The sequence below is a fragment of the [Zimmermannella] faecalis ATCC 13722 genome, assembly GCF_000381765.1.
In the GTDB taxonomy this organism is placed as follows: domain Bacteria; phylum Actinomycetota; class Actinomycetes; order Actinomycetales; family Microbacteriaceae; genus Gulosibacter; species Gulosibacter faecalis.
This window is the reverse complement of sequence record NZ_KB907087.1, coordinates 1-47,644: the sequence shown is the minus strand read 5'-3', so window position 1 is coordinate 47,644 and position 47,644 is coordinate 1. Positions and strand designations below refer to the sequence as shown.

Here is a 47,644-nt window from a genome sequence, read left to right as displayed (position 1 = left end):
CGGCGACGTCGCCGGCTGCGTGGTCCACAGCGACAGAGGATCTCAGTTTCGAAGCCGGAAATTCCTACGTGCGCTGACCCGCCACCGCATGGTCGGAAGCATGGGAAGAGTGGGCTCGAGCGGAGACAACGCGGCCATGGAATCGTTCTTTGCGCTGCTTCAGAAGAACGTCCTCGACCGCCGCTCCTGGACCACACGCGAGCAGCTGCGGATCGCGATCGTCACCTGGATCGAACGGACCTACCACCGCCGACGATGCCAACGCCGACTTGGACGTTTGACCCCCATCGAGTTCGAGACCATCATGAACACGACCGTCGCACTGGCGGCGTGACTACAACCTGTCACCTATCCGTGCAGCAGTCCCCTAAGCGCCCCGGTGACACTCGAAGCATTGAGTGCCAGGTCGACCTGTCGCATACGGTGTTTTTGTCATCCAGAGTTACGTTTAGTTCCCCGAGCAGCTCGGAGCACGTCGACAAATCGTCCACCAACCGCCTCCCATGTGTGATTCGTGCCCACCCATTCACGCGAAGTCGCACCCAGCGTTGCCCGAAGATCCGGGTTTTCAATCAGACTGCGAATAGCATCTGCGAGCGCATGGGCGTCTCCATTCGGCACGACTATACCTCGCTCATTCTCGCCGACAATCTCAACCAGTGCGGCGACATCCGATACAATCACTGCTTTACCTGAAGCAAGTGCTTCAAAAGGTTTTAGCGGTGACACTGCCTCAGTTGCAGGAGTGCTGAGTCGCGGGAACGCGCAGATATCAAAGATGGAGTAGTACCGTTCCACCTCGGCATGTGGAATGCGTCCGGTGACCAGCACGTTGGTGCCCAATTCATGCTCATCGATCCGAGATTGAACCTGGTTCATCACCGTGCCGTCACCGATCAGAACAAACCGGAACTCGACTCCGCTGTCACGAAGTTCAGCAAGCGCGTCCACCAGCACCTCGAGACCTTCATAGTCAACAACGCTACCGGCATAGCCGATTACTGGGGTTTCTTCCGACCAACCAAGCTCGGTAAGCAGCGCAGCGTCCTTCGGCATCGGACGGAACCGGTCGATGTCGACCGCGTTCGGCAGCACCTCGACGGGGTTTCGCGTCGTGACGCGCTCATTAATGATGTCGGCCATTGCTCGCGTCAGAGTCACGACCCGGTCAGCGTTGCGGAGCACCGCATTCTCAAGCCGGACAGTACGCGCACGCATGCTCTCACGGCGCGCGTCACCATATGTCGCGTAGACAAGTTCCCACATACCCGAAACCTCATACACGGTCGGGATACCGGCTTCCCGAGCTGCAATGATGCCCGGCAGCGCCGACACATAAGTCGAGCGCAGGTGGACCACATCCGGCCGGTTCTCTCGGAGTACCTGTCTATACGTTTCCAAGCACTCCACCATGTATTGATACTCGCCTCGGTTGCGTGACAGGTCACCCCCGAGCCGAAAATAGTCAACGCCCTCGAAACTATTGGCGACTACCGCTCCCGAGCTAAGCGACTCATCCGGGAAGCCCGGTCGCGTATATGCGCGGAGGCGTATGCCTGCCGTTTGCACCGCACCCAACAGTTGGTGTGCCCGGTTCGCATAGCCGCCCGATTGGTGCGGTGCGCTCGCGTGCAAGATTGATGTGACTGCAAACGAGTCTCCACTCGATGTAGGGGCGGACACCTGCCTGACATCGCTTGCTTCTGCCGCCGCAAGCGCAGTCAATAGATGAACCGCCGCACGGGCCTCATCGATGAGTGCTTGGTCTTGCTTACGAACCGGATACTTACCTTCGTGCTCCCTAACCTCTTCGAACTTAGCGAGCCCGAAGCGAGCACGATTGATACGTCCTTGAAAATATGAGCTCTGTTGGGCCTCACCAACCAGGTTGAGCAGTACCTCAGCGACCCCGAAGTCTCCCCTATCTAGAAACACGGTCGCGAGTCGTTCTAGCGCAATACCGCGCGATTCAAGCTCCGGGACAAATGCGAGGACTTGTTCAAGAATTGAAACATCCGTCCGTGGAAGCTGTGCAATCGAAATACTTTCAACCAGTGATTTAAGCTCAAATAGCCGCGGCACATCAAACACCTTTGCAGTCGCAGCTTCAAGCAGCCAGTCGAATTCGAGCCATCGTCGCACTTCGAGAGCCGCGAATGTGCGGTCGATGTGGGCTGGCCGCTGCAACGTTCGGCCGTAGAGCTGCGCGAGCCTAAACCCGTCTCCATGAGGCACGAACACAGCGAGTTCAGCACTGCGATGCCCTACCCACTCTCGCACCTTTGGTTCAAGTTCACTTGTTCCTTCTGAATGCTCGATGACCGCAATGCGTAGGTTGCCGAGATACCCAACCAACGCAAGGTCACGGTAGAGCGCGCTGCTGTCTGCATCAAATACTTCGACCCGAACGGTGGTTGGGCTTAGCAATGGTGACGACGCGCGAGCTACCGCGAGCAGAGCATCTTGCCATGATGCCTCAGCCGGCAAGTCGTCGCTGTCTTCGAGCAAACGAACCGTTCCGCCACGTACCTCAAGGTGGATCGCGCTCCCTTCGTGTGCTGCAGCTTCTTGCGTCTCCACGTAATGCTCACGTGCCTCGATCAAGCGTCGACGCTGCCAGGCTTTCGCGGAATCCTCGTTGCTGAAGTCGGTGAGTCGTGCCGCCAGGCTGCCGGCGCCATTGGCTTCCAGCAGCAACGCAACGAACCGGGATTCGGCGGGGTACTGTTCTCCCAACGCGAGGCGCGTGAGCATACGCAGTGACAACGGGTCGCCCGCGTTGTCCTTTCCGAGACGTGAGGCACTTCGCCAAAACTCCGCGGGATCGCCGCCAGGGCCACAAAGGCTTGCCCATGCCGCGGCGAACTCATCGGTTATGGCAGTTTCGAGTTGCCAGCTGGATGCGTTCTGACTAGTCACGCGGCACCCTCCGATCCAAGTGCTGCGTTGACAGCTCGATGCGTCGTCGGCTGGCTGAAAAACCGGTTGCCGATAAAGGCAGAGCTGTCGACCAGCACCTCGACGCGTACGTCTGGGTTCGACTCGCTCACTTGCCCAGCGGTGCGTAGGAGCAAGGGCACCTGCCGCCGCAGCACACGCGCGATTGCGGGATTAACGCTGCAGTGCACTGCTGGCAGGTAACCGACATTCTTTATCGATTTCGGCACTGAAATTCTTTCCGCAAATCGCGCTTTCACCGTAGCGAGGTCCAGACCCGGGTAGGACCGATGAATCATCGTTGTGATGGCAAGGTTTCGTGTGAGGCTCAAGTCCAGCACGGGGTTGGCGATCACCGCATGAGTTGCACGTACAAGCGCCCCGAGCTGGAGGCTTACGAACGCCCCGCTACCGGTACCACAAGCAACCACTCGGCGGACGAACCCGAATTTTGTGCGCACCGACTCGACGAAGTGATGCAATGTTGGCAGCAAATACTGGTGAAATTCGCCTTGTGCCCACCCAGGTTGGCGCACGTCGTGTTCGTCTAGCCAATCATCCGATATGCACAACACTGAGGCGTCGACTTGACCGAAGAGTCCCTCACCGTCAAATCCATCAGGTTCACCACCAGCGGTGAGGCTGATCGCATCGTCAACAATCACAATCAGATCGTTTCGATTTGACGGATGTTGCCACAGCTTTGCCCGGAACTTCACTGATCCTAGATGAAGCACGGCCTCATCGATGACGTCGTTGCCAAATTCTTCAGCGTTCGCAAAAGTGAGAGACTTCGTCACGATTTCACGACCTCTTCAGATCGCTCTGCACCAACTTCTTCTCTAACAGCTGCAAACCATGCACGCAGGTCCTCATCTTTCCATTCGTGTGGTCCGTAGTATGCGGCAAGTTGATGAATAAGTTCACGACATCTCGGCTGGTGTTCGGGCGCAACTCGTTCAAGCTTCTTGATGAACCAGCCCTTCACGAATGGTTCAAGGCGAGTCTCATTGTACGAGCCGAGCAGGCCGACACGACGCAGCCAAGATGACCGATCTTTCTCGAGCGGAATGTATTTCTCGTAGAACTTTGGGCCAAGTGTGTTAACCGTTGAATTCGCAACTTCTGCATAGTAGGAGTGGATCGGCAGCCCGATGCGGAGCACGCGACGTGCGTAATAAAGCATCTGTTGAAAGAAGTAGCTATCTTGACCCACTGCACCAACAGGTTGTTGGATTCCGATACTCTTGAGCCAAGCGGTATTAGCAACCAGGGCTTGGATACTCATGGGTTGGAACTTGATGCTTGAGAGGGCTCCTTCTGGAACCTCCCAGTTGAAGTCTTCCTTGAGCACAGGCGAAAGAACACCGTTGTTACCGACGACGCTGCGCGTCCCCTTAAACTTCACCATGTTCCCGATGCCGAAGTCGACGCCCATATTACGCACCTTGTCAAGCAAGACAGCGTAGCCATCGTTCACTGCTTCATTGTCGGGGTCTAGGTAGGTCACATACTCCGTGTCGGCGAGTTCAAGCCCTTTATTGCGGGGCCGTGATGCGCTGCCAGAGCCACCGTCGGCGAATGAGAACGAGTGCACGTTGGCAAATGTCGACTCAAGGTCACGCACAGTTTCGAGCGTTTCCGCGTCGGTGGAACCGTCATCAACTAGCAGAACCTTCATTTTAGAAAAGATCGAAGAGCGTCGAAGCGATGCCATGCATTTGTAACGCAGGTGCCGACCGTTGTTGTACACAGGCACGATCACAGTGAGCTCCGGTTCCGCCGTGGCGATCGTCTCTCGAGTCTCGCCCATCGTAGCCGCAAGGCCGACCGTGACTGCGGTAGTGGCCGAAGCGATTGCCTCCCCGACGTCGCTTCCTTCACAAACCCAGGTTGCACGGTCTACTCCCGTAGATCGCGCTTCGACGAACTCAAACGTAGCAACGTCGTTGCTCGCCACAGCCTCAACCGCGTCGGCGTCCGTGAACTTGAACCCGTTGGCAAGATCCTGAAGGTAGGTGCGCGGGTAGTCGGTTTTGCGGAGCGTGACGACGATATCGCCGTCAGGACCACCGCGTTCGTCTCCCACTTGGGAGGGAGTGATGAACGCAGTCCTGCCATCGTAAGTCTGTCCCGCGATGAACTGTTCATAGCATTCCCGGTCATCCGCAACAACGATCATGCGATGATCAGGAACGATCTCTTCGGCAGCATCTTCCAGACCCGCGGCCTCGAGAATTGTCACCATTCGTTCGAAAGCGGTGTTCCCAGTGAAAGCGGATCGCACACCATCAAGTTGGGCTCGAGACACATCGTTATCAGTGAGACTAGCCGCCCAGTCACGTGCGTCTACTTCGCTGTCAGGCATCAGGATGTGCGGGAACTGCGAATTCAAACCAGCATTGTAATTCGACATGATGAGCGTCCCCATGGCTTGCAGCTCAAGCGCACGGTTCGCGAACATCGTCTGACTGTTCTGTACTGAGTTGAGGTTAATTGCCACTGGCAGCAGCCGTTGCATCTGAAGCAGGTCGCCATGATCAACTGCGTGGTACATGTTAGGCAGTAAGGCTTCCGGGAACTGGTATTTCTCGAGCGCGAGTTCTGAGTTCCGATCGAAAATATAGAGCTGTTCACCGGCACCTACGAGGCCGTTAAATATGTTCATCGCTGCCGTGCGACGCTGTGCGTATTTTTCGCGATGCCATGATCCCGCAAAGGTCCAGATGCGGTCATTGACCCGACGACTGCCGAGCGGATTGTGGTGGAGGTAGCTCACTCCAAATGGAAGCGCAGAAAAGTGCCGCGCTCCTGGCGCATCGCGTTGATACTTCGGCAGCATTTCCTCGGCGGAGGTAAGGATGACATCGCAGTGACGCGCGATGCCGATGAATTTGCTGTAATTCGGCGGGTCTTCCTTGGAATAGAAAACCACAGGCACGTTACGCTGCTTGGCTGCGGGAATGATTTCTTGAATTATTAGATCGCGCGCTGGCGACATGATGCTTACGCCGTGCCACTCACCGTTGAGACCGCGCCAGGCGCTGGTCACGAGTAGCACGTCGATCCGCTCGACCTGTTCGTGCCAGGTGTCGGGGTGCAGGTACTCGAACGCCGCAGTGCCTTCGAGACTCTTTGCAAGGAAGGTATCGGCAATGATGCCGATGCGCGCTGTACTTGGCCGGTACCAGCGTTGGCCAGTAGTCGTCGGTAGCGACTGTGCCTGTTGAAGCAACGCGCTGACAGTTGGCTGGTTCCTCCGGATCATCTCGCTTTCGCGCGCGCGATACTCCTCGACGGAATCGCTCGGTAGTACGTACGGCAACTCGCCACGGAGGCCAGCGCTAACTGAACGCGGCATGTCGCGAGCTTCTGCGAACCATCGCGCCAGGCGTGAAGCTTCGCCGCTCAACCGTTCAAGTTCCTTGAGGCGCGCAGCTATCTCAGCCTTCTTCATTTGGAGTTGTCCTTCTTCCCTCCACGGAGGCGTTTCCGCAGTCGCCAATAGCCGCGCTGGAGCTTGGCCAGTGGCGCGCCGCTGAGATTCTCGTAACTCTGGCCGAGCTGGGCAACTTGGCTTTCAAGCCCTGCGCACCGAGCCCGAAGCTTCACCAACTCAGCATCGCGCTTCCTAATACCGCCGAGCAGCTTGCGCTCCCGCTCGTACGCCGCGACGAGGTCTCGCGACACCATCGCACCTCGCTGAGACAGCTCACCGATCGCCTCCTGCGCCCGCTGAACAGTCTCGATGTCAGACTCGCCGACATCCGTCGGCTCCGTGGTGGCCATACACACCCTTCCTGCGGCGGACGATACCCCGTCATTTTAGGGCACCCGTTCCGCAAATGCCGAGCCATGGGCTATCCATCGCAGTCACCACAACAACACATCCACTAGCCTGTGTGTTGACACGCGCCCCCAGTGCCCTGGCGTGGGTCCGGAACGCTCACATTCTGGCGATTGGAATTGGTATGGGACTTGCCTTGGACGCCTTGCTAGAGCCACCGTTGGCCGAGGAACGGGTTACGAGCATCGATGTCGACGTCAACGGTGTCGCTATACCAGTCGCCCTTGCCCCACGCGAGGGCGCGACGAAGATCGCCGTCTTCTACAACGGCGCGATTGCCCGCAAGCTCGCACCTACCGGCCGAGTTTTTCAACGTTCAACTTGGGCTGAGGATGTCAACGCACACTGCCTCTATATTTGTGACCCCGCACTCTACAACTCCGCGGGCGGCTCTATTGCCTGGGGCCAAGTCGACGAAACCAACTGGGCCGGTAATCTTTACGTGCAGGTTGTAGAGGCAGCAGGAGAATTACTGGGAGTCCCCGCTTCAAATCGCCTGCATTATGGGTCATCCGCTGGTGGATTCCAAGCGATGGTAACAGCAGCAGCCGACAAGGGCAGTATTGCACTCGTCAACAACCCTCAAACTGATTGGACAAAATACAATATTGGGCACGCGGTAAGGCGGACTCTTGATCATTCATTCTCTTCACGGAGCACAGAAGAAGTCGTAGAATCGTTCGATTTTAGAGCAAGAGTATGGGCGTGGTTCGAGAAGCTCAGGCACGTGCCGAGATTTACCTACCTTCTCAACGCAGCATCGGCGAACGATCTCAATATCATGCATCGCGAGCTGAACGACAATCTGGTCAAGATGCAACATGAATTTACATCAGCCCAGTGGACTACTCACATCTACTATAACGAGGCACAGGGCCATAATCCGGCTCCTCGACCTACGACGCTGCAGTGGATCAACGCTCAACTCGCCACCCTTAACTAACGCATTCATTCTTCCGCAATTTTGCCGCGCAGCGTCGGCCGCACGAACACTTCATAGAGGTCATCTGCAGAGTTAATCCCAAAGAACAGCAGCGATGGATGGTTTCGGTGCGTCAACGTGTATTGCGCGTACGCCTGCTTCCGCTCAAATTCAGGAAAGGCGAGATAGCAATCCAGGATACGCCTAACGTTAATAGGCGACACGGTATCGAACACGGTGTCGGTCTCATTCAACACCTCCGAGTACCAGCGGCCATGCCGATGCTCCCAATACCAAATATCACCGATGTCATAGTTATCGGTCACTTCTGGGTAGCGGTGCTTCTCATACCCGGCTGATGTGTAGTCAACCAACCGCGCAAGGTCATCCTTGGCAAGATTTGTGCCATATGTAATAAGTTGAACAAAGCGCTTTTCCGGAGATGCTGCAGAACGACCCATATGCAGCCGTCCAATTTCTTGAAGATTACCCCTGAGGTGTATCGTCCGCGGGTCGCTGAACAATTCAAGATAGCCCGGAAGAATCCAGCGCCCATGCGTTCGAGTTTGATTTCGATCGAGGATGCCCGAGTTGGCCGCAACCCATGTGGCATGCTTCTGCGCACGAGCGATGTACGAATGACCCAGCGGCAGAAACTCTTCCATTTTTCTAACTGTTGAATAGTCAAGGGCCATCGCACGGCCCCAATTGGTATCCGCCTCCTTTCCATCAACAGCACCCTGCGTTGTATACGTAAACGATGTGAATAGATCCTTGTATTCCCTCGCCATCGCCAACGACGTGCGCGAGTCGAATCCTCCGGTCATTGAAAACGCAATGGGCAAGTCTCCACTGACCTCTACAAGCTTCTGGAGTTGCTCTTTCCACAACCGCTCAATTAGCGCAAATCTGCCCTCCTCCGACAATGATCTCGCCATGTTTGGATCAGTTCCAAAGAAACGCGTTTGTGTTCCTTCGATGAGATCAAGACGGAAGTTGGGGATCAATGAACGAACATTTTCATTTGCCGTCTTGTCCCACAGTTTCTCGAGCTTTAGAGGCACACCGTACGGTTCACCCGAAGAGGTCTCAGGTGTTAGCCTGTCAAGTATGTCAAAGTGCGACGCCACCTCGCGTCGGAGCGAATTGTAATAGACCGACCTTGTGCCACACGCATCGTTGTAGACACGCAGTACATCATGCTCCCTCTTGAGCATGATCATGTAGCGACCAGCGACGTCATATAGCGCCTCTTCCACCGCTTGATCCCAACCTTGAACGTGGAGATCCAGCAATTGTCGCGCGACTGACGTGGAGTCAGGACTGATCTTGCCGGAACTTAGCGGCCACGCCTTTCCAACGACGAGACACCAGTCGGGCCCAGAAACGGCAACATCAATCTCTAAGATTTCATCAAAATAGAGATGATACTGGCCGCCCACGACAATGTGGTCAAAGTAGGAAATATCGTCAAACAAGTGCGTAATCTCTGGAGACAGCAAATAACCCCGTGCGTAGAGCCTCGCCTTCGCTAAGTCACCCATGATTCTCCCCTTCTGATATTTCGATTCCGAAGTTCGATAATTATTGGAATACTGCCTTGCGGATCTCGTCGTCCGGCACGGACATATAAGCGCGACGACGAAGGAAGTAGAACCCAACGCCCGCGATCAGCCAGACAATAAGTGCGGTCAAAGACTCTGGCCCGAGGGCACCTGGCGAGCCGGGCACTAGCAGGAGCGAGAGAAACCCAACCGCCAGTACACATCCTGCGAGACCAATGACTGCCTGACCCTTGCTCGGAGCCTGCCTATCAGCCATGCCTGTGACGTATCCCCTACGCCCAATTACGAAAGAGCAGTAGCAGGTATAGAAGTAGGCAACGGTGATGCCAACGCTCGTCATGTCGACGACCCAACCGAGTGCTGCACGCCCAAACCACGGCGTAGCAAGGCAGATGAGCAAGGTGAACACGATCCCGACTGTCGGACTACCTTGGGTGGAGCTCACGGAAGCAAACTGGCGAGGCAACATCTTCGCTCGCCCCATGGTGAGGAGCACTCGGCTTGTCGAGACGTAGAAGCCGTTGAGACCGGTGAGTACGCCCATGGACACAGCGATCACCATGAGAATGAGCCCTATTGGCCCAATCATGTCGGTAATCGCTAGCGTTGTTGGCCAAGCTGATGACTCGTAGGCAACATGCCGGTCGCCGACCGCGAGTGATGTTGCCACCATCATGGCCATGTAGATAAACGTCGCGGCGGCCACACCCCACATGAGTAGTTGCAATGCCTTCTTCGGAGTGAAGTCAAACTCTCCAGCCAACTGCGGCACGTTATCGAAGCCAACATATGCCCAGGGCACGAACGCAACGATCGTCGCGATCGCAACCCATGGAGACACCCCCTCAGGGATCGCAGGCGCAAGGGTTGGCTGATCCACCACGAACTTGATGACGGTCGCAGCAAGGATAAACGCGACCGCAACGAGCATGAGCACCACTGCGATGAACTGGAACCGTCCCGAAAGCTCGATTCCTCGCGCATTAATCCACGCAAAAATCAGCAGAATCGCCGTTGAGATGAGCACCTCAGGTAGATATACGTCCCAGCCGGCGATTGTGTAGAGCTTCACATGCATGACAAGGTCAGGCACTGTGACACGGAACACAAGAGCTGTTGCAGACGCATTCAGCGCAACGATTCCTGCATAGCCGAGAGTGAGACACCAGCCCGCGACAAATGCGTGGGTTCTTCCGAGTGCAGCAAGTGCGAATGCTACGCCTCCTCCAGTCACAGGCAGAGCGCGCACCACCGCTCCATAGCTCAATGCGATCACGGTGATCATGAGGCCGCCGATAGCGAAGCCCGCGAGCGTACCGCCGAGGCCTCCCGACACCATCCAATCGAACGGCAGGATGAAGGCGCCCCAGCCCACTGCTGAGCCGAGCGCAATCGCAAATACCCAGTGAGGTTTTAACGTACGCTTGAGCGCCGCAGGCTGTTGAGTATTCAAGCGGAGTGACTCCTTCGTCTCGGAGCCTCGCAGCCGGTTGGAAGCGAGAGGCGATTCTGCGTTCCCCAGGCTACCCTGAATCAAATCCGTCGGGCCGACCTGGACTACCAACGTCGCAAGGCTCTGCACGCAATCACTGCATTCCGACCCATCGCAATCACGCCACTCGTAAGGACCCCACGTGTCGCTCGATCTGACGCTCCTACTGGACCAACCCCACGCGGACGAACGACTGGCAAACTTGGACGTTTCGGTCGACGAGGTGAAGGTTCCGGTAGGACTCATACCTCGAGAAGGCGCCGACTCGATGGTGGTCTTCTACAACGGTGCAGTAGACCGGTCCCTTGCCCCTGATGCTCGTGTCTTCCAGCGATCAACTTGGGCTGGCGACATCAACGCACACTGTCTGTATGTCTGCGACCCGTCGCTCTATCGAGATCCTGATGGTGGGCCAATCGGCTGGGGACAAGTCGATGAAAGCCGCTGGGCTGGCAACCTCTACACTCCGATCATTCAGGCAGCGGGCGAGCTTCTCGGGATCCCACCAGAGCGTCGGGTTCACTACGGTTCATCCGCCGGTGGTTACCAAGCGCTGGTTACCGCGACGGTCGATAAGGGGAGTAGAGCACTAGTCAATAACCCGCAGACCGACTGGCTTCAATACAGCATGAAGTCAGCGGTTTCGACCACGCTCAATCGAATCGCGCCAGGCGTAACGCCAGAGGTGGCTGCGAAAACTCTGTCGACGCGAACAAGGATCTGGTCGTGGTTTCGCGAGAACGACTACGTCCCAAGATTCACGTACCTCGTGAATACAGCATCACCGAGTGACCTGAAGGTGATGATGCCGCCGCTGCGCGCGAACTTGGTGCAGCTTCAACGCCGGCTTAAGACAGCCACCTGGGACGTCCATTACTACACGAACAGCAAACAGAAGCACAATCCGTTGAGCCGTGAAGTTACGGTGGCATGGCTTAATAAAATGCTTCGTGACTTGAACTACTCGGACTTCGCCTAAGCTGCTGAAGTCAATGTGGGCCGCACGAAGCGTTCGTAAAGGTTCTCAGTCGCATTGAATGGGAAGAACTCAAGCACCGGCCAATTGCGGTGTATGAGCTCATGCTGAGCATATGACCGGTTCCGCTGTGCCACAGGGAACGCGAGCAGAGCATCGATGGAGCGCCGGACGTTGATCGGCGTGATTGTGTCAAACGCGGTGTCGGTCTCGTTTAGCACTTCGCTATACCAGCGGACGTGACGGTTCTCCCAGTAGAAGACATCAGTGATCACGTAGCTTGCGTCGAGGCTGTCGAACCCCATCTGGACCATCTTCTCGAGGAAGAAGTCGGCCATGAGTTCCGCCTCGACGCCGGTCTTCGATGCGTAGTACTTCGCGAGCTCAGCCATGCGGCGTTGCGGGCTGCGTGCCAGCGAACCACGCATGCTCATACGTCCGATCTCGAGCAAATTACCCCGGTAGTGAATCGTTCGAGGGTCGGGGAACTGCTCCATATAGTGCGGCAGCAGCCACGCCCCGTGCCCATTCGCAGTGTTGCGCTGCATCACCTCAGCGTTGCGCTGCTGCCAGTCTTTTGAGTCTTTCTTGACGATGAACCTGTGTTGGTCGGGCAGAAATTCCGCCATGGCACGGACAATTTCGTAGTCGCCCGACATCGTCTTCGCCCAATAGGTTGCACCTGGCTTGCCGGCAACGGCAGCCTCAGAGGTATAAGTGAACGAAGAGAAATACTTACGATAATCTCGGGCAAGAGCCAGGGACGTGCGCGAGTCCTGTCCGCCCGTCATCGAGAAGGCAATCGGGCGACCTTCACTCGCGGCCACCATGCGGTCCAGCTGCTCGTGCCATAGCTGTTCGATAGTCGCCAGGCGCTCTTCCCCGGACACATCGACATAGCGATTCGGCTTCGTGAGATGAAACCTTACCTGCTTGCCTTCCGGAAGCTCGAGTCGATTATTCGGGTATATGATGCTGATGTCAGAGTGCCAGGTGAGATCCCAATAGGCCTCCTGGCGGGTGTTCTTTGCGCCGGGAAGCGGTGGCCGTCTTTCGCCGCCTGTGGCCGCGTTCGCAAGCACACTGAAGTGTGACCCGATAACGCCGTCGCGGGAGTTGAAGTACACCGATCTGGTTCCACCCGCATCGGTGTAGGCAGTAACCCGCTCATCACGGCGGAGTATCACCGCGTAGCGGCCAGCGAAGTCGTAGAGGGCCTCTTCAACACCTGCGTCACCCTGCGCCCCGAGCAACGCAAACAACTCGGCAGCTGGCGATTCGCAATCGGCGGCAACGATGCCAGACGACATCGGCCAGGCTTTGCCGACCACGACGGCCCAGTCGTCGTCACGTACATACACGTCGACCTCAACCAGTTCATCGGCATAAAGGTAAAAGTCGCCCACCCGACGGACGCCGTAATGCTCTATTTGTTCAAGCTCGTCGACCGGCATTGGCGACAGGCAAAATCCGCGGGCGAGTAGTCGTGCGTCGTTCATGTTGTGTCCGATCAATTCGAGCGCGGAAGCGCGCGCCAGGCTACCCACTCACGGTAGCCGACAACCGTAGCGCGGACATCCGCCCAGGCAGTAGTTCGGGGCACGTGCCAGTCACCCGGCACCGTGCCCCGCCCCACTACCTGTGCGATTACCGCCAGATGCCCTTAGTGTCGATGACGACCTTCTGTTCGAGGAGTGCGCGGTCGGCTTCCCTGAACTGGTGGTGGTCAACGAGCAGGAGCACGATGTCTGCGGCCTCGACCGCCTCCTCGAAGTCGGCCTTCGAGAGGTTCGCGTGCTTCGTGAGGCGCTCCGGCAGCTCCTCAACGTTCGGCTCCACGACCTTGATCTCGGCACCCTCGATCTGGCCGGCAAGCTTGTCAACGATGTTCAGCGACGGCGACTCGCGCAGGTCGTCGATGTCGGGCTTGAACGCGATACCCAGCGCCGCAATCACGGGCTGCTTGAAGCGCTCGGCACGCTCGAGCACCTTGTGAATCACGTACTCGGGCTTACCGTCGTTCACGTCGCGCGCCATCTTCACGAGCTTCGACTGCTCGGGCGCGGCCGCAACAATGAACCATGGGTCGACCGCGATGCAGTGGCCGCCCACACCGGGCCCCGGCTGCAGAATGTTCACGCGCGGGTGGTGGTTCGCAAGCTCGATGAGCTCCCACACGTTGATGTCCAACTCGTCGCAGATGAGTGAAAGTTCGTTCGCGAAGGCAATGTTCACGTCGCGGAACGAGTTCTCGGTGAGCTTCGCCATCTCAGCCGTCCGCGCATCCGTCAGCAGCATCTCGCCCTTGCAGAACGTCGAGTACAAGTCACGCGCCATCTCGGTCGCACGCGGTGTCACGCCACCGATCACACGGTCGTTCTCCGCCATCTCAACCATGATGCGGCCTGGTAGCACTCGCTCGGGGCAGTGCGCAAAGTAGACACTGTTCTTGCGGCCGTCTTCGTCCGTGAGGTCAGGACGCGCGTCGAGCACGTACTTGGCCATCTGCTCGGTGGTGCCGGGAGGGGAGGTCGACTCGAGAATGATCAGCTCGCCGCCCTTGAGCTGCGGCGCGATGTTCTCGGCGGCCGCCTTGATGTACTTCGGGTCGACCTCGTGGTTGTCTTTGAACGGCGTCGGCACGCAGACGATGTACGCGTCAGCCTCGGGCGTGGTCGTCTGCGCCGAAAGGCGACCGCGGGAGACGACGCCCGCGAGCAGCGATTCGAAGTCGGGCTCGAAGAACGGGACCTCTCCCGCGTTGATCTGATTGACGAACGACTCATTAATGTCGACGCCAATCACCTTCGTGTCGCTCGCACCGCTCGACGCGATAAACGCCGCGGTGGGCAGCCCGATGTAACCAAGCCCCACGACACAAACCGTGCCGAAGTGCGACTCAACAGCCGGTGCATTCATGTGTGCTGTTCCTTTTCCTCAGTCGACGAGCGCGTGCTGCTCGTTCAATCCGTACGTTTCCACTCGCGAGTTCGCGAGGAACTCTTGGTCTTCCACCTGCCAGGTGTGCGCGGTCGCGCCTCGCACCTGCATGAAATTGAAGCGGTCGGCCGAGTACACCCGGCCACCCGCATCGCCGATGCTGCGCAAGAACGCGGTGTCTTCACCACGGCTGCGCGACTCGAACGGATTCGCCTCGAACGTCACCCGCGGAGCCACAATGGTGGGGCCCGCCACAAACGTCGTCCACCGGTGCTCACGCTCAGGATTGCGAAGCAACACCGCATCGCGCGACCCAAGGTAGAGGTACGAGGCCTGCTTGCCCACCGCATCCGCCCCCGTAAACCAGAGCGCATTCGTCTGATCGAGCAGATAGTCGGGGCCGTACAGGTCGTCGTCGTCCATCTTCGCCGCGAACGAGCCATCGGCCATACGCACCAGCTCGTTCAGGCAATCGCCAAGCTGCCACGCCTCATCGCCGCGGCGCACCACAACGTTTTCGAGCCCGAGCTCACGCGCCTGCGCGCGATAGTCGGCCACATCGATGTCGAAGCCGTGCGTGACCAGCGCGAGCTGCACATCCACCCCGCGCTGCCTCGCCACCTGCTCAAGCGCGTGCCGCACCTGACCCGGACGATTCGTCGACACCATCGCGGTCACACTGCGCCGACCCGTCGCCGGCTCGTGCGCGATACCCGCAGCCTCGAGCACCTGCTCGGCGCGGTGCGTATACGTGTGCTGCCCCCAAATCGTGCGCTGCCCGCGATGCACCATGCGATCGCGCAGCTGCCGCGAATTCACGAGCGCACGCATCGACCAGCGCGCCTGCTCGGGAGTCTCAACGACCGACACCTCGTCTTGGCTGAAGTAGTTCGGAATCGCCTCACTCGGCGCACTCACCACCGGCGTGCCACTCGCCGTGAGCTCAAACACGCGACGCGCGCACATGCTCGGGCTATCGACCACCGAGTTCACGTTGAGGAACACCTTGTGCTCGCGGTAGGCGCTGAGCATCTTGTCGTACGGCAGCGAACCAACCACGCGCTCATCGAACGGCGCCGGGAACTGATAGTTCTCGTCGCCACCCGCAAACCGGCTGTAGATCGTGAGGCCACGCGGCATCTTCGCGCTCACATCATTCGCGGCGCCCAGCAGCAGCTGCATCTGCTCGCGACGCTCGGGATACTTGTGCGCGAAATACATGCCCGCGAACGCGATGTCGCCCTCAGGTTCCCCGCCGTGCTGGCGAATGGGATTGTGAATCGTCGGCTGCGCCGCAAAGTTCAACACGTCGACGCGGTCGTGACCGAGCCGCTCGCGATAGTCGGGAAGCTTATTCGCGTCAGAAGTGAAGACGGCGTCGAACAGCTTCGCGGTGTCGAGGAAGTCGTCGAAGTGCGGCGGGTCCTCTTTGTTCCAGAAGACCGACGGAATGCCCTGCTCGCGGCAGTACGCGACAAGCTCACGCAGCGCCTCGCTCGGCGCCTTCGACCCCGTGAGCTGATACTGCCAGGCACCGCGATTGCCGTTCCACGCCGACTCGACAAACAACAGGTCGACGCTTTGGACCTGCTCACGCCACTCAGACGGCGTCACCACCACCGTGTCGAACTCGGCGCCCCACGCCTGCAGCGAGAAGTCATCCATGATCACCGCAACCCGCAGCTGCCCGAACGCCTTCGGGCGCTCGTTCGGCACGTACGGCTCGACATCGAGCGGATCAAAGCGGCCCGTCGGACGCGGAGCCGGCGTATTCACGCTAAGCCGCTGCCGACGCCGCCACTCACGCAACTGGCTCGGGCCCCCGTTGCGAAGGTGCCACAGTGCCGTGCGCCAGTTACTGGACGTCCGGCTCATGCACTCGACTCTCGTACGGGCCTCAGACGGCCGAGATCGAAAGGCCGACGTAGGCGGGAAACACCACGGCACGGATGCATGCACCCGCATACCGTGACCTTAACAGGTCACCTATTCACCCGGGGAGACGGAAGTCACGAATTGACTGGTTCGCGGGGGTTGTGTTGCGTCGGGCGACTCGCCTGTCGTGGCGCCGATCGCGCGGGGGGTGGTGTTGCGTGAACAGGGGGTTACGCCGAGGGGAACGACTCGATCGCCGCGCGGACCTTCGCGTAGACGCTCGGCTCGTAGTGGAACGGCGCCAGGCCCCAGCGGTGACCCGGGTCGGCAAGCAGGTTGTGCATCCGCAGCACCCGGAAGCCCAACTGCTCGAGCCGGTCGTAGTAGCGCGCGAACAGGCGGTTCGCCTGCGGTGCCGCCTTGCCCATCGACCACGGGGTCGTGTTGCCCTCGATGTCGTGCTCGGCCCAGTCAGTCGCGATCACGAGCGCCTTCTCGCGCAGGCCGAACGCGTCGAGCGCATCGGCGAACATCGCGGCGGCGCCCGACCAGCGGTAGAAGTGCTCGTCTTCACCGAACTCGAGATGGCGCGCGCCCTTCACCGCCTCGGCAATCTCGGGAATGTTGATGACATCGATGCTGCGGGTGATGACCGTGCCGTCGGGGAACTCGTAGACGCCGTGGCGCTCGTCGACGAGATCCCAGAGGAACACCTCGGACTTCGTCTTCGCCTGCAGCTCCTCGAGCAGATTGCCCTTGATGTCGCGCACAACGTTTCGGCGCTGGAATTTACTCGACGTCGTGAAATCTTCGGGAATGTTTGGCGTCGCATCAGTGCCCGCCGACAGCAGCGAGTAGCGCGCGTAGTAGCCGTCGATGGGGTACGCGTCGCGCGGCATCGTCTCAAGCGTGTCACGGCTCACGCAGCTGCCGAGAATCGTGATCCACGTCGCCGAATCGTCAGTCTCGACCTGTTCCTGGCGCCCTGGTTCGGTTCCCATGCGTTGCAGTCTAGGGCGGTGCGCGCTTGGGGGTCGCCGGGCGGTGCGCGGGTCGTTCGGTTTCGGTCGGGTTGGCGGTGTGGGCGGGGTTGCGGGCATGCTGGTCGTCGATTCTGGGTCGGTCTCGGGGGCCGCGTGCTGGATTCCCCAAAATCTCGGGCGGAACTGCTGGGCAGTCGGGGGTGTCGGCTCCCGAAGGGTCTGCATATTGGGGATTGCGTTAAATAGCCCCGGTGAAGGGACGCTTTGGAGTCGTTTGGGGCGCCGATTCGGAGCTGCGACGTTGGTGCTGCCGCTGCGTCGTTGCAGCGCTGGCGTCAGCCCTTGGGTTTTAGCGTGTGGTCGTTGCGGCGGATCACCCGCAGGATCTGCTCGCCCGCCGCGTCGAGACGCTCCACAACGTCGTTGTAGGTGAGCCGAATCACGAGGTACCCGCGCGCGACCGCTTCGCGGTCGCGCGCCCGGTCGCGCTCGAATTGGTCGTCGGTGTCGTGGAACTGCCTGCCATCGACCTCGACGATGAGCCGCTCTCCGATGAGGAAGTCGACCCGGCCGACGCCCTCGATCCAGCGCTGCGTTTGGAACGCGATGCGGTGGCGCCGCAGCCACAGCCGAAAGAGCGACTCGATTCCAGACCCGGCCGATGGGTCGTGCAGCTCGAGCACGGCTTCTCCGCGGGCACCGGCCTTCTGCGCGATTGCCTCGACCTCGGCCGAGGTCAGGAGCTTTCGCTCGACCACCGAATCGGCGAGCACGACCGCGACGTCACGGCCGAGGTCGCGCATCGTCACGAGGAGCGCGGTCGAGACGTCATCGCACGAGTTCGTGCAGCGCTCGACAAGGTCGCCCTCGAGCACGTGCAGGCTGGCGCAGCCCTCCGGCGCCCAGACGCGGTTACCACTCACATGGTCGTTGACTTTGACGCGGCGGTCGACCATGCGCCGTTCAGTCAGGCGCACCGCGATGCCGCAGGCCTTGGGCACCCAGGCACCCCGAAGTTCCAAGGCCGCGGGCCCCGTGAGCACGCCCCGCGCCTTCACCGCGGCCATCACGTTCGCGTTTGCATTTGGCGTCGCCCACCAACCTTGGCGTACCTGGACGAGTTGCCCGGCCCTCGCAAGGCGGCGAGTATCGCCGTTCGAGAGCCCTAAGTCAATGAGCAGCTTCGTGCGCACCACTCCGAAGTGGGCGGCGAAGAGGGGACTGAGATCGAGATCCATTCCGCGACCCAAGCCGAGGCGCCGGGCGAAACGCTCGGGCGTCTGTGCAGCCTGTGGAGGGTCGCGTTTCCACAGGGCGCGCGGGAGGTCGGGCGGCCAGCGCCGTCAAGCATCGTTTGGCGCCTGGGTAACTCGGTCAGGCTTGGGCTGCGGGCGGGGCCGGCTCGGCTGGGGTTGGCGGGTCGGTTTGTTCTAGGAGGTCGTAGAGGACCTTTGCCTTGCGGTCGGCCTCGGGCAGCGACAGCGCCGCGAGCAGCAACCGGCGGGAGTTGAGCACCGGCGCCGGCACCGTCGCGAGGTCGTACTCGAGGTAGCCCTCAGCGCCCCACTTCGACATGCGGTGCTCCCAGTGAAAGAGGTCATAAATACTGAAGCCCGCGAGCCGCGCCTCGGTGAACTCCGTGTACGCGAACCACTGCTCGATGCGCGCCCGCAGCTCGGGGATCTCACCAAACTTCGAGGCCGTGAACTTCCGCGCGAGCGTCTCAGCGCTCAACGTCTGATCCTCGGTGTTGCGGAACATCCCCGTGACGATGCCGCCGCCCACCCCGAACAGCGTCGCCGCCCGCGCCGGCACGCTCACGTAGAGCGCGCCCGCGAGCGCCGCGTACCGCGGGTAGGTCGGGAACGTCGCCCGATACAGCCGATCGAACGGGCGGTCGCGCTTCACCGGACGCACATCAACCACGAGGTGCGGCAGCCCCGCCGCCGCCGAGAGCCGGCCCGCTACGTCGAGGTCGGTCACCGTCGACTTCTGCGGCACGTGGAACGGGTGATACGTGAACGTGAGCGCACCGGCGTCCTGCAAGTCGACGAGGCCCGCCGCAAGAATGCCGCGCGAATCCCTGCCCGCGGTGAGCGGCAGCGACACCTCGCGATGCGTCTGCGCCCAGTTGCGCACCTGCTGACGCAACTCGTCGCGGAACTCCGGGAACACCGCCTCGGCCGACCGCTCCTCGCGACGGAACCCCACCGGCGGGAAGAACCGGCGATGCGCGATCTCGCCGCCCCCGATCGTCAGGCGGCAGTTCGCCGAGACCTGCCGCACGTGGTCGTGCGGCGTGAGCACGCCCGGAATCCACTTGCCGAACTCGTCCTTATAGTCGGGGTGCAGCCGCGCCCAACGCTGCTCATGATGCGTGAGGCCGCCCGCGTACCGCGCGAGCAGCTGCGTGTGCGACGCGACCGCGGGCGGGAGCTCCGCGAGGTGCGGCGGCAGCGCGGGCGTGCCGGGGAGGTCGGCGCCGGGCAGTGGCACGGTGCTGGCGAAGGGGGACGCGTCGGCTGCGGTGGCTGACGCGGAGGGAGCCGCGACCCGCACATCCGTCGCCGCGAGGTAATAGCAGGCGCGCGTCGCCATCGGATCCCCGTACACGTCGAGCTCGCCGCCGCGCCACACGAACACGACGAACCGGCCCGACAACCACGTGAGCACCTCGTCGACCGCGGTGCGCGCCTGGCCCGCCCGCACATCCGCCCGCGCCGCCTCAAGAATTCGCTGCGGCACCGCGTCGCGGCCCGCCGCCCCGGCGTCGTCGAACGCGTGCCCGAGCACGAGCACCGCGACGTCGGCGTCGCCGGCCAGCCGATACTCAAGGTCGGAGTCGAGCGCGAAGTGCCACTCCCCCAGCCGCACCCGCACCCAGCGGTCACGCGGCAGCTCGGGGTCGACGCCGCGCACGCCGATGAAGCCCTTCGCGAAGACGTTCTTGTAGCCCCAGTGCTTATAGGCGGGCTTCAGCTGCGCCTCGTGGCGGTGGAGCTCGCGCACCGCCTCGAGCCGGCGCGCCTCGTTATCGAGCGGCGCGGCCGGCGCCACCCGACGAACCCGCCGCAGCGCCCCCGCCGCGAGCGCCCGCAGGCCGCGCCTAGGCATCCGCCCGCGACTCGTCACGCACCCGCTCGAGGATGTCGAGGTACCTGGTCGCGAGGCTGTCGTATGCGACGTGCTTGCGTGCCCAGATGCGGCCCGAATCACCGACCTCGAGGCGCTCGGGATGCTCGATGAGCTGGGTCCACGCGCCGATCAAATCGTCGACGTTGCCAGGTTTCACGACCGTGCCCGCGCCCGTTTGGAGCAGGATTCCGGCGCTCTCGCCATCGAGAATGCCCGTAATGTGACGGCCGCTCGAGAGCAGCTCGTAGAGCTTTGAGGGGATCGTCCAGAGGAACGGCTCCCAATCGCGCAACGACACAATCGTCGAATCGGCCCACCGATAGTGCGGCAGCACCTCACTCGGCGGCACCCGGTCAAGAATCTCCACCGGCTCACCCAGCTGCTCATTCAACTGCCGCAGCGCCGGCGCCTCGTGCCCCGCACCAACAATGCGCGCCGCGATACGATACCCGCGCTGCCGCAGCACCGCCACCGCACGCACGATCATGTCGAGGCCCTGGCTACGGCCAAGATTGCCCATGTACAGCACGCGCAGCTCGTCGTGATCGGTCTCACGCGGCGGTACCTGCTCGTAGGTCTCGGGCGCGGTTCCGTTGCGGATCACCTCGAGATGCTGCACCCCGCGCTCCTCGAGCACACCCGCAAACGCGCTCGTCGTCGTCACCACCTGCCCGGCCGACAGCTGCGCGCGCGTCACCGACTCGTGTATCCGCCGCTTCACCATCGCCACCGGACCCCGCCCATTCGCGAGCCCCGGCGTGTACGTGACGAGATCGGGCCAGGCGTCGCGCATCTCGCTCACCACCGGGATGCCGAAGCGGCGGCCAAGGTAGTTGCCGGCGTAGAGGGTCTCGATCGCCGGCGCAGTCGCGACAATGACGTCGGGGGCGATGACGCCGCGGCGGATGAGCTTCGCCGCACGCCGTGCCGTCGACGCCGCAGCCGTCGTGTGGTCGAACGTACGCGTCACAATGTCGCCACGATGCGGCAACCAGTTCGAGCGATACACGGCGACCCCGTGCTCGTTCGTCTCGCGCGAGCCCGCCCGATACCTGCGGCGATGCTCGGCAGGAACCCGACCTGACGGGTAATGCGGCGGCGGCGTCACCACCGTCACCTCGTGGCCACGCTCCGTGAACTCCCGCGTCAGCGCGCCCCAACGGCGCTGCGGAGCCCCGTCTTCGGGAGCGAAGTAGTGGGTGAGCAGCAAAATCTGCACGTCTCCCCTTCCGCTCTTCCCATCAGACGTTGTTTCAGAATACGGCCAAGGGGGCGCATCGCGCACGGATCATGGGATACTTCCCGCATGAGCAACGAGGTGGATACATCCCGCGCTGACGACCGCCAACGCAGCCGCGCCAAGCGTCGGCGACGCAACATCTGGATCGCGATCGGGTCGGTATTCCTCGTACTCGTGCTCGCCGCGGGCGCCGCAATCTGGTCTGTGTACGCCCGCTGGGGCAACACCGAGACCATCGAAGAAGCGTTCCCCGACGAGTCGCTGCGCCCCGAAGAGAACACCACCGGGTCGATGAACGTGCTGCTGCTCGGGTCTGACTCACGCGATACCGCCGGCGAGACGAACCTCGACGACATCGGGTCGCGAGCCGACACCATGATCGTCGCGCACATCCCCGCCGACCGCTCCGGCGTGCAGCTCATGTCGATCATGCGCGACACCTACGTCGATATTCCGGGCGTTGGGCGCGACAAGATCAACGCCGCGCTCGCCTACGGCGGCGTCTCGCTCGTCGTGCAAACCGTCGAAGGACTCATCGACCAGCGCATCGACCACGTCATGGTCGTCGACTTCGAAGGGTTCAAAGACATCACCGACGCCATCGGTGGCGTCACCGTGAACAACCCGCAAGAGTTCACCTCGGGATCGCCCACGAACGAGCACTACCCAGCCGGGCAGATCACGCTCTCGGGCGACCGCGCCCTCGCCTTCGTGCGCGAGCGCTACGCCTTCACCGACGGCGACTACCAGCGCGTCGTCAACCAGCAGCTCTTCTTGAAGGCCGTCGCCGACAAGATGCTCAGCCGCGACGTGCTCACCAACCCCGTCACGCTCAACAGCCTGCTCGACTCCGTCGTGCCGTACGTCGCGCGCGACAGCGAACTCACCGTGAACGCCATGGTCAGCCTCGGCACCAGCCTCAGCTCAATCAAGAGCAGCGACATCACCTCGTTCACGATGCCCACGAACGGCACCGGCATGGAAGGCAGCCAGTCGGTCGTCTACCTGAACGAAGACGAGCTGCCGACGCTGCAGGAGCACTTCAAGAACGACACGCTTGGGACGTACGACCCGCCTGCGCGGTAGGTGTTTGAGGGGTGCTGCTGCTGAGCGGCGGTACTCCACGGTGACCGGCGGTACCGCATGCGGTACCGCCGGTTGTCGTTTGATGCAGCCATTCGCTGAGTGGGTGTAGTGAACGGTGATGCGCTGCATGGTGTGCGGTACTGCCGGTCGCCGTACGGTGCAGCCATTCGCGGAGCGGCCGTTCATGTAAGCGATTGCGGAGCGGCAGTTGGCGCAGACGCACGCGGGGCGCTGGTGCACGAGTTGTGCATCCAGCGCCCCGGGTGAGCGGCCGCGCCTACTGCGTCTGCGACGGCGGCTGTTGCTGCGGCTGCTGCTGTTGCTGCTGCGACTGCTGTTGCTGCTCGCGGCGCCAGGCCTCTTCGGCTGCGAGCACTCGCTGCGACTGCGGGTCGAGGGGGCGGCCGGTGCGGCGCGCATCCTCGAGCTGCATGCGCGCGGCCGCAACCGTCGCCCGCGCCTGCGCCTCGTACCAGCGGTGCGAGGTGTCATCCTTCGCGGCGCGAACCGCGAGCTTCGAGAGTTCCTCGTGCAGTCCGTTCACGTACTCGTTCGAGACGGCGGGGAGGCGCGGGGTGATCGGTCCGTTCACGGTGTCGATGCGGATGTGCGCCACGCGCGCCGCCCGCTCGAGCAGCGAATTCTTCGCCGTCACCGACTGGATGCGCTCCCCCGGCACCATCGCGACCGACCGCGTCAGCCAGCCTGTGCGAATGTAGACGAGCCCGCCGTCGATCGCGCCGCCGATGAACCGCCAGCTGAACGGATGCAGCCACCACGACCGACCCGGCGCCGGCGTGAACTCAGGGCGCCGGCCCGACTTGAAGCCCGAGTCGATGAGCTGCGCCGTACGCGCGTTCATGTGCATCGGCAGCACGAGCTGCAGCACCCGCTCAACCTCATCGCGCGTACCGACCGGCAGCACGATGTTTCGCTGCAGCGCCTGCTGCTGCTCCTCCGACGTGGTGCCGTGGCGCACATCCGCCCGGTTCACCCGAATCTGGAACCACTTGAACGGACGCCACAGCAGCGGCTGCCGCACGTCGATCGAGTGGATGCGCCCCGGCGGCAGCGTGTCGTTCGTCTGGCTGAGGATTCCCCGGCCGATGCGAAGGCCGTCGGGCGTGCCCGCGATCGTGTACTGCATGTTGCCGACCGCGGTCGCCGCCGCCCCGAGCAGCGTCGCGAAGATGATGACGCCGATCGTTCCGAGCAACACCACCCACCAGATGATGTCGAACTCCAGCGGCACTCCGCGGCGCAGCGCGGCCGCGAGGATCAGGCGCACGATGACGTACGCGATCGCGCCGATCACGAGCATCACCGCGGCCGAGATTAGGCCGCCGAACGCGGTCGTCGCGGCGACGCGGCCCGGCTTCACGCGCACGATCGACTGCTCGGCGACCTGCTCGGCGCTCAGCTCGGGCGCGGTGAAGTCGTCGACCGCACGATCGACGAACGAGCTCAGCGAGCTGCGGCGCGGGGGCGCGGGCTGGGTCGGTTGGCCGGGCTGCTGCGGCTGGCCCGGTGCGCCTTGCTGCGCGGCGGGCTGTCCGGGGGCGGGAGGCTGGGCCTGCGCGGGCGCGCCGCCGGCTTGCTGCTCGGCGAGAGCGCGGGCCTGCTCCGACTTGCGGCGCTTCGCACCCGACGCTCGGCGCAGAATCTCGGCGCGCAGGGCATTCGCCTGGTCCTTGTCGAGGAACTTCAGCGACAGCCCCGACTTGTCGCCGGCGCCCGACGTCTCGAGCGCGGTGAGGTTGAACATGCGCGCGATCATCGGACGGTTCAGGTTCACCGACTGCAACCGGTCGAACCGCACCTGGCGATTCTGTTTATTCAGCACGCCCTTGCGTAGCTCGAACACCTCGCTCGTGAGGCGGAACGACGTGTTGCGGTAGTCGAGCACGACCCACACGATGACGAGCCCGAGCAGCACGACGACACCGACGAGCACGATGGCGAGCACCCAGCCGGGGAGGTCGCCCTCCATGACTCCGACGAACAGGCTGCTGCCGAGCGCGAAGAGCGCCCAGAAGAAGGCGAAGAGGGTGCCGAGGATCGCGTTCCACATCGACAGCTTGTGCAGCCGGTGCCAGTCGCCGTCGGCGAGGTCGGCGAGCGCCGCGCGCTGCTGCGGCGGGAGCTGCTGCTGGGGGTTTTGCTGCTGGTTCGGGAACTGCTGGCCGGGGTGCTGACCCGGGTACTGCTGGTTCGGCTGCGGGCCGGGGTGGCCCTGGAATTGTTGGCCAGGCTGCTGACCGGGGAACTGCTGGTTTGGCCGCTGGCCCGGGTGCGGCTGCGGCTGCTGGCCGTGCGGTGGCTGCCCTTGAGACTGCGGCTGCGCGAACTGCTGCGGTGGCTGGGGCGGCGACTGCCGACCATGCACCTGCTGGTTTGGCTGTTGGTTTGGCTGTTGGCGCTGCGGCGGCTGCTGCTGGTACTGCGCCTGCCACTGGTTCGGCTGCGGCGGGAACTGCTGCCCGGGCTGACCGTTCGACTGGCCGGGCTGCTGCTGCCATTGGTTCTGCCACTGGCCCTGCGGCTGGCCCGCCTGCTCGTGCGCATTCGGCTGCGGCGGCAACCCCGCGCCGGGCGCGTATCCGCCCGCTGGGGGTGCGCCGTGGCGCGGCCGCTTCGGCGTCGACTCGTCGGCCATTACAGACCAGCCCGTCGGGTCTCGGCGACGCGAATGAGGTGGTCGCGCAGCTGGTCAGCCTCGTCGGGCGTGAGGCCGGGGATGCTCACGTTCGTCGACGCGGCGGCCGTGACGGTCGTGAGCGACGCGATGCCGAGCATCCGGTCGAGCAGCCCGCGGCTCACGTCGATCACCTGCAGGCGGCCGTACGGCACGGCGACGAGGCGCCGCGCGATGACGCCGCGCTTGAAGACGAGGTCATCCTGTCGCAGCGCGTAGCCGATGCTGCGCACGCGAATAAACGACATCGGAATCTCGATGGCGCACAGGAACGTGATCACCGCGCCGATCAGCCACCACGGGAACGGATGCGGAATGAACGTCAGCCCGATCGTCACCGCGAGAAAAATCACCGTCCAGATGATGGCTCCCACGAGGGTGCGGAAGGCGAGCTTCGGCGAGATCCGTCGCCACTCGATCTCGGGCTTGTCGGGGTATTGCATCAGGTGCCTCTCGAGCTACGGGCTGATTTGCGCCCACAACCCTACCGACCCGGCCTAACCGGGCGACAGCACCGAGCGAACGACATCCGCCCGCGGGGTGACGGCGATCGAACTTGGGTCTGGTGTTGCCGCTGTGACTCGTGTGGAATTAACACGGATGAGGTCAGGCGGGCCTCATTACCGCACTATTCTTGCGATAATGCAGTGAATACGCGCCTGCGTGCCCCGAGAGAATGGCTACTTCCCCGTGACCCAACCCCTCAACGACTACGGCGGTCTGCTCGAAGAGGCCGAACCCGGCTGGTTCGCGAGCGTCGTCGCGTGGCTCAAGCAGCCCCGAAACCTCGTTGTTGTGGGCATCACGGTGGTCGCCCTTGCGGTCGCCGGCGGCGCGGTCGCGATGCTGCTGCCGCGCGGATCCGACCTGCCCGTCGCCACCGACGGGCCGACCTCATCTGCAACCGCGACCGTCGACCCGACCAAGACGTCGACGCCCACGCCGACGCCCTCGAGCCCGGCAACGCGCACGCCCGTGCCGACCGAGTCGATGCCGCCCGCGCCCGACACCGAGCCGAACGAGGGTGACACCGGTGGGTCTTCGGATGGGACTGGTGGGTCTGGTGGCTCGGGTGGTTCCGGCGGTCCTAGCGACTCGGATGGGTCGGGGAACGTCGCGCCCGCGCCGGTCGAGACGAACGATCCGGCGCCGAGCGATCCGGATCCGACGGAGCCCGACCCCGATCCGAGTGAGTCGACGCCCGGAGACGGTGGCAGCGGCGACGACACCGAAGACCCGAGCACCCCGCCGGAGGACGGCGACGACGGTAGCGACGCCGAGGCGCCGGGCAGCGGCGAGGCCGAACAGCCTGGTCCGTCGACGAACTAGCGGGGGGCCGTTAGCCCGCGGCTGGCAGGGCGAACTCGCGAACGAGCTCACGCGCGGTCGGCGCGTGGCTCGACCCCGCGCATCCGCCCGCGAACTCGCGGCTTAACCCGCCGTCGGCAGCGCGTCGCTCGCCGACTCGGCGCCGTCATCGGGCGGCAGGGCGCACCACGACTCGGCGATGATGCCCGCGATGAGCAGCAGCGCGGCGCACACGAGCGAGAACACGGCGATCGGCATGCCCGCGCCGACGACGGTGCGTGAGGCGAGCCACAGCACGGTCGCCGCGCACGCCCCCGCGAAAATGCTGCCGCCGAGGCTCGACGCCTTCGCGAGCGCGAGCGCAAACGTCGCCCGCTGCGAATCGACCCGACGCCGCGCGACCTCGCGCCAGTGCGCCGAGTCGTCGCCCCGCGCATCCTCCCGCCGCCCGGCATCGCGCCGATGCGCCTCGTTCGCGTCGCGCACCGCCTGCGTGTAGCGGCGCACCGGCCACGCGAGCGCGAGCGCGACGGCGCCGATCACGACGAGCGTCACGCCGAACGGGATGCTCGGCACGAGGGTCGCCGAGCCGCCGGCGGTGATCCACGACTGCAGCGCCCACATGACGACCGCGGCCGCGACAAAAAGGAGTACGAGTCGCCAGGGGCTGGTGCGGGTCATCCGCGATACCTCTCGACGTGATCCGACGCGTTCGCGAGCAGCTCCCGCACCGCGCCGCGGCCCGGCAGCGACGCCTCGGGCTCAATCTCGAACCACGGCGCGAGCACGAACGCTCGCTCGAACGCGCGCGGATGCGGCAGCTCAAGCGTCGCGTCGTGCAGCACGAGCCCGCCGTGCTCGATGATGTCGAGGTCGAGGGTGCGACTGCCCCAGCGTTCCGCGCGCACGCGGCCGTGCCCGTTCTCGATCTGCTGCAGGCGGTCGAGCAGGTCGTGCGGCTCGAGGCTCGTGTGCACCGCCATCACCGCGTTGAGATACGCGGGCGCCGACTCGTCGACGCCATGCGTCGTGAGCGCCGGCGTCTCGTACAGGCTCGAGCGCAGGTGCGGCCAGACGCCGTCGAGCGCCTCGATCTCGTCAAACGCGTCGCGCAGCGTCGCCTCGCGGTCGCCAAGATTCGCGCCGAGCGCGATGACCGCGCGCGCCGCCGGACGCCGCGACTCCACCGGCCGCGGACCCTCCGGCCGATACCGCAAAATCGAAATCAGCACGTCGTCGAAGCGCAGCTTCACGGGCGCCTGCGGCTTGTGCACCGTGATGCGCACCGCCTGCGGGCCCGCGAACGCAAACGTCACCGCCGCCAGCCGCTCGGCGAGCGTCTCGAGCAGATCGACCGGCTCCCGCATCGCCACCTCATAGAGGGCGCGCATGAGGTGGCCGTAGTGCACCGTCTGGTCGATCTCGTCGGCGGCCGCCGCCGCGCGCGTATCCAGCCACACCTCGGCGTCGATGAAGAAGTCCTGCCCGTTCGCGCGCTCGTGCGCGAACACGCCGTGGCGGCCGTGCACGTGCAGGCGGTCGATGAAAATCCGGTCGAGCTCAGGGGCCGGGAGGGCCGGATGCGCCGCCGGACCCGGGCGGTTCGGCGTCAGCTGAATCGCGGCCTCGGCGGGGTGGACCGGGGGTGTTGCGGCGGCCTTCGCGGGCTGCGTTTGTGCCGCCGGGTGCTCGACGCGACGGTCGTCGTCGCCGCTCATCGCGCATCCGCCTCGCCGCGCAGGTCGGCGCCGTTCTGCCACGCCGCCACCGTGTCGATCGCCACCTTCGTCGCCGCGACGTTGTGCACGCGAACTCCCCACACGCCGCGCTCGACGCAGAGCGCCGACAGCACCGCGGTGGGCAGATCGCGCGCCGTCACCGGCGCCTCGGCCGGCAGCAGGTCGCCGACGAACCGCTTGCGGCTCACGCCGATGAGCACCGGATGCCCGAGTCCCTGCAGCTTCGGCAGCTGGTTGAGCACGGCCCAGTTGTCGTCGCGATCCTTCGCGAAGCCGAGGCCCGGGTCGAGGATGATGCGGTCGCGCGCGATGCCCGCCGCGACCGCCCGGTCGCGCATCTCGGTGAGCTCGCCGATGATCTCGGCCGCCGCGTCGTCGTACTCGGCGAGGTCGTTCATGACGACCGAGTGCCCGCGCCAGTGGCTCAAAATGTAGCGGGCGCCGCGCTCGGCGACCAGGGCGAGCATCCGGTCGTCGGCCATGCCGCCCGAGACGTCGTTGATGATCACGTCGCCGAGGTCGAGGCACGCCGCCGCCGTGTCGGCATACATCGTGTCGACCGACACCGCGATGCCGTCGCGCACGAGCTGCCGCACCACCGGAAGCACGCGCGCCTGCTCCTCCTCTTGCGGCACGCGCTCAGCGCCCGGACGAGTCGACTCGCCACCCACGTCAATGATCGTCGCGCCCTGCGCCACGAGGCGATACGCGCGCTCGAGGGCGCTCGCAGTGCGGGCCTCGGGGGTGTCGCTGTCGAGCGTGCCGCCGTCGCTGAACGAGTCGGGCGTGACGTTGAGCACCCCCATGATCTCGGCGGTGCTCGGATCGATCGTGACTTCTGCGGTGAGGGCGAGCTCGGTCATGTGCTCATTGTCTCGCACTTGGATGCGCGCGGCACCGGTTGCGTGGGTGTGGGCCCCTACTCGCCGCGGTCGGTGGCGCCGAGCGCGATGAGGCGCAGCACCTCGGCCCGCGCGTCGGGGTTGTTGAACGCACCGCGGGTGGCGAAGGTGACCGTCTCGGAATCCGCCTGCCGCGGACCCCGGTCAGCAACGCATCCCTGCCGCGCCTCAAGCACGGCGATGGCGCCGCGGGCGTCGAGCCCCGTCATCACCGCGTCGACGAGGTCATCGCCAAGCTTCTCCTGCAGCGTCGGCCGGCTCGACAGCGTCTCAACGAGGTCGTAGAGCCGCCCGAACCCGATGATCGAGTCGCCCGGCAGATACGCGAGCTGCACCCAGCCGTCGAACGGCAGCAGGTGATGCTCGCACATCGAGCGAAAACGGATGTTCCGCAGCAGCACGGCCTGCGACGCATCAGCAACCGCGTCGTCACCAGCGCCTGAGCCCGCCTCCACAGCAGCAGACTCCGAGGCCTCCGAGGGCTCCTCCAACGAGATCCGCCCCTCAACCAGCGGCGTCACGGCGTCAGCGCCAACCCCGGAGAACAGCTCCCCCGCAGCCGCGGCAACGCGCGCGGGCGTGCGCGCGAACTGCGGCGAATCGGGGTCGAGCCCGCAGGCGGCAAGCAGCTCCCGCACGGCCTCGCGGGCGCGCGCTTCGTCGACCGCCATGGCTACGAGAGGGGTCCGGGCCGCTGCGGGCCGTCGGGGTTCTCGATTCCGGGGCCGTCGGGCGCACCGGGACCGCCGGGCGCGGTCGGCCCGCGCGGCGGCTCCGGCCGGTCAATGCCAGGTCCGACGGGCGGGATCGGCCCGAGCGGCGACTCGGGGCGATCGAGCCCGGGCTCGACGTCGGTGACGCCACCCGCGTGACTCGACGGCGCCTCAACGCCGCTCGCCGGCAGGTGCGGCTTCAGCGGAACCGGCGGCCGCGAGCTCACGGGCCGGTCGGGGCTCGAGAGCCACTGCGGGCGCTCGGGCAGCTTCTGAATGTTCACGAAGATCTCTTCGAGGCGCTCGTGCCCGATCGTCTCGACCTCGAGCAGCTCGGCCGCAAGCCGGTCGAGCACGTCGCGGTTGTGCGACAGCACCCACCAGGCCTCCTGCTGCGCCTGCTCGAGCAGCCCCTGCACCTCGCGGTCGACCGAGAGCGCCGTGTTGTCGGAGTACGGCGAACCGTGCGTCTGCGAGTACGGCGACTCGCCCTCGCCGTCGCCGAGCTTGATCGCGCCGACCGAGTTCGACATGCCGTACTCGGTGACCATCTTTCGGGCGGTCTTCGTCGCCTTCTCGATGTCGTTTGAGGCGCCGGTCGTCGGGTCGTGGAACACGATCTCTTCGGCGATGCGCCCACCCATCGCGTAGGTGAGCTGGTCGAGCAGCTCGTTGCGCGTCACCGAGTACTTGTCTTCGAGCGGCACGACCATCGTGTATCCGAGCGCGCGACCGCGCGGCAGAATCGTGATCTTCGTCACCGGGTCGGTGTGCCGCAGCGCCGCCGCGGCAATCGCGTGTCCACCCTCGTGGTACGCGGTGATGAGCTTCTCCTGGTCGTTCATGACGCGGCTGCGACGCTGCGGACCGGCGATCACGCGGTCGATCGCCTCGTCGATCGCGCGCGCGTCGATGATCTGCGCGTTGAGTCGCGCCGTGAGCAGCGCGGCCTCGTTGAGCACGTTCGCGAGGTCGGCGCCGGTGAAGCCTGGAGTCTTGCGCGCGACGACCGAGAGGTTGACGTCGTTCGCGATCGGCTTGCCCTTCGAGTGCACCTCGAGAATCTTGCGACGACCCTCGAGGTCGGGCGCGTCGACGCCGATCTGCCGGTCGAAGCGGCCGGGGCGCAGCAGCGCCGGGTCGAGCACGTCGGGGCGGTTCGTCGCCGCAATGAGAATGACGTTCGTCGTCGCGTCGAAGCCGTCCATCTCGACGAGCAGCTGGTTCAGCGTCTGCTCGCGCTCGTCGTTGCCGCCGCCCATGCCGACGCCACGCTGGCGACCGACCGCGTCGATCTCGTCGATGAAGATGATCGCCGGCGCGTTCTGCTTCGCCTGCTCGAACAGGTCGCGCACGCGGCTCGCACCGACGCCGACGAACATCTCGACGAAGTCTGAACCCGAGATCGAGTAGAACGGCGTGCCCGCCTCGCCCGCGACCGCCTTCGCGAGCAGCGTCTTACCCGTGCCAGGAGGGCCGTAGAGCAGCACGCCCTTCGGGATCTTCGCGCCAACGGCGAGGAACTTGTCGGGCTCCTTCAAGAAGTCCTTGATCTCGGCGAGCTCCTCAAGCGCCTCGTTCGCGCCCGCGACGTCGGCGAACGTCACCTGCGGGTCTTCCTTATTCACGAGCTTCGCGCGCGACTTGCCGAACTTCATCATGCCGCCGGCCCCGCCGCCCTGCATGCTCGAGAGCACGATCCACACGAAGAAGCCGATCAGCACGAGCGGCAGCAGCAGGCTCAGCGCGGTGCTGAACCAGTTCGGGCCGGGCACCTCGTCGTTGAAGTTCTCTGAGATATCCGCGTCGTCGACCGCGCTCACGACCGTGTCGGCGCGCGCATCCACGAAGTAGAAGTGCGCGTGCTGCCCGTACTCCTCGTTCGCCTCGACGAACTCGATGTTCACCCGGTTGTCGCCCTCGACGATCGACACCGTCTTGAGCTTGTCATCCTTCAGGATCTCGAGGCCCTGCTGCGTCGTGACCTCGGTGTTGCCCTGCTGGTTGATGAGGCTGAAGCCGATTCCGATCACGATGACCGCGAGCAGCACGATCGTGATCGGGCTCTTCAGGAGTTTCTTCAAGGTGTTCATGCGGGCGAGCGACCTCGCTGCCTTTCGTGTGGCGGTGCCGAAAGTCGGCAAACGGATGCCCGGGGCGGCAACGTCGCCCGCGGTGCGCAGTTGCGCAAAGCTTACTCGGGCGAGGTTTGGCGGCTCCTGCCCGTTCGCGGTGCGCGGACTCGGTGTGAAGTGAGCGCGGATGGGCGGGTCGCGACTCTTGCCGGAGCCGAAGGGGGATACGCGCGGCTGAGGAAATGCGCGGCCACGTGCAAGGAGCTCACCGGCCGGGCCTGTAGCGTGGCCGGTAGCACGCTCCCCGTTCGAGCACCACCCCCTCCCCCCTAACTGATCGGAATTGTCATGCCCGCTTTCACCGCCCCCTCGGCACTCCGGCGAGGTTCGCGATGAAGATGGCCGAGCTCGCGCAGCGCTCGGGGCTCAGCGTTGCGACGATCAAGTTCTACATTCGCGAGGGGCTCGTGCCGTCGGGCGAACGCACGAACGTCAACCAGGCGGCGTACAGCGAGTCGCACGTCACGCGACTTCGGCTCATCCGCGCGCTCACTCAGGTCGCGCGGCTCTCACTCGAGCAGGTGCGCGAGGTGCTCTCGGAGACCGACGAGTTCCCGACCCTGCGCGACGCGATGGGATACGCGCAAGACCTCGTGATCGGCGAGGTCACGACCGAGCCCGAGTACTCCCCGACCGCCGTCGCCACGCTCGAGGCGGCCGTCAAGGAACGAAAGTGGGAGATCGAGCGCGACGGCAAGTCGTACGCCTCCGCGGTGCGGGCCATCGAGGCACTCGAGCTCGAAGGCGTCGGCGAGATCCTCGCCGCGATCCCCGAGTACGCGAAGGCCGCCGACGAGGTCGCCCGCATCGACCTCTCGGCAATGGCCACGATCGTCGAGCTCGATGCGCTCGACGACACGATCCGCAGCGTCGTCGTCGGCCTCGCGCTGCGCGACCCGCTCATGCGCGCGCTCACGCTGCTCGCGCAGCACCACCACCAGGCGCTCATGTAGGCGGGATGCGCCGGGCGGCCGGCCGCGCGTATCCGGTCGCGTGCCCGCCCGCTGCTCGCGCGTATCCGCCCGCCGATACCGCGCATCCGCCCGCCTCTCCACGCGCCGACGCACCTCACGTCGGCGCGTGTTTTTTGTACCCGGATCAGCACTTCAACCGCCCGCTCCGCGCCCCGTTCAGTCAGCCCTCAGCAAAAGTCTCTTGACTTCAAGATAAATAGGGCGCATGGTGTTTTTAGGTAAGGCTTACCTAAAGAAGTCTCCTAACCAATTCTCCGCAACAGGAAGGGGCACCATGACGACAGAAGTGCAGCGTCTCGCAGAATTCGTCGACCGCGCATCGTTCGACGACATCAGCCCAGAAGCGGTCGAGCAGCTGAAGATCCGCATTCTCGACACCCTCGGCGTCGCCATCGGCGCGCTCGACGCCGACACGATGGTCGCGATCCGCGACCTCATCGACGAACTCGGCGGCACGCCCACCGCCACTCTCATCGGCGGCGGCAAGACCTCCCCCGAACGCGCCGCGTTCTACAACAGCGGCCTCAGCCGCTACCTCGACTTCATGGACTCGTACCTCGCCAAGGGCGAGACGAACCACCCGAGCGACAACTTCGGCGCGACCCTCGCCGCCACCGAGTCGGTCGATGCAAGCGGCAAGGAACTCATCACCGCCTTCGCGATCGCCTACCAGGTGCACGCCCGCCTCTCCGACGTCGCCCCGGTGCGCGCGAAGGGCTTCGACCACACCGTGCAGGGCTCGTACGCCGCGGCCGCAACCGCAGCGAAGGCACTCCGCCTGCCGGTCGACCAGATCGCGAACGCCATCGCCATCTCGGGCACCGCGAACAACGCCCTGCGCGTCACCCGCACCGGCAACCTCAGCCACTGGAAGGGCCTCGCGTACCCGCAGGTCTCGAAGGAGGGCACGTTCGCCGCCCTCCTCGCCTCGAAGGGCATCACCGGCCCCGAAGAGGTCTTCGAGGGCAACAAGGGCTTCCGCGACTCGATCGCCGGCGACTTCGAGCTCGACTGGTCGAAGGAAAACCTCGAGGTCGTGCGCAAGGGCATCATCAAGAAGCACAACGCCGAGATCCACTCGCAGTCGGCACTCGACGCGGCCCAGGACATCCGCAAGCAGCCCGGCTTCGACCCCGCGAAGATCGACCGCGTGCACCTGCGCACCTTCGACGTCGCCTACTCGATCATCGGCGGCGGCGAAGAGGGCGACAAGCGCTCGATCCGCACGAAGGAAGAGGCCGACCACTCGCTGCCGTGGATGGTCGCGGTCGTGCTGCTCGACGGCGAACTCAACCCCGCCCAGTACGCGCCCGAGCGCATCGTCGCCGACGATGTGCAGGAGCTCATGCGCAAGGTGACGATCGAGCCCGACGACGAATTCTCGGCCCGATTCCCCGACGCGATGCCCGCCGATCTCACGGTGACGCTCGCCGACGGTACCGAGCTGCGCAGCGAGAAGGACTCCTACGAGGGATTCCACACGAACCCGCTCACGTGGGAGAAGGCGCGCACCAAGTTCGACGCCCTCACCTCTCCCTTCGCGTCGCAGGAACTGCGCGACGAAATCGCCGACGTCGTGCACAAACTCGACGAGCTGCAGGTGAGCGAACTCACCGCCCTGCTCGCGAACGTGCGCCGCGAACGCGCGTAGGTCGCGCATCCGCCCCTCCCCGGGGCCCGACTTCACCAGAACTAGTAATAAGGAGCAGCCTCATGCCTAACGAGATTCCATTCGACGTCGCCTTCAACTTCGTGCCGCGCGCGAAGCGCCCCGAGAAGCCCCGCAGCTTCGGCCTCACCGAAATTCGCGCGCCCTACTACGCGAGCTTCGGCACCCGCCACCTGCAAGACGTGTTCGACGTCGCCCACAACTGGGTCGACGGCATCAAGTGGGCTGGCGGCTCGTTCGCCCTCGTGCCGCCCGAGCAGGTGCGCGCGTTCTCGGACATCGCGCACGAGAACAATGCCTACGTCTCGTCGGGTGGCTGGATCGAGACCGTGCTGCGCTACGGCGACGACGCGGTCGACCACTACCTCAAGGAGGCGAAGGAGGTCGGCTTCGACGTCATCGAAATCTCGACCGGCTTCATCATGCTGCCCACATCGGGCCTGCAGCGCCTCGTCGAGAAGGTGACGAAGGCCGGACTCAAGGCGAAGCCCGAGCTCGGCATTCAGATCGGCTCGGGCGGCGACTCGGGCGAGGCCGAGCTCGCGGCCGAAACGAAGAAGGACGTCGGCGACCTCATCGACCGTGGCAAGGCCGCGCTCGAGGCCGGCGCGTCGATCATCATGATCGAGTCGGAGGGCATCACCGAGAACGTCACCGAGTGGAACACCGGCGCCGCCGCGTCGATCATCAACGGACTCGGCCTCGAGAACGTGATGTTCGAAGCCGCCGACGGCCCCGTCTTCGAGTGGTACATCAAGAACTACGGCAACGAGGTCAACCTCTTCGTCGACCACTCGCAGATTCTGCAGCTCGAGGGCCTGCGCCAGAACATCTGGGGCAATAAGTCGACCTGGGGCCGCGTGATCAACCCCGCGTAGGGGCCGCGACGCTCAGGAAATAAGCCCCGCGGGCCTCAGACTGCACGGAGTCTGGGGCCCGCGGTCTTTTTTTTGCTGGGCGCATGGGTTGTCGCAAATGCCCCGTTGTGAGGGGTTGTGGCCGTGCTTTTCTGCCAAGCCATGCGCGGATGCGCGGGGCGGGCTGGGCGAGACGGGCGCGGATGCGCGAGCCCGGGGCCCGCGGCGCCCGCTACGGCAGCGAGGCGGCCGGGTGCACGCCCGGAATCGCGAGGCGCGCGACGAGGTCGAACACGACCTCCTGCATCGCGGCGCCCGCGGCCGTCGGGCGAACGTTCGTGCGGCGCGCAAGGTTCGCGGTGCGCGAGAGGGCCGGCTCGACGAGCCGGGTCGCTCGCAGCTCGGGGCGGTTCGCGACGATCATCGCCGGCACCACCGCGACGCCGATCCCGCGCTCGACGAACCGGAGTACCGCATCCATCTCGGCGCCCTCGACCGCGATGCGCGGGCGCAAGCCCTCGGCGGCGAACGAGGCGTCGGTCGCGATGCGCAGGTCGTAGGTGCGGTTGAACACGACCTGCGGCAGCTCGGCGAGCTGCGCGAGGGTGAGCTCGGCGGGGTCGTCGTCGAAGCCGGGCAGCGGCCGCGCCGACGACGACACGACGACGAGCTCCTCGGTGAGCAGCTCGACGAGCTCGGTTCCCGGCTGCGGCGGCACCGAATCGCGGGTCACGACGAGCGCGAGGTCGAGCTGGCCCTCGTTCAGTGCGACGACGAGGTCTTCGTTGCCGGCCTCGGTGACGAGCAGCTCGACGCCCGGATGCGCGGGGCTGAACCGCGCGAGCGCGTCGGCGAGAATCGACACGCAGAGCGTCGGTGGCGCGCCGATGCGCAGGCGCCCGCGTCGCAGGCCCGCGAGCTCGTCGATTTCGCGACGGGCGAGGTCGGCGTCGGCGAGCATCCGCCTCGCGAAGGGCAGCAGGGTCTCGCCCGCGTTCGTGAGGTCGGCGCCGTTGCGGCCGCGCTGGAACAGTTCGGCGCGCACGTCGCCCTCGAGCGCCGCGATCTGGCGCGAGAGCGACGGCTGCGAAACGTAGAGTTCCTCGGCCGCCGCCGTGAACGTGCCGAGGCGCGCGACCGCCTCGAACGACCGCAACTGCTCAAGCTTCATGGCCATAGCGTATCCGCATAGCCGCCAGAGCAGGAAGTCATTAGACGTATAGTTTAGGCCGACCTAACCTGGCGAGCATGGCAGCAATTACGGAGCATCCAGAACGTCTTCTCACCACCTCGGTCCTCGTGATCGGCACCGGCGGCGCCGGCCTGCGCGTGTCGATCGAGCTCGCGCAGCGCGGCATCGAGGTACTCGCGGTGGGCAAGCGTCGCAAGCACGACGCGCACACGACCCTCGCCGCGGGCGGCATCAACGCCGCGCTCGGCACGATGGACCCTGAGGACTCCTGGCAGCAGCACGCCGCCGACACCCTGCGCGAGTCGTACTACCTCGCGAACCCCGAGATCGTCGAAACCGTCGCGAAGAATGCAGCCCAGGGCATCCAAGACCTCGTCGACTGGGGCATGCCGTTCGCGCGCGAAGCCGACGGCCGCATCTCGCAGCGCTTCTTCGGCGCGCACAAGTACCGCCGCACCTGCTACGCCGGCGACTACACCGGCCTCGAGATTCAGCGCACGCTCATGCGTCGCGCCGACGAGGTTGGCGTGCCCGTCGTCGACACGATCTACATCACGCGCATCCTCGTCGCCGACGGTGCCGTGTTCGGCGCCTACGGCTTCGACATCGTGACCGGGCAGCCCGTGCGCATCAACGCCGACGCGGTCGTGCTCGCCGCCGGCGGCCACACCCGCATCTGGCGCTACACGTCGTCGCGCCGCGACGAAAACACGGGCGACTCGTTCCGCCTCGCCGCCCTCGCCGGCGGCAAGATTCGCGACGCCGAGCTCGTGCAGTTCCACCCCTCGGGCATCCTCGAGCCCGACGACGCTGCTGGCACCCTCGTGTCCGAGGCCGCGCGCGGCGAGGGCGGCGTGCTGCGCAACTCGCTCGGCGAGCGGTTCATGGAGAAGTACGACCCCGAGCGCATGGAACTCTCGACCCGCGACCGCGTCGCGCTCGCGAACTACACCGAGATCGCCGAGGGGCGCGGCACCGAAAAGGGCGGCGTCTACCTCGACCTCTCGCACCTGCCGCGCGAGACGATTCTCGAGAAGCTGCCGCGCGTGTACCGCACGCTCATCGACCTGCAGATGCTCGACGTCACCGAGCAGCCGATCGAGATCGCACCGACCGCGCACTACTCGATGGGTGGCGTGTGGGTGCGCCCCGACGACCACGGCACCGGCGTCGACGGGCTCTACGCGATCGGCGAGGCCTCGTCGGGCCTGCACGGCGCGAACCGCCTCGGCGGCAACTCGCTCATCGAGTTGCTCGTGTACGGACGCATCACCGGCGAAGTCACCGCCGAGTACGTGAAGCAGAAGGTGGATGTGCACCGCGACCCCGCCGTCGTGGCCGAGGCGCGCGCCGAGATCGAAGGATTCCTCGGCGGCGAGGGTCTCGAGGTGCCGCGACGCCTGCAGCGCGAGCTGCGCAACATCATGACCGAACACGCCGGCGTCGTGCGCACCGAAGAGGGGCTCCGCGAGGGGCTCGAAAAGCTTGGTCGCCTCGAGGAGCGTGCGAAGAACGTCACCGCGCACCCCGACATCGCCGGCTTCGACGACCTCGCGCACGCCTTCGACCTGCTCGGCTCGCTGCTCGCGGCGCGCGCCACGCTTGAATGCGCGCTCGAGCGTCGCGAGACCCGCGGCTGCCACAACCGCGCCGACTTCCCGCAGCAAGACCCCGAGATGAAGGGGAACATGGTCTGGTCGCCCACCGAGGGCGTCGTGTTCGAGCAGCTGCCGGATGCGCCCGAGTCGTTCGCCGCACTCGCAAACGAGGGCATCAGCGATGCGGTCGAGGGGAAGCTCGTGGAGTAGCCGCTCCTCTTATATAGGCGGCACCGCCGGCGCAGCCAGGGTTCGATGGGGAATCCCTGGGGGCGCTGGCGGTGCTTTTTGCTTGGGCAGACCCGGCCGCAGGCATCCGGTGCGGTTGGTGGCATCGAGTGGGTGCATCCTGCGGCGGTCGGGTGCATGGCGTGCGGTACCGCCGGTCGCCGGGCGATACCGCCACTCACGCCGGCGCCGACGCCGCAGTCGGATGCGCGGGCAGAGGCGCAAGCACGTGCGCAGCCTGCGGGCACTTGGCCATGTGACCCGAGCGTGCCCATATTATTCGCAGATTTTTGCGAGATTAGTGGTGCATATACCCCCATGACCGCTAGACTAAATTCATCGAAGCCGCGTCGAAGGCTCTTGATTTACTTCTTTTAGTCGAATCAGTGTCCGATGAATCTGCGAATCGAGGTGATCCCGATGGCCGCAACCGAACCGACGCAGGGCCCTGCAGAGAGCCGCGAAGACCCGGCCGACACTGCGCTGCGCGCGGCGCTTGAACAGTTCCATCGCGACCGCCGCGAGCAGTCACGCATCGACGCATCCCACTTCGTCACGTACGCGACCATTTACGACGCCGCGAGCGCGCACACCGATCGCGAATGCTCCCCCACGACCTCGGCGACCGAGCGCGCCGAGCGGTTCGCGTGGAACCTGCGCTCGGTCGCAGGCGAGTTCACCGTATCCAAGCAGCTGACCGACGGCGCCCTCATCAATCGGGCACACAACGCGCACACGCTGTTCGAGAAGTTTCCCGCGTGGCACGCGGCGCTCGCCGCCGACGAGGTGCAGGTCGGGCACGTGCACGTCGTGCTGCGGTGCCACACGCCGGTGTCCGACGAGCACCTCGAGCGGTTCGGGCGCGAAGTGCTCACGTACGCGCGCGAACACACCGTGAGTTCGACCGAGTCGTTCGCGAAGCAGCGTGCCGCGAGCCTCATGCGCGGCGAGTTTGAGAAGGCGTTCACCGTCGAGCACGAGCAGCGGCGCATCACGGTGCAGCACACCGAGCACGGCATGTGCCACCTCACCGCCTACCTTTCCTCAGCGGTGGGCGAGGCGATTCACGACCTCCTCACGGTGCAGGCCAAGGAGCTCATCGCGCAGGCTCGTGCCGAGGCAACCGAGCGCCGCAGCGAGCCGGGCTTCGAGGCGGATAGGCGCACGCTCGACCAACAGCGCGCCGACATCTTCGCTGACACGATGCTCACCGCGACGCCCCAGGCGATTCTCGACGGCTCGAACGCGGGCGCCGCCCGTCTTCGTGCAGTCGTGAGCATTACGACGCCGGTGCTCGCGCTGCTCGATCCACGGCTGCGCGACCCGTTCCACCGCATGGGCGGGTCGGACACTGCGGCCGGCATCGCGATGCTCAACGGCATCCAGCCCATGAGCGCTGCCGAGGCACGTGCGTTCGCGGCCAACGGTGAGCTCGAGCGGATCCTCACCGATCCCATCACCGGCCACGTCATCACGGCCGATCGCTACGAGCCCACCACCTCGCTGCGCCGCTACCTGCGGGCGCGCGACGTCACGTGCCGATTCCCCGGCTGCCGCCGCCCCGCCGTTCGCTGCGAGACCGACCACACGACGGCCTGGCACGAAGGCGGCTCAACCTGCCCCGGCAACCTCGCCCACCTGTGTCGCGTGCATCACGTTCAGAAGCATCAGAAACCGTGGCAGGTACGGCACCTCGGCGGCGGCCGGCTCGAGTGGATCAGTCCCCTCGGCCAAGTCATCTGCACCGTTCCCGAGCCGCCAGGGCCCAGATTCGTCGAGGTGCATGATCCACCGCCCTTCTAAGGGTGTGCCGGCCCCGGCCATTTCCGAAGCCGCGCGTTCGCACCCCGACACCCCCGGTCACTCCTCCTCGCCCGCTTGGGTCTCCCGCCTCGGTTCTCGCCGAAGCGCTGGTTGCGGTGGGACAGAGAATTAGACGCGCGGATCTCTCACGGACAGCGGAAGTGTGCACCCGCAAGGCTTCCGGTGAAAGCAACCGTCACCGAAGTTTCTGAAGTGGCGGAAACCCAAGAGGTATTAGATGTCACGTCCGTTTGCACTGTTTCAACTCGAACTGTGATTGGCCCTGGTGAAGACAGCAGCAAGGAGAGCAAGTCGCCAAGCACGCTTCCGGACATCAAATAGTTAGTGCTACTAGTTGTCTCGCTAGTCGTGGTGGAGCCCTTTGTAAAGTTCACCCGATACGACACTGACATCCCGGGCAATAGAGGGGTCGGCTCCGGCCAATACAAATATGCGTCGTAATAGCGCAAGAGCAGGACCCAATGTTCCCTCTGCTCGCATTGGATCTGGGTGACCCGCGGCACTGTGCCGGCTTGGAGGGTGCCGGTGGCGATTTCGGCGTCGGTCCAGGCGGCGACGGTGTCGCGCGGGGTTGGAACAAGCAGTCCGGCGCCGAGTCCGACCGCGGTGATGACGGCGGCCACTCGGGTGAGCCGCAGCTTGGGGTCTTCGGGACGCTGGGGAGAGTGAATATCCACGCGACGGCGGCGGGCACGCGCCGCGAGTGCGAGGCCGATCGTGACAAGCACGGCCCCGAGGCCGAGCATCCATGCCGGTGTTCCGCCCGTCGCGGGCAACGTCGTGAGGGGGTTCTCGGGCGCCGCGACGAGGTCGTCGCCCATGCCGGTCGCACGGATCAGCACCGACACCGAACCCGACGCATCCTCGGGAATCGTCGCGGTCACGAGCACCCACCGCGCCTGGTCGGCAGGCAGCGTGAGCAAAGGGTGCGGGTCGGCACCGAGCAGCGACGCGGCCGGCGCGTTCACGCCCACTTCCTCGCCCGAGCACACGCCGTCGATCCACTGCACGGTGCAGGCGCGAAACTCGAGGTCGAGCCCCAGCTCCGCCGAACCCGACGCCTCGGCCGTGACGTCGATCGTGCCCGGATCCTGCGTATCCGCCTCGACCCCAACCTGCCAATAGGCGGGCACGCCCGGGCGCATCGACTGCATGGCGGCGAAGTCACCGATCGACGTGAGCCGAATGACATCGCCCTCGATCACCGTCGTCGACTCGCCCGCCGCAATCGCCGGCGGCGGCGCCGCGACCGCAACGAGCAGTCCGGCGCCGCCAGCAAGAGCAACCATGGCGGCGACGTGGCGTCCGCGGCGACGGCCGGTCGGGGCAGCGTCGGGCTCCTCAGTGCCCTCGGTTACCTCTGCATCTTCGGCACCCTCGTCACCCTCGGCTTCGCTCCTCGCCCGCGGCCAGAACGCCCACGTCACGAGCACCGAAGCGGCAACCGTGATGCCGCCAAGCACGAGCGGATTCGAGAACCAGACGATCACGTTCGCGAGCCCCGGCACCGAGAACATCACGATGTCGACAGTCTCAATGACGTAGGGGTTCGGATCGTCCTGCACATTCGCGTCACCGCGCATCGTGATGGTGCGCGCGTTCGCGACGTCGGCGTCCGCGACCGACGTGACCCGGTGCGTGACCGGGAGCTGGCCCGGCCGCTCGACCGTGACCACGTCGCCCACCTCGACCTCCGAGGCAGGAATCTCGCGCACGAGCGCCGCCGAGCCCGCGGGAATCGTCGGCGACATCGACCCCGTCTTGAACATGATGACCGACACGTTGAACAACATCGCCGCCACGAACAGCACAATGCAGGCCAGCCCGCCGAGGGCGAGCACGCTCAACAGCGTCTCGCCCACGGCGCGGCTGAACCTACGGCTCGTTCGCGAAGCGGTCAACGGGAGTAGCGGGGACTAGAGCGATGTGGTCGACTCTGCGTTGAATGTAAAGGTCACGGTACCGGTTTCACCCTGCAGGAGGTCAGAGCCCGCGGTTACACGGATGCAGATGTTCTGCGTTTCGTCGTGAGCGTCGAGGGAGAACGACTCGGGGTCGTCAGTGCCCGTGAAGGCCGCAGCGCTGCACCCCGCGGCAGAATCGACGAACGCGTGGCTCACCGCGAGGTGTCCATCCTCATTGACGAGCTGCGATTCGATATCAACCTCGGCCGCATACGTCGACGTCTGGCTCAACCGCACGGCGTAGTTCGCGTAAACGACGTCGCCCGGTGTGAGGTTATCGGCGCCCACCGAGAAGTCGAGCGTGGCAGCAGGACCGTCGGTCGGGTGATTCGCGAACGTCGTGCCATCTTCCGAGCCTTCGATACCGAATTCACCGGCCTTGAAGTTGCCCTGCGCCCACTCAGAATCATTCCAAGCCGCGAGCGTGACGACCGCACCGACGCCGAGCACGAGCCCGCCCGCGAGAATTGCGCGGCCCTTCGTGAACAACGAACCGGTGGACTTCGATGAATTTGCCATGGTTTCCTCCCGTAGGAATTCGTGATGTGAGGTGATGAGAGTTGGTCTGTGGTCGCCCTCAGGCCGAAACGGGATGCGCGTCCTCGCGTACCACCGCGGGCTCGGCGTCGCCCTCGGTAGTCGAGGTCGGAGCAGCCTCGCCCGCATCCGCAGCGCCGGCAACGTCTCGGCCAGGCTCGGGAACGCGCCTTCGGGCGACCTCCCCGGCCCCGCGTATCCGGTCGCGCAGCCCGGTCGCCATCGCCGACCAGGTGCGGTCACGCACGAAGATTGAGTCGATCGCGATCATCGACAGCGAGAACCACGGCAGTCCCATGAGCACGGCGATCGCGACGTGGAACGAGAGAATCGCCGCGAGCCCCACGATGCGAGTCGGCCGCGTCAGCAGCATGAACGGGAACGAGAGCTGCATAATGATCGATCCCCACGCCGCGAGCGTCACGATCGGGCCCCACGCCGTCACGAGATCGCTCAACCACGGCCACGTGCCGAACCGGTCGGTCATGAGCGGGTCGTACACGGCCCAGCCGTGCTGCCACGGCGCGCCGCCCGCCTTATAGAGGGCGCCCGACACGTACACGAACGACACCTGCGCCGTGAGCACCACCAGCACGAGGTTGTGCAACAGGTTCTGAATCTGCTGCCAGTTCTGCCGACGTTGCCGAGCCCGCCGGCCCTTCGGCTCCCGCGTATCCGCCCTCGCCCGGCGCCGCGCGTCAAGCGACCAACGCCCCGCGCAGTCCGAGAAGAGCAGGAAGAACAGGGCGATGCGATACATGTTGTCGCCCTGGTCACCGAGCATGTCGTTCGCCTCGATGAAGCTCACCCAGAGCACGAGGAACACCGGATGCACGAAGCGGGTTCGCCACCCGAGCGTGAACAGCACCGCGAGCAGCAGCAGCGCGAGGTACAGCGCGGTATAGACGGCGTCGTTCGGCATCGCCGCGTGGAACGCGCTGAACAGCCAAATGTGCGGGAAGTCGCTCTTCGCCGAGATTCCCTCGCCGTTCCAGAGCGACCCGCTGCCGAACGAATACAGGCGCGTCGACCAGTTCGACAGCAGCAGGCCAACGGCCGAAAGGCCAAGCAGGATGCGCGTCACGGCAAGTCCGTACCGCGCCTTCTTCGAGTCGAGCAGCCAGTCTTCTGCGAGCCGGTAGCCGTTCGAGACGATGCGCCCGGCGCCGCCCGCGAGCGATCGCGCGCCGTCGCCGAAGAACGCAGCAATCGCGACGCCGAGCCGCCGCACGGCCGTGGTGAAGTCGCTCATTCCTGCATCCCCTCGTACGTGTCGAGGAACACCTCGGCGAACGCCTCGTCGGATTGCCCCTCGTTGCGCACGAGACCGCGCCAGCCGGGAGTCAGCACGGTCGCCTGCGGCAGCTGAGCGTCGGGGTCGTTGCGGTCTTCGAACGGCACCACGTTCTGTCGCGTCACCTCGTACTGCACGCGCACGACGTCGTCGCCAAACACGGCGAGCGCCACCTGCGTCGCGTACGCGGTCGCCTGGTGCTCGGCAGGCATGTACGCGTCGACCAGATCCGTTTCGCCGTACGTGTCGAGCTTGTCTTCGAGGCGCTGCTCGAAGTCGTCCTCGAAATAGTTGAGCTGCACGATCACCTGGTGGTCGGCGGTGATCGCGTCGTACTGGCTCTTGTATTCGCTTGCGACCTGCGACGACTGGATGCCCGCCCGCGGCGGGAACAGGTTGTACTGCAGCATCGACAGCTCAACCGCGGTCGCATCAACCCACTCGGTCTCGACGAGTTCGCCGGCGTCGTCTGGCACCAGCGCTCGCACCTTGAACACGTAGTCGCCGTTGATCGGGGCGGGCGCGAACACGCTCCACGACTGGCCGAAGAACGGAATCATGTAGCTCGTGAGCGCGTTGCCCGGCACGACCTCGCGGGCGGGCGAGGTCGGCGCGATCCAAAGGAACGACGCGAACACGTGCCACGCCGTGAGCATCGACGCGACGACAAGCACGACGCGCACGATCGGCGACCGTTTCTTAGTGGAGTGCTGCTCGGACATGGCTCGGGGTTTCTCTCGCGGGGGTGAGAATGAGGCGGGCGGCGGGATGCACCGCCCACCCCATCTCGTGGACTACTTCACGTGGCGACCGGAGACCGAACGTCGCGTGAGGTAGAGGTAGGCGCCGGCCGCGAGCAGCAGCCCGGCGACTGCGAGACCACCAAGTGCTCCGTCGGCACCCGTCGCGGCGAGGTCATCGCCCGCTCCGGGGTTTGCCGCCGCGTTTCCGGATCCGCCAGCGTTTGCGGCCGTGTCGGTGCTCGCGCTGCTGCTCGAGCTGCCCGAGGCAGCACTGCTTGCGCTACCCGAGGCGCTGGATGCGCTGTCGCTCGTCGCGCTGCTCTCCGCGGCATCCGCTGCGGCCGAGTTGTCGGCATCGGCTGAGGTGTCCGCGGTGGCGGAGCTGTCGCCGGTCGCGGTTTCGCCCGAGGTTGCGGTGTCGGAGTCGCCCGGCGTTGCCGAGTCAGAGTCACCTGGAGTTGCGGTGTCCGAGTCACCCGAGGCCGCCGCATCCGAGTCGCCCGAGGTTGCCGCATCGGAGTCACCTGGAGTTGCACTGTCGGAGTCACCGGAGCTCGCCGAGTCCGATGTTGCTTCCGAGCTCGCGTCGCTCTCGGCGGTGGCGGTGTCATCGCCCGTCGAGTCGGTCGCCGCGTCGGAATCCGGGTCGGCTGTGGCGTCGGCGTCGTCTGTGGCCGCTGCGACGATCGTGAAGGTCGTCGTGTCGTCCGAGAAGACGTCGGTGGCGTAGGCCTCGTAGGTGCCAGGCTCGACATCAGTGAAGACCACCGACCAGGTGCCGTCGGGCGCCGCGGTCGTCGTGATGCCGTCGCCGACCAGGGCGAACAGCTGCACGGTGTCAGCGGCTTCAGGCTGGCCGTCGTCGAGCGTGACGGTGACCGTCGCGCCCGGCTCCGCGGTACCGCGGACCGTGACGTCGCCCGCCTCGAGCTCCGCGCCGTCTTCAGGCGAGGTGATCACGACCGGCGCGCGGTCGGGATCAGCCGATGCGTCCGAGTCCGCCGAGGTGTCAGGGTCGGTCGCCGCGTCAGGGTCGGTCGACGCGTCTGCGGCCGCAGCCGAGGAGGCGTCGGTCGAAGCGTCCGCGTTCGAGGCTGCTGCCGAAGCTGCGTCGGCCTGCACGTCGGCGTCCGAGGCAGCCGAAGCTTCCGCGGCGCTCGAGCTCGAGGCGTCGGACTCTGCCGCGGCCTGCGCCGCCGCGCTTGCCGCAGCGTTCGCGTCGGTTTCGGCCGACGACGATGCGGCGCTCGAAGCATCCGCGGTCGCTGCCGACTGGGCGGCCGCGTTCGCGGTCGCGTCAGCCGAGGCGGATGCGGCCGAGGTCGCGTCCGCGAGAGCAGCGGCTTCCGCAGCGGCCTGGGCGGCGGCGTTGGTGTCGCTGTCAGCCTGGGCGGATGCCGAGGCCGAAGCCGAAGCGTTCGCGTTCGCGTCTGCCGTGGCGGCCGCGTCGGGGTCGGCCGACGCATCGGGATCGGCAGCTGCGTCAGGGTCGGCAGCCGCGTCAGGGTCGGCAGCCGCGTCAGGGTCGGCAGCAGCGTCAGGGTCGGCAGCTGCGTCAGCATCCGCCGCGGCCTGCGCCGACGCGTCGTTCGACGAGTCCGCGTTCGCGGCAACTTCGGCTGCCGCGGCCGCATTGGCGTCCGCCGACGTCGAGGCCGACGCCTCCGAGTCGGAGTCCGCAGCCGAGTTCGCTGCAGCCTGCGCCGAGGCCTGCGACGCCGCGTTCGGGTCGCTCGACGCATCCGCAGAAGCGGTCGACGAGGCGTCCGCGGTTGCGGCGACCTCAGCAGCAGCCTGAGCCGTCGCGTCTGCCGCAGCCGACGCGACCGAGTCCGCGTCTGCCATCGCGGCAGCCTGCGCCGCCGCCTGGGCAGCTGCGTTCGCGTTCGAATCCGCGTTGGCGGAAGCCGAAGCAGACGCCGAGGCGTTCACGTTCGCGTCCGAAGCCGCAGCAGCATCAGGATCCGCGGCAGCATCCGGGTCCGCAGCAGCATCCGGGTCCGCAGCCGCATCCGGATCAGCCGCCGCATCCGGATCAGCCGCCGCGTCAGGGTCGGCAGCAGCGTCAGGGTCAGCAGCCGCGTCAGGGTCGGCAGCAGCATCTGAGTCCGCCGCGGCCTGCGCCGACGCGTCGTTCGACGAGTCCGCGTTCGCCGCGACTTCGGCTGCCGCAGCAGCGTTGGCGTCCGCCGACGTCGAGGCCGACGCCTCCGAGTCGGAGTCCGCAGCCGAGTTCGCTGCAGCCTGCGCCGAGGCCTGCGACGCCGCGTTCGG

General features: G+C 65.0%; 37 protein-coding genes. 10 read left to right on the top strand and 27 right to left on the bottom strand.

Going from position 1 to position 47,644, the window contains the following annotated elements:
• On the top strand, positions 1–334 hold a 334-nt coding region (locus G328_RS15500), incomplete at its 5' end, for an integrase core domain-containing protein (protein WP_040905926.1).
• A 98-nt stretch (positions 335–432) separates the two neighbouring features.
• Here the strand turns inward: G328_RS15500 and G328_RS16270 are convergent.
• The 4 genes from G328_RS16270 to G328_RS0113240 are packed head-to-tail and all read right to left on the bottom strand — an operon-like array spanning position 433 to position 6,726.
• Complete coding sequence (locus G328_RS16270) at positions 433–2,919, bottom strand: glycosyltransferase family 4 protein (RefSeq protein WP_154651584.1); 2,487 nt, start codon at positions 2,917–2,919, stop codon at positions 433–435.
• The gene (locus G328_RS16555; protein WP_154651583.1) at positions 2,916–3,737 is read right to left on the bottom strand and encodes a hypothetical protein; all 822 of its coding nucleotides are present in this window, start codon (positions 3,735–3,737) and stop codon (positions 2,916–2,918) included. The genes G328_RS16270 and G328_RS16555 overlap by 4 nt, the downstream gene beginning before the upstream one ends.
• Positions 3,734–6,394 (bottom strand): glycosyltransferase family 2 protein, encoded by a 2,661-nt coding sequence (locus G328_RS16265; protein ID WP_083919661.1) that lies wholly within the window; start codon positions 6,392–6,394, stop codon positions 3,734–3,736. Before G328_RS16265 ends, G328_RS16555 begins: the two co-directional genes overlap by 4 nt.
• The gene (locus G328_RS0113240) at positions 6,391–6,726 is read right to left on the bottom strand and encodes a hypothetical protein (RefSeq protein ID WP_019619836.1); all 336 of its coding nucleotides are present in this window, start codon (positions 6,724–6,726) and stop codon (positions 6,391–6,393) included. The genes G328_RS16265 and G328_RS0113240 overlap by 4 nt, the downstream gene beginning before the upstream one ends.
• Positions 6,727–6,908: 182 nt before the next feature.
• Here G328_RS0113240 and G328_RS16550 point away from each other — a divergent pair, with 182 nt between their 5' ends.
• Complete coding sequence (locus tag G328_RS16550; protein WP_154651582.1) at positions 6,909–7,727, top strand: hypothetical protein; 819 nt, start codon at positions 6,909–6,911, stop codon at positions 7,725–7,727.
• A 5-nt stretch (positions 7,728–7,732) separates the two neighbouring features.
• Here the strand turns inward: G328_RS16550 and G328_RS16545 are convergent, their stop codons facing one another.
• Together G328_RS16545 and G328_RS16260 are read right to left on the bottom strand one after the other, a co-directional pair.
• On the bottom strand, positions 7,733–9,250 hold the full coding sequence (locus G328_RS16545; protein ID WP_154651581.1) for a hypothetical protein: 1,518 nt from the start codon (positions 9,248–9,250) through the stop codon (positions 7,733–7,735).
• A gap of 40 nt (positions 9,251–9,290) precedes the next feature.
• Positions 9,291–10,724: an APC family permease gene (locus tag G328_RS16260; RefSeq protein WP_026339912.1), complete on the bottom strand. Its 1,434-nt coding sequence runs from the start codon at positions 10,722–10,724 to the stop codon at positions 9,291–9,293.
• Between the two features lie 181 nt (positions 10,725–10,905).
• On the opposite strand from G328_RS16260, the gene G328_RS16540 reads away from it, so the two are divergent.
• On the top strand, positions 10,906–11,742 hold the full coding sequence (locus G328_RS16540) for a hypothetical protein (protein ID WP_187325765.1): 837 nt from the start codon (positions 10,906–10,908) through the stop codon (positions 11,740–11,742).
• Here G328_RS16540 and G328_RS0113225 read toward each other — a convergent pair.
• From G328_RS0113225 to G328_RS0113195, 7 genes are all read right to left on the bottom strand, one after another.
• A complete protein-coding gene (locus G328_RS0113225; protein WP_154651579.1) occupies positions 11,739–13,238 on the bottom strand; it encodes a hypothetical protein in 1,500 nt (499 codons plus the stop codon). The genes G328_RS16540 and G328_RS0113225 overlap by 4 nt on opposite strands.
• A 148-nt stretch (positions 13,239–13,386) precedes the next feature.
• Complete coding sequence (wecC, locus tag G328_RS0113220; protein WP_019619832.1) at positions 13,387–14,658, bottom strand: UDP-N-acetyl-D-mannosamine dehydrogenase; 1,272 nt, start codon at positions 14,656–14,658, stop codon at positions 13,387–13,389.
• Between the two features lie 18 nt (positions 14,659–14,676).
• The gene (locus tag G328_RS0113215) at positions 14,677–16,554 is read right to left on the bottom strand and encodes a glycosyltransferase family protein (protein WP_026339911.1); all 1,878 of its coding nucleotides are present in this window, start codon (positions 16,552–16,554) and stop codon (positions 14,677–14,679) included.
• Between the two features lie 230 nt (positions 16,555–16,784).
• A complete protein-coding gene (locus G328_RS0113210) occupies positions 16,785–17,555 on the bottom strand; it encodes a DUF6270 domain-containing protein (RefSeq protein WP_019619830.1) in 771 nt (256 codons plus the stop codon).
• Positions 17,556–17,872: 317 nt separating this feature from the next.
• Positions 17,873–18,604, bottom strand: a complete 732-nt coding sequence (locus G328_RS15495; protein ID WP_019619829.1) for an endonuclease domain-containing protein — start codon at positions 18,602–18,604, stop codon at positions 17,873–17,875.
• A gap of 307 nt (positions 18,605–18,911) precedes the next feature.
• On the bottom strand, positions 18,912–20,651 hold the full coding sequence (locus tag G328_RS0113200; protein ID WP_154651578.1) for a hypothetical protein: 1,740 nt from the start codon (positions 20,649–20,651) through the stop codon (positions 18,912–18,914).
• The gene (locus G328_RS0113195) at positions 20,644–21,891 is read right to left on the bottom strand and encodes a glycosyltransferase family 4 protein (RefSeq protein ID WP_026339910.1); all 1,248 of its coding nucleotides are present in this window, start codon (positions 21,889–21,891) and stop codon (positions 20,644–20,646) included. Before G328_RS0113195 ends, G328_RS0113200 begins: the two co-directional genes overlap by 8 nt.
• An 87-nt stretch (positions 21,892–21,978) precedes the next feature.
• Here G328_RS0113195 and G328_RS0113190 point away from each other — a divergent pair, with 87 nt between their 5' ends.
• Positions 21,979–22,998, top strand: a complete 1,020-nt coding sequence (locus G328_RS0113190) for an LCP family protein (RefSeq protein WP_019619826.1) — start codon at positions 21,979–21,981, stop codon at positions 22,996–22,998.
• Between the two features lie 277 nt (positions 22,999–23,275).
• Here the strand turns inward: G328_RS0113190 and G328_RS0113185 are convergent, their stop codons facing one another.
• Positions 23,276–25,654, bottom strand: a complete 2,379-nt coding sequence (locus tag G328_RS0113185) for a PH domain-containing protein (RefSeq protein ID WP_026339909.1) — start codon at positions 25,652–25,654, stop codon at positions 23,276–23,278.
• Positions 25,654–26,136, bottom strand: coding sequence for a PH domain-containing protein (locus G328_RS0113180; RefSeq protein ID WP_019619825.1), 483 nt, complete (start codon positions 26,134–26,136; stop codon positions 25,654–25,656). The genes G328_RS0113185 and G328_RS0113180 overlap by 1 nt, the downstream gene beginning before the upstream one ends.
• A 247-nt stretch (positions 26,137–26,383) precedes the next feature.
• Between G328_RS0113180 and G328_RS0113175 the strand changes: the two genes are divergently transcribed.
• On the top strand, positions 26,384–27,022 hold the full coding sequence (locus tag G328_RS0113175; RefSeq protein ID WP_026339907.1) for a hypothetical protein: 639 nt from the start codon (positions 26,384–26,386) through the stop codon (positions 27,020–27,022).
• A gap of 102 nt (positions 27,023–27,124) precedes the next feature.
• On the opposite strand, the gene G328_RS16055 is transcribed toward G328_RS0113175, so the two are convergent.
• Genes G328_RS16055 through ftsH form a run of 5 tightly spaced genes read right to left on the bottom strand, consistent with a single transcriptional unit; the run spans position 27,125 to position 32,448 of the window.
• Positions 27,125–27,682 (bottom strand): DUF3180 domain-containing protein, encoded by a 558-nt coding sequence (locus G328_RS16055; RefSeq protein WP_019619824.1) that lies wholly within the window; start codon positions 27,680–27,682, stop codon positions 27,125–27,127.
• A complete protein-coding gene (gene folK / locus G328_RS15485; protein ID WP_019619823.1) occupies positions 27,679–28,719 on the bottom strand; it encodes a 2-amino-4-hydroxy-6-hydroxymethyldihydropteridine diphosphokinase in 1,041 nt (346 codons plus the stop codon). The genes G328_RS16055 and folK overlap by 4 nt, the downstream gene beginning before the upstream one ends.
• Positions 28,716–29,603: a dihydropteroate synthase gene (gene folP, locus G328_RS0113160; RefSeq protein WP_019619822.1), complete on the bottom strand. Its 888-nt coding sequence runs from the start codon at positions 29,601–29,603 to the stop codon at positions 28,716–28,718. Before folP ends, folK begins: the two co-directional genes overlap by 4 nt.
• 56 nt (positions 29,604–29,659) lie before the next feature.
• The gene (gene folE, locus G328_RS0113155; RefSeq protein ID WP_019619821.1) at positions 29,660–30,313 is read right to left on the bottom strand and encodes a GTP cyclohydrolase I; all 654 of its coding nucleotides are present in this window, start codon (positions 30,311–30,313) and stop codon (positions 29,660–29,662) included.
• 2 nt (positions 30,314–30,315) lie between these two features.
• Positions 30,316–32,448 (bottom strand): ATP-dependent zinc metalloprotease FtsH, encoded by a 2,133-nt coding sequence (ftsH, locus tag G328_RS0113150; protein ID WP_019619820.1) that lies wholly within the window; start codon positions 32,446–32,448, stop codon positions 30,316–30,318.
• A gap of 374 nt (positions 32,449–32,822) precedes the next feature.
• Between ftsH and G328_RS0113145 the strand changes: the two genes are divergently transcribed.
• The 3 genes from G328_RS0113145 (at position 32,823) to G328_RS0113135 (ending at position 36,011) form a co-directional block, all read left to right on the top strand.
• Positions 32,823–33,443 carry a MerR family transcriptional regulator gene (locus G328_RS0113145; protein ID WP_019619819.1) on the top strand — a complete coding sequence of 207 codons (621 nt, stop codon included), beginning with the start codon at positions 32,823–32,825 and terminating at the stop codon, positions 33,441–33,443.
• Between the two features lie 295 nt (positions 33,444–33,738).
• Positions 33,739–35,115, top strand: a complete 1,377-nt coding sequence (locus tag G328_RS0113140) for an MmgE/PrpD family protein (protein ID WP_019619818.1) — start codon at positions 33,739–33,741, stop codon at positions 35,113–35,115.
• Positions 35,116–35,177: 62 nt separating this feature from the next.
• The gene (locus G328_RS0113135) at positions 35,178–36,011 is read left to right on the top strand and encodes a phosphosulfolactate synthase (RefSeq protein ID WP_019619817.1); all 834 of its coding nucleotides are present in this window, start codon (positions 35,178–35,180) and stop codon (positions 36,009–36,011) included.
• A 211-nt stretch (positions 36,012–36,222) separates the two neighbouring features.
• Here G328_RS0113135 and G328_RS15480 read toward each other — a convergent pair whose 3' ends face one another.
• On the bottom strand, positions 36,223–37,161 hold the full coding sequence (locus tag G328_RS15480; RefSeq protein WP_019619816.1) for a LysR substrate-binding domain-containing protein: 939 nt from the start codon (positions 37,159–37,161) through the stop codon (positions 36,223–36,225).
• Positions 37,162–37,238: 77 nt separating this feature from the next.
• Here G328_RS15480 and G328_RS0113125 point away from each other — a divergent pair, with 77 nt between their 5' ends.
• Positions 37,239–38,990, top strand: coding sequence for an L-aspartate oxidase (locus G328_RS0113125; RefSeq protein ID WP_026339904.1), 1,752 nt, complete (start codon positions 37,239–37,241; stop codon positions 38,988–38,990).
• A gap of 438 nt (positions 38,991–39,428) precedes the next feature.
• Complete coding sequence (locus G328_RS16050) at positions 39,429–40,811, top strand: HNH endonuclease signature motif containing protein (protein WP_222828720.1); 1,383 nt, start codon at positions 39,429–39,431, stop codon at positions 40,809–40,811.
• Between the two features lie 146 nt (positions 40,812–40,957).
• On the opposite strand, the gene G328_RS16685 is transcribed toward G328_RS16050, so the two are convergent.
• The 6 genes from G328_RS16685 to G328_RS16535 all read right to left on the bottom strand — a co-directional run bounded on the left by G328_RS16685 (position 40,958) and on the right by G328_RS16535 (position 47,472).
• On the bottom strand, positions 40,958–42,694 hold the full coding sequence (locus tag G328_RS16685; protein ID WP_019619813.1) for a S26 family signal peptidase: 1,737 nt from the start codon (positions 42,692–42,694) through the stop codon (positions 40,958–40,960).
• A gap of 54 nt (positions 42,695–42,748) precedes the next feature.
• Complete coding sequence (locus G328_RS0113105; RefSeq protein ID WP_019619812.1) at positions 42,749–43,315, bottom strand: SipW-dependent-type signal peptide-containing protein; 567 nt, start codon at positions 43,313–43,315, stop codon at positions 42,749–42,751.
• A gap of 58 nt (positions 43,316–43,373) precedes the next feature.
• Positions 43,374–44,585 (bottom strand): HTTM domain-containing protein, encoded by a 1,212-nt coding sequence (locus G328_RS0113100; RefSeq protein WP_019619811.1) that lies wholly within the window; start codon positions 44,583–44,585, stop codon positions 43,374–43,376.
• On the bottom strand, positions 44,582–45,349 hold the full coding sequence (locus G328_RS0113095) for a DUF5819 family protein (protein ID WP_019619810.1): 768 nt from the start codon (positions 45,347–45,349) through the stop codon (positions 44,582–44,584). The genes G328_RS0113100 and G328_RS0113095 overlap by 4 nt, the downstream gene beginning before the upstream one ends.
• A 72-nt stretch (positions 45,350–45,421) precedes the next feature.
• On the bottom strand, positions 45,422–47,215 hold the full coding sequence (locus tag G328_RS15465) for a hypothetical protein (RefSeq protein WP_019619809.1): 1,794 nt from the start codon (positions 47,213–47,215) through the stop codon (positions 45,422–45,424).
• A gap of 83 nt (positions 47,216–47,298) precedes the next feature.
• The gene (locus G328_RS16535) at positions 47,299–47,472 is read right to left on the bottom strand and encodes a hypothetical protein (RefSeq protein ID WP_019619808.1); all 174 of its coding nucleotides are present in this window, start codon (positions 47,470–47,472) and stop codon (positions 47,299–47,301) included.
• Between the last annotated feature and the right edge of the window lie 172 nt (positions 47,473–47,644).

What these genes read in the sequence shown, in the direction of transcription:
- G328_RS16265 (WP_083919661.1), bottom strand. Translation starts at nt 6,394, where the DNA reads ATGAAGAAGGCTGAGATAGCTGCGCGCCTCAAGGAACTTGAACGGTTG.
- G328_RS0113240 (WP_019619836.1), bottom strand. Translation starts at nt 6,726, where the DNA reads ATGGCCACCACGGAGCCGACGGATGTCGGCGAGTCTGACATCGAGACT.
- G328_RS16550 (WP_154651582.1), top strand. Translation starts at nt 6,909, where the DNA reads ATGGGACTTGCCTTGGACGCCTTGCTAGAGCCACCGTTGGCCGAGGAA.
- G328_RS16545 (WP_154651581.1), bottom strand. Translation starts at nt 9,250, where the DNA reads ATGGGTGACTTAGCGAAGGCGAGGCTCTACGCACGGGGTTATTTGCTG.
- G328_RS0113225 (WP_154651579.1), bottom strand. Translation starts at nt 13,238, where the DNA reads ATGAACGACGCACGACTACTCGCCCGCGGATTTTGCCTGTCGCCAATG.
- wecC (WP_019619832.1), bottom strand. Translation starts at nt 14,658, where the DNA reads ATGAATGCACCGGCTGTTGAGTCGCACTTCGGCACGGTTTGTGTCGTG.
- G328_RS0113215 (WP_026339911.1), bottom strand. Translation starts at nt 16,554, where the DNA reads ATGAGCCGGACGTCCAGTAACTGGCGCACGGCACTGTGGCACCTTCGC.
- G328_RS0113210 (WP_019619830.1), bottom strand. Translation starts at nt 17,555, where the DNA reads ATGGGAACCGAACCAGGGCGCCAGGAACAGGTCGAGACTGACGATTCG.
- G328_RS15495 (WP_019619829.1), bottom strand. Translation starts at nt 18,604, where the DNA reads ATGGCCGCGGTGAAGGCGCGGGGCGTGCTCACGGGGCCCGCGGCCTTG.
- G328_RS0113200 (WP_154651578.1), bottom strand. Translation starts at nt 20,651, where the DNA reads ATGCCTAGGCGCGGCCTGCGGGCGCTCGCGGCGGGGGCGCTGCGGCGG.
- G328_RS0113190 (WP_019619826.1), top strand. Translation starts at nt 21,979, where the DNA reads ATGAGCAACGAGGTGGATACATCCCGCGCTGACGACCGCCAACGCAGC.
- G328_RS0113185 (WP_026339909.1), bottom strand. Translation starts at nt 25,654, where the DNA reads ATGGCCGACGAGTCGACGCCGAAGCGGCCGCGCCACGGCGCACCCCCA.
- G328_RS0113180 (WP_019619825.1), bottom strand. Translation starts at nt 26,136, where the DNA reads ATGCAATACCCCGACAAGCCCGAGATCGAGTGGCGACGGATCTCGCCG.
- G328_RS16055 (WP_019619824.1), bottom strand. Translation starts at nt 27,682, where the DNA reads ATGACCCGCACCAGCCCCTGGCGACTCGTACTCCTTTTTGTCGCGGCC.
- folK (WP_019619823.1), bottom strand. Translation starts at nt 28,719, where the DNA reads ATGAGCGGCGACGACGACCGTCGCGTCGAGCACCCGGCGGCACAAACG.
- folP (WP_019619822.1), bottom strand. Translation starts at nt 29,603, where the DNA reads ATGACCGAGCTCGCCCTCACCGCAGAAGTCACGATCGATCCGAGCACC.
- folE (WP_019619821.1), bottom strand. Translation starts at nt 30,313, where the DNA reads ATGGCGGTCGACGAAGCGCGCGCCCGCGAGGCCGTGCGGGAGCTGCTT.
- ftsH (WP_019619820.1), bottom strand. Translation starts at nt 32,448, where the DNA reads ATGAACACCTTGAAGAAACTCCTGAAGAGCCCGATCACGATCGTGCTG.
- G328_RS0113145 (WP_019619819.1), top strand. Translation starts at nt 32,823, where the DNA reads ATGAAGATGGCCGAGCTCGCGCAGCGCTCGGGGCTCAGCGTTGCGACG.
- G328_RS0113140 (WP_019619818.1), top strand. Translation starts at nt 33,739, where the DNA reads ATGACGACAGAAGTGCAGCGTCTCGCAGAATTCGTCGACCGCGCATCG.
- G328_RS0113135 (WP_019619817.1), top strand. Translation starts at nt 35,178, where the DNA reads ATGCCTAACGAGATTCCATTCGACGTCGCCTTCAACTTCGTGCCGCGC.
- G328_RS15480 (WP_019619816.1), bottom strand. Translation starts at nt 37,161, where the DNA reads ATGAAGCTTGAGCAGTTGCGGTCGTTCGAGGCGGTCGCGCGCCTCGGC.
- G328_RS0113125 (WP_026339904.1), top strand. Translation starts at nt 37,239, where the DNA reads ATGGCAGCAATTACGGAGCATCCAGAACGTCTTCTCACCACCTCGGTC.
- G328_RS16050 (WP_222828720.1), top strand. Translation starts at nt 39,429, where the DNA reads ATGGCCGCAACCGAACCGACGCAGGGCCCTGCAGAGAGCCGCGAAGAC.
- G328_RS0113105 (WP_019619812.1), bottom strand. Translation starts at nt 43,315, where the DNA reads ATGGCAAATTCATCGAAGTCCACCGGTTCGTTGTTCACGAAGGGCCGC.
- G328_RS0113100 (WP_019619811.1), bottom strand. Translation starts at nt 44,585, where the DNA reads ATGAGCGACTTCACCACGGCCGTGCGGCGGCTCGGCGTCGCGATTGCT.
- G328_RS0113095 (WP_019619810.1), bottom strand. Translation starts at nt 45,349, where the DNA reads ATGTCCGAGCAGCACTCCACTAAGAAACGGTCGCCGATCGTGCGCGTC.
- G328_RS15465 (WP_019619809.1), bottom strand. Translation starts at nt 47,215, where the DNA reads ATGGCAGACGCGGACTCGGTCGCGTCGGCTGCGGCAGACGCGACGGCT.
- G328_RS16535 (WP_019619808.1), bottom strand. Translation starts at nt 47,472, where the DNA reads ATGCTGCTGCCGACCCTGACGCGGCTGCTGACCCTGACGCTGCTGCCG.